48 protein-coding genes, 1 tRNA gene and 1 pseudogene (1 of these 50 only partly in view) are annotated in these 50514 nt (G+C 67.3%); 33 read left to right on the top strand and 17 right to left on the bottom strand.

The annotated features are described in order from the left end of the window. The 7 genes and pseudogenes from GU927_RS16950 to GU927_RS16920 form a co-directional block, all read left to right on the top strand. Positions 1-146: pseudogene (locus GU927_RS16950) on the top strand (adenylate kinase); the annotation flags it as partial. A 71-nt stretch (positions 147-217) separates the two neighbouring features. After that, positions 218-475: a DUF4212 domain-containing protein gene (locus tag GU927_RS16945; RefSeq protein WP_161763633.1), complete on the top strand. Its 258-nt coding sequence runs from the start codon at positions 218-220 to the stop codon at positions 473-475. A gap of 4 nt (positions 476-479) precedes the next feature. Continuing rightward, positions 480-2435 (top strand): sodium:solute symporter family protein, encoded by a 1956-nt coding sequence (locus GU927_RS16940; RefSeq protein WP_161763632.1) that lies wholly within the window; start codon positions 480-482, stop codon positions 2433-2435. A gap of 66 nt (positions 2436-2501) precedes the next feature. Then, positions 2502-4325, top strand: a complete 1824-nt coding sequence (locus GU927_RS16935) for a DUF294 nucleotidyltransferase-like domain-containing protein (RefSeq protein WP_161763631.1) — start codon at positions 2502-2504, stop codon at positions 4323-4325. A gap of 11 nt (positions 4326-4336) precedes the next feature. Next, entirely contained in the window at positions 4337-4858 is a 522-nt protein-coding gene (locus tag GU927_RS16930; RefSeq protein ID WP_161763630.1) for a hypothetical protein, read from the top strand. A gap of 3 nt (positions 4859-4861) precedes the next feature. Then, positions 4862-5254 carry a response regulator transcription factor gene (locus GU927_RS16925; RefSeq protein WP_161763629.1) on the top strand — a complete coding sequence of 131 codons (393 nt, stop codon included), beginning with the start codon at positions 4862-4864 and terminating at the stop codon, positions 5252-5254. Position 5255: 1 nt separating this feature from the next. Further along, positions 5256-7340 (top strand): 3'-5' exonuclease, encoded by a 2085-nt coding sequence (locus GU927_RS16920; protein WP_161763628.1) that lies wholly within the window; start codon positions 5256-5258, stop codon positions 7338-7340. Positions 7341-7477: 137 nt separating this feature from the next. Here GU927_RS16920 and GU927_RS16915 read toward each other — a convergent pair. Both GU927_RS16915 and GU927_RS16910 read right to left on the bottom strand, forming a co-directional pair. After that, a tRNA-Asn gene (locus GU927_RS16915) sits at positions 7478-7552 on the bottom strand. A 70-nt stretch (positions 7553-7622) separates the two neighbouring features. Then, complete coding sequence (locus tag GU927_RS16910) at positions 7623-8528, bottom strand: MBL fold metallo-hydrolase (RefSeq protein WP_161763627.1); 906 nt, start codon at positions 8526-8528, stop codon at positions 7623-7625. Positions 8529-8575: 47 nt separating this feature from the next. Between GU927_RS16910 and GU927_RS16905 the strand changes: the two genes are divergently transcribed. Beyond that, on the top strand, positions 8576-9892 hold the full coding sequence (locus tag GU927_RS16905) for an ATP-binding protein (protein ID WP_161763626.1): 1317 nt from the start codon (positions 8576-8578) through the stop codon (positions 9890-9892). A 20-nt stretch (positions 9893-9912) separates the two neighbouring features. Here the strand turns inward: GU927_RS16905 and GU927_RS16900 are convergent, their stop codons facing one another. Genes GU927_RS16900 through GU927_RS16890 form a run of 3 tightly spaced genes read right to left on the bottom strand, consistent with a single transcriptional unit; the run spans position 9913 to position 13495 of the window. Next, positions 9913-10608, bottom strand: coding sequence for an ATP-binding cassette domain-containing protein (locus GU927_RS16900; protein ID WP_161763625.1), 696 nt, complete (start codon positions 10606-10608; stop codon positions 9913-9915). Further along, complete coding sequence (locus tag GU927_RS16895; protein ID WP_161763645.1) at positions 10605-12227, bottom strand: ABC transporter permease; 1623 nt, start codon at positions 12225-12227, stop codon at positions 10605-10607. The genes GU927_RS16900 and GU927_RS16895 overlap by 4 nt, the downstream gene beginning before the upstream one ends. Positions 12228-12283: 56 nt before the next feature. Beyond that, entirely contained in the window at positions 12284-13495 is a 1212-nt protein-coding gene (locus GU927_RS16890; protein WP_161763624.1) for an ABC transporter substrate-binding protein, read from the bottom strand. 94 nt (positions 13496-13589) lie between these two features. On the opposite strand from GU927_RS16890, the gene GU927_RS16885 reads away from it, so the two are divergent. After that, the gene (locus GU927_RS16885) at positions 13590-14198 is read left to right on the top strand and encodes a CDP-alcohol phosphatidyltransferase family protein (protein ID WP_161763623.1); all 609 of its coding nucleotides are present in this window, start codon (positions 13590-13592) and stop codon (positions 14196-14198) included. 86 nt (positions 14199-14284) lie between these two features. On the opposite strand, the gene GU927_RS16880 is transcribed toward GU927_RS16885, so the two are convergent. From GU927_RS16880 to ccmI, 4 genes are all read right to left on the bottom strand, one after another. Beyond that, positions 14285-15472, bottom strand: a complete 1188-nt coding sequence (locus GU927_RS16880; RefSeq protein WP_161763622.1) for an FAD-binding domain-containing protein — start codon at positions 15470-15472, stop codon at positions 14285-14287. A 149-nt stretch (positions 15473-15621) separates the two neighbouring features. After that, on the bottom strand, positions 15622-15852 hold the full coding sequence (locus GU927_RS16875) for a DUF1289 domain-containing protein (protein WP_161763621.1): 231 nt from the start codon (positions 15850-15852) through the stop codon (positions 15622-15624). Further along, entirely contained in the window at positions 15849-16331 is a 483-nt protein-coding gene (gene ruvX / locus GU927_RS16870; RefSeq protein WP_161763620.1) for a Holliday junction resolvase RuvX, read from the bottom strand. The genes GU927_RS16875 and ruvX overlap by 4 nt, the downstream gene beginning before the upstream one ends. Next, positions 16328-17551, bottom strand: a complete 1224-nt coding sequence (ccmI, locus tag GU927_RS16865; protein WP_161763619.1) for a c-type cytochrome biogenesis protein CcmI — start codon at positions 17549-17551, stop codon at positions 16328-16330. The genes ruvX and ccmI overlap by 4 nt, the downstream gene beginning before the upstream one ends. A gap of 215 nt (positions 17552-17766) precedes the next feature. Between ccmI and GU927_RS16860 the strand changes: the two genes are divergently transcribed. The 8 genes from GU927_RS16860 to rarD all read left to right on the top strand — a co-directional run bounded on the left by GU927_RS16860 (position 17767) and on the right by rarD (position 26461). Beyond that, entirely contained in the window at positions 17767-19014 is a 1248-nt protein-coding gene (locus tag GU927_RS16860; RefSeq protein WP_161763618.1) for a sarcosine oxidase subunit beta family protein, read from the top strand. A 39-nt stretch (positions 19015-19053) separates the two neighbouring features. Then, positions 19054-19377, top strand: a complete 324-nt coding sequence (locus GU927_RS16855; protein ID WP_161763617.1) for a sarcosine oxidase subunit delta — start codon at positions 19054-19056, stop codon at positions 19375-19377. Then, positions 19374-22385: a sarcosine oxidase subunit alpha family protein gene (locus GU927_RS16850; RefSeq protein ID WP_161763616.1), complete on the top strand. Its 3012-nt coding sequence runs from the start codon at positions 19374-19376 to the stop codon at positions 22383-22385. The genes GU927_RS16855 and GU927_RS16850 overlap by 4 nt, the downstream gene beginning before the upstream one ends. Continuing rightward, the gene (locus GU927_RS16845) at positions 22378-22929 is read left to right on the top strand and encodes a sarcosine oxidase subunit gamma (RefSeq protein ID WP_161763615.1); all 552 of its coding nucleotides are present in this window, start codon (positions 22378-22380) and stop codon (positions 22927-22929) included. The genes GU927_RS16850 and GU927_RS16845 overlap by 8 nt, the downstream gene beginning before the upstream one ends. A gap of 183 nt (positions 22930-23112) precedes the next feature. Continuing rightward, positions 23113-23970, top strand: coding sequence for a hypothetical protein (locus GU927_RS16840; protein ID WP_217765714.1), 858 nt, complete (start codon positions 23113-23115; stop codon positions 23968-23970). 98 nt (positions 23971-24068) lie between these two features. After that, positions 24069-24491: a hypothetical protein gene (locus GU927_RS16835; protein ID WP_161763613.1), complete on the top strand. Its 423-nt coding sequence runs from the start codon at positions 24069-24071 to the stop codon at positions 24489-24491. A gap of 138 nt (positions 24492-24629) precedes the next feature. After that, positions 24630-25232 (top strand): superoxide dismutase, encoded by a 603-nt coding sequence (locus GU927_RS16830; protein WP_161763612.1) that lies wholly within the window; start codon positions 24630-24632, stop codon positions 25230-25232. 224 nt (positions 25233-25456) lie between these two features. Next, positions 25457-26461, top strand: a complete 1005-nt coding sequence (rarD, locus tag GU927_RS16825) for an EamA family transporter RarD (protein WP_332838509.1) — start codon at positions 25457-25459, stop codon at positions 26459-26461. On the opposite strand, the gene GU927_RS16820 is transcribed toward rarD, so the two are convergent. Continuing rightward, the gene (locus tag GU927_RS16820; protein WP_161763611.1) at positions 26401-26955 is read right to left on the bottom strand and encodes an LOG family protein; all 555 of its coding nucleotides are present in this window, start codon (positions 26953-26955) and stop codon (positions 26401-26403) included. The genes rarD and GU927_RS16820 overlap by 61 nt on opposite strands. A 117-nt stretch (positions 26956-27072) precedes the next feature. Here GU927_RS16820 and GU927_RS16815 point away from each other — a divergent pair, with 117 nt between their 5' ends. Both GU927_RS16815 and GU927_RS16810 read left to right on the top strand, forming a co-directional pair. Next, complete coding sequence (locus tag GU927_RS16815) at positions 27073-28515, top strand: LysM peptidoglycan-binding domain-containing protein (RefSeq protein ID WP_161763610.1); 1443 nt, start codon at positions 27073-27075, stop codon at positions 28513-28515. A 104-nt stretch (positions 28516-28619) separates the two neighbouring features. Beyond that, complete coding sequence (locus GU927_RS16810) at positions 28620-30452, top strand: ABCB family ABC transporter ATP-binding protein/permease (RefSeq protein WP_161763609.1); 1833 nt, start codon at positions 28620-28622, stop codon at positions 30450-30452. Between the two features lie 3 nt (positions 30453-30455). Here GU927_RS16810 and GU927_RS16805 read toward each other — a convergent pair whose 3' ends face one another. Beyond that, the gene (locus GU927_RS16805) at positions 30456-31838 is read right to left on the bottom strand and encodes a calcium-binding protein (protein WP_161763608.1); all 1383 of its coding nucleotides are present in this window, start codon (positions 31836-31838) and stop codon (positions 30456-30458) included. Positions 31839-32014: 176 nt separating this feature from the next. Here GU927_RS16805 and GU927_RS16800 point away from each other — a divergent pair, with 176 nt between their 5' ends. The 3 genes from GU927_RS16800 to der are packed head-to-tail and all read left to right on the top strand — an operon-like array spanning position 32015 to position 35581. Beyond that, entirely contained in the window at positions 32015-32698 is a 684-nt protein-coding gene (locus GU927_RS16800) for a tetratricopeptide repeat protein (RefSeq protein ID WP_161763607.1), read from the top strand. Between the two features lie 4 nt (positions 32699-32702). After that, complete coding sequence (locus GU927_RS16795; protein ID WP_161763606.1) at positions 32703-34067, top strand: outer membrane protein assembly factor BamB family protein; 1365 nt, start codon at positions 32703-32705, stop codon at positions 34065-34067. 47 nt (positions 34068-34114) lie between these two features. Beyond that, the gene (gene der, locus GU927_RS16790) at positions 34115-35581 is read left to right on the top strand and encodes a ribosome biogenesis GTPase Der (protein ID WP_161763605.1); all 1467 of its coding nucleotides are present in this window, start codon (positions 34115-34117) and stop codon (positions 35579-35581) included. A 27-nt stretch (positions 35582-35608) separates the two neighbouring features. On the opposite strand, the gene GU927_RS16785 is transcribed toward der, so the two are convergent. Next, positions 35609-36310: a hypothetical protein gene (locus GU927_RS16785; protein WP_161763604.1), complete on the bottom strand. Its 702-nt coding sequence runs from the start codon at positions 36308-36310 to the stop codon at positions 35609-35611. A 44-nt stretch (positions 36311-36354) separates the two neighbouring features. Next, positions 36355-37647 (bottom strand): serine--tRNA ligase, encoded by a 1293-nt coding sequence (gene serS, locus GU927_RS16780; protein WP_161763603.1) that lies wholly within the window; start codon positions 37645-37647, stop codon positions 36355-36357. 376 nt (positions 37648-38023) lie between these two features. Here serS and GU927_RS16775 point away from each other — a divergent pair, with 376 nt between their 5' ends. Both GU927_RS16775 and GU927_RS16770 read left to right on the top strand, forming a co-directional pair. Beyond that, on the top strand, positions 38024-39658 hold the full coding sequence (locus GU927_RS16775) for a site-specific DNA-methyltransferase (protein WP_161763602.1): 1635 nt from the start codon (positions 38024-38026) through the stop codon (positions 39656-39658). 14 nt (positions 39659-39672) lie between these two features. Then, complete coding sequence (locus GU927_RS16770) at positions 39673-39915, top strand: hypothetical protein (RefSeq protein WP_161763601.1); 243 nt, start codon at positions 39673-39675, stop codon at positions 39913-39915. 39 nt (positions 39916-39954) lie between these two features. On the opposite strand, the gene GU927_RS16765 is transcribed toward GU927_RS16770, so the two are convergent. Both GU927_RS16765 and GU927_RS16760 read right to left on the bottom strand, forming a co-directional pair. Beyond that, positions 39955-40935, bottom strand: coding sequence for a DUF6976 family protein (locus GU927_RS16765; protein ID WP_161763600.1), 981 nt, complete (start codon positions 40933-40935; stop codon positions 39955-39957). 12 nt (positions 40936-40947) lie between these two features. Further along, complete coding sequence (locus GU927_RS16760) at positions 40948-41169, bottom strand: hypothetical protein (protein WP_217765713.1); 222 nt, start codon at positions 41167-41169, stop codon at positions 40948-40950. A 339-nt stretch (positions 41170-41508) separates the two neighbouring features. Here GU927_RS16760 and yajC point away from each other — a divergent pair, with 339 nt between their 5' ends. The 9 genes from yajC (at position 41509) to GU927_RS16715 (ending at position 47806) form a co-directional block, all read left to right on the top strand. Then, complete coding sequence (gene yajC, locus GU927_RS16755; RefSeq protein WP_161763598.1) at positions 41509-41835, top strand: preprotein translocase subunit YajC; 327 nt, start codon at positions 41509-41511, stop codon at positions 41833-41835. Between the two features lie 19 nt (positions 41836-41854). Beyond that, on the top strand, positions 41855-43525 hold the full coding sequence (gene secD, locus GU927_RS16750) for a protein translocase subunit SecD (RefSeq protein ID WP_161763597.1): 1671 nt from the start codon (positions 41855-41857) through the stop codon (positions 43523-43525). Between the two features lie 13 nt (positions 43526-43538). After that, positions 43539-44516: a protein translocase subunit SecF gene (secF, locus tag GU927_RS16745; RefSeq protein WP_161763596.1), complete on the top strand. Its 978-nt coding sequence runs from the start codon at positions 43539-43541 to the stop codon at positions 44514-44516. A gap of 10 nt (positions 44517-44526) precedes the next feature. After that, positions 44527-44889 carry an Mth938-like domain-containing protein gene (locus GU927_RS16740; RefSeq protein ID WP_161763595.1) on the top strand — a complete coding sequence of 121 codons (363 nt, stop codon included), beginning with the start codon at positions 44527-44529 and terminating at the stop codon, positions 44887-44889. Between the two features lie 55 nt (positions 44890-44944). Continuing rightward, positions 44945-45577 (top strand): heme ABC exporter ATP-binding protein CcmA, encoded by a 633-nt coding sequence (ccmA, locus tag GU927_RS16735; RefSeq protein ID WP_232489252.1) that lies wholly within the window; start codon positions 44945-44947, stop codon positions 45575-45577. A gap of 94 nt (positions 45578-45671) precedes the next feature. Continuing rightward, positions 45672-46328 carry a heme exporter protein CcmB gene (ccmB, locus tag GU927_RS16730; protein ID WP_161763593.1) on the top strand — a complete coding sequence of 219 codons (657 nt, stop codon included), beginning with the start codon at positions 45672-45674 and terminating at the stop codon, positions 46326-46328. 53 nt (positions 46329-46381) lie between these two features. Continuing rightward, positions 46382-47110, top strand: coding sequence for a heme ABC transporter permease (locus GU927_RS16725; protein WP_161763592.1), 729 nt, complete (start codon positions 46382-46384; stop codon positions 47108-47110). Then, positions 47107-47271 carry a heme exporter protein CcmD gene (gene ccmD / locus GU927_RS16720; protein WP_161763591.1) on the top strand — a complete coding sequence of 55 codons (165 nt, stop codon included), beginning with the start codon at positions 47107-47109 and terminating at the stop codon, positions 47269-47271. Before GU927_RS16725 ends, ccmD begins: the two co-directional genes overlap by 4 nt. After that, positions 47264-47806 (top strand): DsbE family thiol:disulfide interchange protein, encoded by a 543-nt coding sequence (locus GU927_RS16715; RefSeq protein WP_232489251.1) that lies wholly within the window; start codon positions 47264-47266, stop codon positions 47804-47806. Before ccmD ends, GU927_RS16715 begins: the two co-directional genes overlap by 8 nt. 81 nt (positions 47807-47887) lie before the next feature. On the opposite strand, the gene GU927_RS20545 is transcribed toward GU927_RS16715, so the two are convergent. Next, positions 47888-48010, bottom strand: a complete 123-nt coding sequence (locus GU927_RS20545) for a hypothetical protein (RefSeq protein ID WP_269770137.1) — start codon at positions 48008-48010, stop codon at positions 47888-47890. Positions 48011-48267: 257 nt separating this feature from the next. After that, positions 48268-50514, bottom strand: the 3' portion of a protein-coding gene (gene acnA, locus GU927_RS16710) for an aconitate hydratase AcnA (RefSeq protein ID WP_161763590.1). It continues 441 nt past the right edge of the window; the window shows 2247 of its 2688 coding nt (coding positions 442-2688); its start codon lies beyond the right edge, outside the window; its stop codon occupies positions 48268-48270.

Below are 50514 nucleotides of genomic sequence, written 5' to 3'. Positions count from 1 at the left end.
AGAGGCTGAAGGCCTATCACGCCCAGACGGCCCCGCTGATCGCCTATTACGAGGGCAGGGGCGTGCTCCAACGGATCGACGCGATGGGCAACATCGCAGACATCCAGAGCGCGCTCGCCGCAATCGTAAGGCGCGTTTCGGCGTGAAAAGGGAGGCCGCATCCCCTGTGTGATTGGGGGGTGCGGGTGTGGAAAATAAACCTCAGGGAGTAGCACTCATGGCGGACAAAATGTCGTCCAATGCCTATTGGGCCGCGAATATCCGGGTCATTACCATCTCGATGGTGATCTGGTTCGTGTGTTCCTTCGGGCTTGGCATCCTGCTTCGTCCCGCGCTTTCGGGGATCCATATCGGCGGTGCCGATATCGGGTTCTGGTTCGCGCAGAACGGAGCGATCTACGTCTTTCTCGTTCTGATCTTTGCCTATGCGGCGAAGATGAACAAGCTCGACAAAGAACACGGCGTCGAGGAGTAAGGGCATGGATCAGTTTACGCTCAACCTTCTCGTCATCGGGGCGTCCTTCGCGCTGTACTTCGGTATCGCGTTCTGGGCCCGCGCCGCGTCGACGTCGGAATTCTATGCCGCAGGGCAGGGCGTCGGCCCCGTCGTGAACGGCATGGCGACGGCAGCGGACTGGATGTCCGCCGCATCCTTCATCTCGATGGCGGGTCTGATCGCCTTCGGGGGATACAACAACTCGGTCTTCCTGATGGGCTGGACCGGTGGCTACGTGCTTCTGGCGCTGCTGCTGGCCCCGTATCTGCGGAAGTTCGGCAAGTTCACCGTGCCGGAATTCGTGGGCGACCGCTTCTATTCGACCTCGGCCCGCATGGTGGCGGTGATCTGCCTTCTTGTCATCTCGATCACCTATGTGATCGGGCAGATGGTGGGCGTCGGCGTGACCTTCGCGCGCTTCCTCGAAGTGTCGACGACGACCGGTCTTCTGATCGGTTCGGCGGTGGTGTTCGCCTATGCGGTGTTCGGCGGCATGAAGGGCATCACCTATACGCAGGTGGCGCAGTATGTCGTTCTGATCATCGCCTATACGATCCCGGCGCTGTTCATCTCGCTGCAACTGACCGGCAACATCCTGCCTCAGCTTGGCTTCATCGGCAGCTACGCGCCGACGGGCGGCGACGTCGCCTTCCTGGACAAGCTGGACCAGGTCGTTACGGAACTGGGCTTTGCCGCCTATACCGCCGATACGACCAACATGTTCAACATGTTCCTCGTGACCATGTCGCTGATGATCGGGACCGCGGGTCTGCCGCACGTGATCATCCGCTTCTTCACGGTGCCCAAGGTGTCGGACGCGCGTCTGTCGGCCGGCTGGGCGCTGGTCTTCATCGCGCTGCTCTACACCGTCGCTCCGGCGGTGGGGTCGATGGCCCGCCTGAACATCACCACGACCTTCTGGCCGGGTGCCGTGACGGGTTCGGCGCTGTCTGCTCCGGCGGTTTCGCTGCAGGAGATCGAGACCAATCCGGAACTGGCCTGGGTCAACAACTGGCAGAAAACCGGTCTTCTGGCCTATACCGACAAGAACGGTGACGGCCTGATCCAGTACTTCAACGAGAAGAAGCCGGTGGCGGATGCGGGCAAGGCTCTGGCCGATGCCAACAAGGCGCTGGCGGAAGCTCCGGCCGATGCCGACAAGGCCGCGCTGGAAGCCAAAGTCGCCGAGGCGCAGGCCGCGCTGGACGCTGCCCTTGCCGATCCGGCCAACGGTCTGGTCGAAGGCCAGTCGCTGACCGATATGGGTCTGAAGGGGAACGAACTGACCACCGTGAACAACGACATCATGGTGCTTGCGAACCCCGAAATCGCCAAGCTGCCCGGCTGGGTCATCGCTCTGGTCGCCGCAGGCGGTCTGGCGGCGGCTCTGTCCACCGCGGCGGGCCTGCTGCTGGCCATTTCGTCGGCCATCAGCCACGACCTGATCAAGGGCGCGCTCAAGCCCGATATCAGCGAGAAAGGCGAACTGCTGGCGGCCCGTATCTCGATGGCCTTTGCCATCGTGCTGGCCACCTGGCTTGGTCTCGACCCGCCCGGCTTTGCCGCGCAGGTGGTGGCGCTTGCCTTCGGTCTGGCGGCTGCGACGATCTTCCCGGTGCTGATGATGGGTATCTTCTCGACCCGCGTCACCAAGGAAGGCGCCATTGCCGGTATGCTGGTCGGCCTGATCTCGACCGCGGTCTACATCTTCCTCTACCTGGGCTGGTTCTTCATCCCGGGCACGAACATGCTGCCGAACACGCCTGACGCGCACTTCCTCGGCATTTCGCCCGCCGGCTTCGGCCCGGTCGGCGCGCTGCTGAACTTTGCCGTCGCCTATATCGTGTCCGGCATGACCAAGGCTCCGCCGCAGGACGTGCAGGACCTGATCCAGTCGATCCGCGTGCCGAAAGGTGCGGGCGCGGCGCAGGCCCACTGAAACTGACGGACGGCTCCGGCCCTGTGCCGGGGCCGTCCACCCCCACGCCCTTTCCGGGACAGCAAGATGGACGAACAGCCTCTGGCCATCATCGGCTTCCTCGAGACGGTGCATCCCTACGACAGCCTGTCGCAGGACGAACTGGCGCGTGTCGCCGGTTCCTTCGGCCACAGGCAGATCGCGGCGGGCCAGCGGATCTATGCCGCGGGCGACCTGCTGGACGGTCTGTTCCTGATCCGCGAGGGCGCGGTCGAGATTCTGGATCCGCTGGGCGATGTCGTGTCGCTGCTGGGGCCGCGCAACAGTTTCGGCGAGCGCGGGCTGATGCGGGACGGGCTGGCGGTGACCACGGCACGGGCCGTGCGGGAGACGGTGGCGCTGGTCCTGCCGGTGGCCGAGTTCCGCAGGCTTTTCGAGGAGAACCCCGTCTTCCGCCGCTTTTTCCAGCGGGGGCGGGCGGGCGACATGCGCCCGGCAGAGATCACCGCGCAGAAGGTGGGTGATCTGATGACGCGGGGGCCGATCACGATCGCCCATGACCTGCCGGTGCGGGAGGCGGCGCGGATCATGCGCGACCGGCATGTGTCGAGCCTCGGGATCACCGAGGGGGGGCGCTTTGCGGGGCTTGTGACCACGCGGGACCTGACCAACCGCGTGCTGGCCGAAGGGCTGCCGCCCGAGACGCCGGTGGGGCAGGTGATGACGCGCGATCCGGTCACGCTGTCGCCTGCCGCGCTGGGGTCGGATGTGCTGCATCTGATGCTGGAGCGGCGGATCGGCCATTTGCCCGTGACCGAAGGGGGCAGTCTGGTCGGCATGGTCACCCAGACCGACCTGACGCGCTATCAGGCCGTCTCCTCGGCCCAGTTCGTGCGCGATGCCGCGATGGCCGAGACGGTGGAGCAGCTGGCGGCGACGACAAGCCGTATCCCGCGCCTTGTGGCGCAGCTTGTCGGGGCGCATCACGCGCATGAGGTGATCACGCGGCTGGTCACGGATATCGCCGATACGGTGACGCGGCGCCTGATCGTGCTGGCCGAGCGCGAGCTGGGCCCGCCGCCCGTGCCCTATGTCTGGCTGGCCTGCGGTTCGCAGGGGCGGCAGGAGCAGACGGGGGTGTCGGATCAGGACAATTGCATGATCCTTGACGATGCGGCGACCGAAGCGGACATGGGGTATTTCCACGCGCTGGCGCGGCGGGTGTCGGACGGGCTGGATGCCTGCGGCTATGTCTATTGCCCCGGCGACATGATGGCGACGAACCCGCGCTGGTGCCAGACCCTGTCGGTCTGGCGGGGTTATTTCAGCGGCTGGGTGAACCGGCCCGACCCGACGGCGCAGATGCTGGCCTCGGTCATGTTCGATCTGCGGCCGATTGCGGGCGAGGCGGCGCTGTTCGAGACATTGCAGCACGAGACGCTGGAGATGGCCGCGCAGAACACGATCTTCGTCGCGCATATGGTGGCGAATTCGCTGAAACATGCGCCGCCGCTGGGCCTGCTGCGCGGGATCGCCACGATCCGGTCGGGCGAGCACAAGAACCACATCGACATGAAGCACAATGGCGTGGTGCCCGTGGCGGATCTGGGGCGGGTCTATGCGCTGCTGGGGCGTCTTGGCGTGGCCAATACCCGTGCGCGGCTGGAGGCGGCAGAGACGGCGGGTGTCATCTCGGCCTCGGGGGCGCGGGATCTTGTGGATGCCTATGACCTGATCGCGCGCACGCGGCTGGAGCATCAGGCGCGGCAGGTGCGGCAGGGGCAGAAGCTCGACAACTATCTGTCGCTGTCGGATCTTTCGGATTTCGAACGTTCTCATCTGCGCGATGCCTTTGTCGTCGTGCGCACAATGCAATCCTCCGTGGGCCATTCCCGCGGGGCCATTTCCTGAGTAGTGACCAAATGGGACTTGAACTGATCGCAGCCTTCGTCGCCGCCGTGGCCTTTGCGGGGATGGCCATGCTGGCCCGCAAGCTGTCGCGCGGGGTGCTGCCGGTCTGGATCACGCCGGCTGCGGCTGGTCTTGGCATGATCGCCTTTGCGGTCTGGAGCGAATATGACTGGTTCGGGCGCCTGAGCGGCGAATTGCCCGAGGGCGTGACCATCGTCTGGCAGGATGACGCGCCCAGCCCGCTGCGTCCCTGGACCTTTGTCGTGCCGCTGACCACCGCCTTCACTGCCATGGATACGCGCAAGCTGGCCCCGCATCCGGACAACGGGGCGCTGGTTCTGGCACCGGTCTATGCCTTTGCGCGTTGGGAAGGGGTGAAGGAAGGCTTCATGGTCGTCGACTGTGCCAAACGCCAGTCCGCCATCCTGACCGAGACAGTCCGCATCGACGCGGCTGGCCTGCTGACCGGCGCGGACTGGCTTCCCATGACCGAGGACGATGCGATCGGCAGCGCTGCCTGTTCGGAGAGTTGAGCCATGCACGAGACGGAGCCTGACAGACAACGGGTGCTTGTCGTCGAGGACGAGGACAACATCGCGCTCGCGCTGGAATTCCTGCTGACGCGCGAGGGGTATGATGTGGACCGTTGGCCCACAGGGGCGGCGGCGATCGACCATATCCGCGCCACGCGGCCGGGGCTGGTGCTGCTGGACGTGATGCTGCCCGAGGTGTCGGGCTACGAGATCTGTCAGGAGGCGCGGCTTGATCCGGCCCTGTCGGATGTCCGGATCCTGATCATGACGGCGCGCGGATCGGTCATGGAGCGGCGCAAGAGCATCGCCCTTGGCGCCGACGGGTTCATTTCCAAACCCTTTGACCCGAAGGAGTTGCGGGCGGAAGTCCGGCGTCTTTTGACGGCAGGGGCCTGACATGCTGGCGCGGCTGGGGCTGAGGACCCGCATCTTCCTGCTGTTCTCGGGTCTGGCGGCCGGGATCGTTGGGGCGCTGTCGCTGGGCCTTGCGCTGGCCTATTCGCGGCTGGGGGATCCGGCCCTGCTCAACGCTTTCGTGCAGGCGGGGATCGTGGCGGGGTTTCTGGGGCTGGGGCTGGTGGCCTGGCTCTGGTATCTGTTCGACCTGAATGTGGCCAAGCCGATCGACATTCTGGCCGGAACGCTGCGCGCGCGTGCCCATGCCAATGTGGATGGCGATGTGGATGCCGCGATGGCGCGCTATCTGGGCGATCTTGCGCCTGCGGCGCGGGCCGCCGCGGAAAGCCTGACCGAGACGCGCAGTGCGCTGGCCGAGGCGGTGGCGCGCGAAACCTCGCGCCTGTCGGCCGAGAAACATCGTCTGGAAACGCTGCTGGCCGATGTGCCGGTCGGGGTTCTGCTGTGCTCTGGCGCGCATCAGCTGGTCTTCTACAACGGGCAGGCGTCCGAACTGGTGGGATCGGCGGCGGAAGGGCCGCGGCTTGACCGCAAGCTGTTCGACTATCTGCGCGAAGGTCCGATCCGCATGGCCCATGACCGCCTGATCGCCACGCAGGACCACGAGGCCGCGTCGGACCTGCTCTGCGCGACAGTGAATGGCGCGCGCATCCTGTCGGCGCGGATGCGTCTGATCGAGCCGCTGGGCGGCGACCGGCAGCGTCCGGGCTATGTGCTGACCCTGCGGGACGTGACCGGCGATCTGGCGGCGAAATCGGTGCGCGATGCCTTCCTTGTCGAGGTCTTCGACCGCGTGAACCGCCCGTCGGCCAATCTGTCCGCCCTGATCGCGGCCCTGCCCGAAGGCGGGGCGGTGCCCGGGCGCATCGACCAGGCATTGCGCGAGGAGGTGGGCGTTCTGGTGCAGACCGTGACCGACCTGTCGCGCCGAAGCGATGCCCTGCGGTCGGATGGCTGGCAGATGGCCACCATCCGCGCCTCGGACCTGATCGACAGCATCACGGCGCGGATCGAGGCGGGCGGAATGACCGTCACCTCGGCGCAGGCGGACCCGCTGCAACTGCAATGCGATGCCTTCGCGCTGGTGTCGCTGGTCGGCCGGCTGGCCGAGGAGATGCAGGGGCAGGGCATCGCGCAGGCCTTCGGCGTCACCGCGCAGGAAGAGAAGGCGGGCACCTGCCTGCGCCTGCTGTGGCAGGGCCCCACGCTGCCCGTGGCGCGGCTGGAGGCCTGGCTGAACGAACCGCTGGACCGCACCATTCCCGATGTCACGGGACGCAGCGTGTTGCGGGACAATGGCATGGAAATCTGGCCCGAGCGCTGGGAGGGGGGGCAGTCGCTCTGCCTGCCGCTGCACCAGCTGCGGCGCGAGGTGCGGCGACCGGCGCCGGTGACGCGCACGGTGGTCTATGATTTCGATCTGCTGGAGCGCGAACGGAACCAGATGGTGGCCGAGGCGCGGCTCAATGCGCTCGACTTTGTGGTCTTCGACACCGAGACGACGGGCCTGCTGCCCCAGCAGGGCGACGAGATCGTGCAGATCGCGGCGATCCGCATCGTCAATGGCCGTATCGTCGAGAACGAGGTTTTCGATATGCTGGTCAATCCGGGCCGCCCGATCCCGGCCGGATCAACGGAAGTGCACGGCATCACCGAGGCGATGGTCGCCGATGCCCCCGGCGTGGCCGAGGCGCTGCGCCGCTTCCACCGCTTTGCGGAAGGGGCGGTCCTGATCGCCCATAATGCGCCCTTCGACATGCAGTTCCTGCGCCGCCGCGAAGAGGAGCTGGGCCTGCGCTTCGACCATCCCGTGCTTGACACCGTGCTGCTGTCCGCGGTGGTCTTCGGCCAGCACGAGGTGCACAGTCTGGATGCGCTGACCCACCGCATGGGCGTAACGATCCCCGAAGAGGCCCGCCACACGGCCATCGGCGATGCAAGGGCGACGGCCGAGGTCTTCGTCCGGCTGGTGCGCATCCTGCGGGGCCGCAATCTGTCGACCTTCGGCGAGGTTCTGGGCGAAGTGCGCCTTCATGCGCGCCTGCTCAAGGATCTGAACGCCTGAGACGGGTTGGGCAGGGGGAGGGCGCGCAAGCTTTGCGGCAAGGAGAGCGAGCCTGCGTCAGGCCCGAAGCATCGTTTTCTCACGCTTCGCCGCGCGCGGCAAAGTCGAGGCTAGATGCCAGACTTATGCGGAAAATTTGGCTCCGGCGGTAGGGATCGAACCTACGACCAATTGATTAACAGTCAACTGCTCTACCGCTGAGCTACGCCGGAACACGGGGGCCGTATAGCAAGGGTGTTTGGGGGCGGCAAGGGGCAATCTGCGGAAAAATGCAGGCTGGGGTCATATCCTTTGGAAGGCTGTGGCGGGGTGGATGGAGTCGCATGCGGTCACCTGGTTTTTCTCATAAAGATCAATCAGGTGGGCGAGGACGTTGCGGCGGGCTGCGGGGTGCAGGTTGGCGGGGATGTCCGTGTAGAGCAGCGCCGTCAACCGGGCCGGATCGGCCGGTCCTGCGGCGAGGGCGTCGAGGATCTGCGCCTCGCGCCGGCGGCGGTGGCGGATCAGGTCGGTGATGCGGGTGGCGGGGTCGTCGATGCGGTCGCCATGACCGGGCAGGAAGCAGCCCCAGTCCTGCGCGCCGAGGCGGTCGAGGCTGGCCATATAGGCGCCCATGTCGCCATCGGGGGGCGAGACGACCGAGCTGGACCAGCCCATGACATGGTCGCCCGAAAAGAGCACCGCGCCTGCGGACAGGCAGAGGTGGCTGCCCAGATGGCCGGGGGTGTGGAGGGCGGACAGCTCCCAGTCGGGGCCGGACAGGCGGGCGTTGTCGGCCATCCTGCGGTCGGGGCGGAAGCCGAGGTCAAGGCCGTCGCCGCCGCTCTCGAGACCGGCCTGCGCGAGACGTTCCATCAGGGGCGTGCGCCCCTCGGTCGCGCTGCCATAGGCGTGGACCGGCGCGCCGGTGGTGGCGGCAAGGCGGGGTGCGAGGGCGGAGTGGTCGAGATGGGGATGGGTGACGAGGATGGCATCGACCCTTTCGCCCTTGTCGAGAGCGGCGAGGAGGGCGGCGAGATGGCGCGGGTCATCGGGGCCGGGGTCGATCACGGCGACCCTGCCCGAGCCGATGATGTAACTGTTCGTTCCCTGATGGGTCAGGGGCGAAGGGTTGGGCGCGAGGATTCGCCGGATGCGCGGGCTTGCGGCGGGCAATCCGGCGAGGTCATGTGGACGGGTGGTGGTCACGGGCTTCCTCTTCCCCTCAGGGCGGGGGGAGGCTAGGCTTTGGCCCCATGGCCCGCAAGTCCTTCCTTCCCCGTGGTCTTTACGGCCGCGCCGCGCTGATCCTGATCGTGCCGGTGGTCACGATCCAGCTTGTCGTGTCGGTCACCTTCATCCAGAGGCATTTCGAGCGCGTGACGGAACAGTTAACCGGCGGCGTCGCGGTCGAACTGGCCCTGCTGCTGGAGCAGGTGGAGCGCGCGCCGGATGCGGCGGCGGCGCGGGTGGCCCTTGGCCGGCTGGCGGGTCCGTTGAAGCTTGACACTGCGTTGCCCGCCGCTTCCGCTGCGCCGGTGGCGGACCGGACGGAGTGGAGCGATCTGTCGGGGCGGGTGGTGATCCGCACGCTGCGCGCGGCCCTGCCCGCGCTGGCGCCTGTCGATCTGGTCGAGGGCGACGGGAAGGTGCGGTTGCACCATCCGACCCGATGGGGCGCTTTGGCGGTGGAGGTGCCGCGCACGCGGATGTCGGCCACCAATCCGCACCAGTTGCTGGTGCTGATGATCGTCACCTCGATCCTGATGACGGTGATTGCCTATCTGTTCCTGTCCAACCAGTTGCGTCCCATCGCGCGGCTGGCCGATGCGGCCGAGGCCTTTGGCAAAGGGCAGGTGATCCCCTATTCGCCCCGCGGCGCGATCGAGGTCCGCGCGGCGGGTCATGCCTTTCTGGACATGCGCGACCGGATCGAGCGGCAGATCGAACAGCGCACGCTGATGCTCTCGGGGGTGAGCCATGATCTGCGGACGCCGCTGACGCGGTTGCGGCTGGGCCTGTCGCTGCTGCCCGAGGACGAGGAGACAGAGGCGTTGCTGGGCGATGTGGCCGAGATGGAGCGTCTGGTCGACGAATTCCTTGCCTTTGCGCGGGGAGATGCGACCGAGGCGGTGCAGCCGGTCGATCCGGCGGCGCTGGCGCGGCGGGTGGTGGAGAATGCCGAACGGATCGGGCGCGAGGTGCGCTTCGTGCAGGAAGGGGCAGTGCAGAGCGTGCCCTTGCGCCCACAGGCGGTGGCGCGGGCGCTGGAGAATCTGGTCGGCAATGCGCTGCGCCACGGGACGCGGGCGCAGGTGACGCTTGCTTACGGAACGAACTGGCTGCGCTTTACGGTGGAGGATGACGGGCCGGGCATCCCTGCGGCGCGGCGGGCCGAGGCTATGGCGCCGTTCGGGCGGCTGGATTCGGCGCGCGATCCGAACCGTGGCGGGGGCGTCGGGCTGGGCCTGTCGATTGCTGCCGATATCGCGCGCAGCCATGGCGGAGAGTTGCGGCTTGGCAAGAGCGAGGCGCTTGGCGGGTTGAAGGCCGAGCTTTTGCTGGCGCGATAGGCGCGGGGGGGGCGCGCAGATCAGTCTGCCGCCCTGTCGCGGTGGCGCGCGGCACCCTTTGCGGCCGGACGCAGGTTTTCGCCGAGCGGTGACAGGACGGGACCACCTGCGGCCTCGGCATCCTCGGGGTCGTGGGTGACGAGGAGGACGGGCAGGCCCGCCTGACGGGCGCGGTCAAAGGTGAAGCGGCGGATCTGGGCGCGCAGGTCTGCATCCAGCCGCGCGAAGGGTTCGTCCAGAAGCAGCGCGCGCGGTTCGGCAAGAAGCGTCCGCAACAGGGCGGCGCGCGCGCGCTGCCCGCCCGAAAGCGTGGCCGGATCGCGCGGGGCAAAGCCCGCAAGCCCTGCCGAGGCGAGCGCGGCATCGATGCGGGCCTGCCGTTCGGCGCGTCCCCTGATGCGGGCGGGCAGGGCGAAGCCGAGGTTGCCGCCGACCGAGAGATGGGGAAAGAGGACGGCATCCTGAAACAGCAGGCCAAGGCCGCGGCTGCGGGTGGGCAGGTCGGTGATGTCGGTCCCGTCCAGCCGCACGCGCCCCGATAGGGCAAAGCCTGCGGGAAGGGTGCCGGTCAGCGCGCCCAGCAAGGTGGATTTCCCAGCGCCCGAGGGGCCCATGATCGTGACGATCTCGCCCGCGCGGATGGTCAGTGTCAGATCGACCAGACGTCGCGGGCCAAGGTCGATGCAGAGCGATTGCAGGTCGAGCGGTCCGGTCATGCGATGCCCCGCATCTGGCGGCGGTTGCGCCACAGCATGGCAGGCACGGCCAGTGCGATGCCGAAGGCAAGGGCGGGGATGGCCAGTTGCAGCATGGCATGGGCCCCGATCAGCCGGCGGTTCCCGCCCGAGGACAGCGCCACCGCCTCGGTCGTCAATGTCTCGACCCTGCCACCCCCGATGAGCAGCGTGGGCAGGTATTGCCCGACAGAGACGGCAAGACCGACCGCCCCCGCTGTCAGCACGGGGCCAGCCATCATCGGCAGGCGCAGATGCCAGAAGATGCGCGACTCCGACGCCCCCATCGTGGCGGCAGCGGTAGCGATGCGGCCGTCCCAGGCGCGCCAGGGCCCGCAGAGCGAGAGAAAGACGTAAGGCAGCACGAAGACCAGATGCGCCAGCGCCACCGTGGCCAGCGTGCCCTGCATCCCCGTGCGGGCGGCCAGAACCTGAAGTCCCGGCAGGAAGGCGATCTGCGGCACGAGCAGCGGCAGGTAGAGCAGCGCCAAGGCACGCGGACCGGGGCGAAGGTGGTGGGTGGATTCCGCCCGAAGGCAGGCGATGGTCAGGACAAGCGCGGCAAGCGTCGCGGCAAGGCCCACGATCAGGGTCTGCGACAGGGTATCGGCAAGCACGGGCAGCGAATCCACCCAGTGGCGCATCGTCAGGCTGGCCGGCAGGGCATCGGGAAACTGCCATTGCCCCGCCACGGACCACAGCGCAAGCCCCGCCAGCCCTGCACCAAGGCTGCCCGCTGTGACGGCAGTGGCGGTCAGGGCGAGCGTCGCCGTCGGGCGGTCAAGTCCGGTCAGGCGACGGCCGTGAAAGGCGGTTGCGGTCAGGGCGCGGGCGGCCAGAGCTTCGGCCCCGCGCCACAGGGCCAGTGCCGCGATCACAAGCGCGAATTGCAGGCAGGCCGCAGCCGCCGCGATGTCGCGGCTGGCAAGCGAGGCTTCGGACATCCAGAGCACCACCTGTACCGACAGGGTGGGCGGCAGGGTGGGGCCAAGGATCATGGCCATGTCGACCGTGGTCATCGCATAGGCCAGCACCGCATAGACGGGCAGGCGCAGCTGGGCATAGAGCGCGGGCAGCGTGGTCAGGACAAAACCCGCGATGCGCCCGTAGCCCAGCGTGGCGGCAACGGGCAGCCGCTGGTCGGCCCCCGTCTGGGGCAAGGCGACCAGCGCCATCAGCAGGAGGAAGGGCAGTTCCTTGGCGACAAGCCCGAGGGTGAGCGAGAGGCCCAGCGGATCGTTCAGGATCAGAAGGTCAGGCGGCGACTGCCAGCCGGTCAGTTCCGGCGAGATCAGGCGCGCGATCCAGCCAGAGGGGGCGATCAGGAATGCCAGCCCCAGCGCGGCGGCGGCATGGGGCACCGAGAGGAGCGGCGCGATGAGGCGGCGCAGGCGGTCGAAGACGGGGCGGCCCGCAAAGGCCGCGAGGATGGCGATGGTCAGCAGGAGCGACAGGAGCGTCGAGCCGAGCCCTGTTCCCAGCGAAAGCGCCACCGCCCGCGCCAGTCCGGGCCAGTCGGCAAGGGCGGCAAAGCCCGCCCCGCCGTTCTTCAGGGCAGGGGCCAGCGTTCCGGCCAGACCCGCCGCCACGGGCACGACCATCAGTCCCAGCGTCAGGACGGGGGCCAGCCGGAGCAGGTCCGTCGTCACTGCGGTCGTCACTGGGCGACCCCGTAGCGCGCGGTCCAGTCCTGCGCGATGCGGGTCATCCAGCTGGCATGGGGTTCGAGCAGGACGGGGCCGAGGTCCGCGGGGGACAGCGTCGCCACGCCCAGTTCCAGCGCGTCGAAGCGGGCGCGGTCTTCGGCGCTAAGGCTTTGAAGATTAAGGACAGTCTGGAAGCCGAGCACGGCGGGATCCTGCGCGCGGGCCTGCACTTCGGGGTCGAGGAGGAGGTTGGCGATGACCATTGCCCCCGCGCGGTGGGCGGCATTGAAGGGGATGGCGACGAAGGAGGCATTGCCGATGGTGCCGCCATCCAGCACGAAGGTGCGGACCGTGTCGGGGAGGTTGCCGGCCGCGATCTCGGCGCTGGCCCGGCCGGGGTTGAAGGCGAAGGAGATGGCGGTTTCGCCATCGGCCAGCAACTGGCCCAGCGCCGGTTCGTTCTGCGGGAAGGCGCGGGCCTGCCGCCAGAGCGCGGGATGGACGCGGTCGAGCCATGCCCAGAGCGGGGCGACCTGTGCGTCATAGCCGGCGTCATCGACCGGTGATTGCAGAAGGGCGGGGTCGGCCATGACGCCGTAGAGGACCTGTTTCAGGAAGGTCGTGCCCAGATAATCGGGCGGTTGCGGATAGGTAAAGCGGCCTGGGTTGGCGAGGATCCAGTCGGCCAGTTCCCCGATCGTGCGGGGCGGGTTAACCACCTGTTTACCGTCATATTCGAAGACGAGCTGCGCCATGGCCCAGGGCGATTCGAAGCCCCCCGTCGGGAGGGTGAAATCGGTGACTGTGGCGGGTTTTCCGGCCACATCGACCAGCGGCCAGTTCGGCAGGTCTTCCGCGAAGGGGCCGAAAAGCAGCCCCTGCGATTTCATGGCGGCAAAATTCTCGCCATTGATCCAGATGAGGTCGACGGCGCCGCCTTCGGTCTGGCCGGCCTGCTGTTCGGCCAGCACGCGGGCCACGGCATCGGCGGTGGAGGCGAGTTTGACATGTTCGAGGGTCACTCCGTGGCGTTCCTGCGCCTTTTCCCCGATCCAGGTTATGAAATCGTTTATCTTGGGATCGCCGCCCCATGCGTGCCAGTAGACGGTCTGGCCCTTTGCCTCCGTCAGGATGCCATCCCATTCTGCGGCAAGGGCTTTTCGCGAGAGGCCCGCATAGGCGGGAAGGCTTGCGAGGAGGGCGAGGGCGGTGCGGCGGTGCATCTTGCGTCCTTGTCGGTTGCGGTTCTGACGGGATAGCTAGGGCGCGGGGCGGCTGGCAACAGTCTTGTCGGGGCGGCAACGGAAAGGTGATGGCGTGCTGGATGGCTGGATGCGGCGGCGGATCGATCCGGGGCTGGATGCTGCGGGAAAAAGGCTTGCCGCACTTGGGGTTACGGCGGATGCGGTGACGCTGGCGGGGCTGGTGGCGGGGCTGGCGGCGGCGGCGGTGATCGCGCTGGGCGGGGCGGGATGGGCCGCGCTGGGGCTGGTCGGGCTGTCGCGGGTGGCGGACGGGCTGGACGGGGCGGTGGCGCGGGCGCGGGGGAAATCGGACTTTGGCGGCTATCTGGATATCGTCTGCGATTTCATATTTTATGCCGCGATTCCAATGGCTTTCGTGCTGCGCGATCCGGCGGCGAACGGGGTGGCGGGGGCGTTTCTGCTGGCCTCGTTCTATGTGAACGGGGCGACCTTTCTGGGCTATGCGGTGCTGGCGGAAAAGCGGGGGATGCAGACGCGGGCGCGAGGGGAGAAGTCGCTGTATTTCACCGCCGGTCTGCTGGAAGGTACGGAAACGATTGTATTTTTCGCGCTGCTCTGCCTGCTGCCCCACTGGTTCGCGCCGCTGGCTTGGGGCTTTGGCGGGCTCTGTGTCGTGACGGCACTGGCGCGGGTGGGGCTGGCGGTGCGGACCTTTCGCTGATGTACCGGCGGTTGTGCAGAGGGCTGTACCGCAAACTGTCAGCACGCAGCGCGCGGTAAGGCTGCCCTCTGCGCAACCGTTTTGCGTCACATCACCCCTTCGCGGAACCGGAAGAAGCCGTGGGTGGCGTGGGGCCATGCCTGCGCGTCATGGTCGCGCAGGAGGCGGGTCAGGCGGATGTCGCGGTCTTGCAGGAGGGGCGCGAGGCGCTGGAGTGCGGCGGCGGTGGGGCCGATGGGGGCGTAGGGCGTGACGAGTTGGCGGATGCCCTGTGCGGCAAGGTGGTCGGCGAGGGCGTCGGGCGTGGCATCGGTGAAGCGGGGGGCGTCGGGCTGGCCCAGACGGCGGGCGGTGTCGTCGAGGGCGGCTGTGACGAAATCCGCCACCTGCGTGCCGATGGCAAGCGGGGAGCGGCGGGGGGTGGTGGCAAGGAAGAGGAGCGGTCCGTCCTGCCGGATGGCGGAGAGGCTGGCGAAGCCGTCGCCCGAAAGGTCATCCTCGTGCAGGAGGAGCGCGGAGGGGAGCGTGGGGTCGGGGATGTCGCCCTGCGGGACGGGGCGCGGGGCGGGGTGCGGGGTCATGGGCAGGGCCGCGCAGTCGCGGGCGAGGCCCGCGGGGCGGAAGCGGCCGCCGGTGTTTTTCGCGATGTTGTCGGTGGTGGCGGCGTAGGTCTTTCCTTGCGTGTGCAAGCCCCCGACCCAGCGCCACGAGAGGGTGTTGGAGGCAGGATCGCCGTCGATCAGGTGGCGCAGGAAGAAATCCGCGCCCAGTTCCCACGGCAGGCGAAGGGTGAAGATCCAGATCGAGGCGAACCACATGCGGGCGTGGTTGTGCAGATAGCCCGTCGCCACCAGTTCCCGCGCCCAGTGGTCAAAGCCGTCGATGCCGGTATCGCCCGTGCAGGCGGCCTCCCATTGCGTGCGCAGGCCGGATTCGGTCTGCACGCGGTTCAGGGCGGCGGTCAGGCCCTGACGATAGGCGCTCCAGATCGCGGGGCGGCGTTCGAGCCAGCCTTTCCAGTAGGTGCGCCACCAGACCTCGGCCAGAAACTTGTCGGCGCCTTGGGGATGGGTGCGCAGGGTGGCGTCGATCACCTCGGCCTCGGTCAGGAGGCGGTGGCGGATATAGGGCGACAGGCCCGAGACATGGGGGTGGCCCGGCAGATCCTCGTTCCGGCGGGCGGCATAGGGCAGGCCCGCGCGGGGGAGGAAGGCGGCAAGGCGGGCGAGTGCCGCGGCGCGGGTGGCGGGAAGGGGGAGGGGCAGGCTGTCCATGCCGCGCGAGGTAGGCGCGGGGGCGCGGGCGGCAAGGGGGGTGCGGCCTTGGACCGTGGCGCGGTGGCCGACGGGGCAAGATGGGTATTTGGGCCGAGATGAAGGGGCGGGCTTGGGTATTCGGGCCGCAGGGGAAGTCGCGGGGGCGGTCAGTCCTGCAGGCGGCCCATGCGGCCACCGCGGCGTTTCGCAAGGCGGTGGGCGCGGGTGGGCAGGTCGGCCATGATGGCGCTGCGCGCCTCATGGGTCAGGCGCGACCATGCGGAGATTTCCTCGATCGTGCGGAAGCAACCGACGCAGATACGCTCGGCGGGGTGGATCGTGCAGAGCTTGACGCAAGGCGATTGCACCTCGTCGCGCTTCCAGACGTCATCCTTCAAGGTTCACCCCCGCGGCTCATGTGGCCCATCCGGTCGAGGGCCCCTTGCAGGATATAGCCTGCGGCCACGGCATCGATCACCTCTTTCCGACGCTTTCTCGACGTATCCGCCTCGAGCAGTGCCCTTTCTGCCGCAACGGTGGAAAGCCGCTCGTCCCAGAAGGCGATGGGAAGGTCGGTCAGGCGGGCGAGGTTGCGGGCGAAGGCCTGTGTCGCCTGCACGCGCGGGCCGGTCGAGCCGTCCATGTTCAAGGGCAGGCCGAGGATGATGCCGCGGATGTCGCGGGCGGTCAGGAGGGCGAGGAGGCGGGTGGCGTCCTCGGTGAATTTCACGCGGCGGAGGGTTTCGGCGGGGGTGGCCACCATGCGGCGCAGGTCCGAGATGGCGATGCCGATGGTCTTGTCGCCGAAATCCAGCCCGCAGATGGCGCGGTTGGGGGGGAGGGTGGCGGCGAAGTCCTCGATGCTGGCGCAGATCACGGGGTGAGGCCCGCGTTCAGGGCCGCTTCGCGCAGGAAGGACTGCTGCGAGGGGGAGCCTTCGAATTTCGCGAGCGCCTCGGCATAGATTTCCTGCGCCTCGTCCTTGCGGTCGAGGACGGCGAGGGAGGAGATGAGGCGCGCCCATTCCTCGACCTCGCCGCCTTCGGTGGCGAGGCGTTGCCCGAGCTGGGCGACCATGCCTTCGATCATGGCCTGACGGTCTTCGGGCGACATGTCGGACGCCGCGGCCATGGCGTCCGCGTCGGGGCCGGAGAGGCCCGCGGCGGGGGGGAGGGTGAAGGGGATGCCCGCGCGCATTGCCACATCCTCGATCTGGGCGCGGATGGGGGCGATCCACGGGGCATCGGCGGGGCCGTCGTCCAGCAGCGGGCGCCAGAGGGCGAAGGTGCGGTCGAAGCGGCCGACCTGCGCGGCCATGAGGCCGTAGTAGTAGCGTGCGGTGGGGTTGGTGCCGTCAAGGGTGAGGGCGCGGGTGAGGTGTTCTTCCGCCTCTGGCGAGACGCGGCCGCCTGCGGCCATGACCATGAGTTCGGCAAGGGCTGCATGGTCGTCGGCGGTGGCGGTGTCGCCCTTGACGCGGAGAAGGTTCTCCATCGCGGCGCGGGCTTCGGGCAGGTTGCCCAGACGCGCCTCGTTCGCGGCGAGGAGTTCGAGGCCGCGCGGATCGTCGGGGCGGTCGGCCACGGCCTGCCGCAGCTTGGCCATCAGGTCTGCGAATTGCGCGTCGGGCTGGGCGGGGGCGGGGCGCTGGGCGGTGGCTTCCATCTCGGCCTGCGGGGGGCGGCTGGCGCGCATCTCGTCGGACATGGCGAAGCGGGTGGCGAGCGGCAGGTCGGGATAGCCCGGTGCGCCGAGGCGGGTATAGGTCCAGTAGGCCCCGCCGATGGTGGCAAGGACGAGGGCCGCGGCGATGGCGATGCCGCCCTTGCCCGCGCTGCGGTTGGCAGTGCGGGCGGCGCGGTCGGCGTCGAGCAGGCGGCGCGACACTTCGGTGCGGAGGCGTTCGGCCTCGTCCGCGGGAAGGGTGCCGCGGGCGAGGTCGCGGTCGATCTCGGCCAGCTGGTCGCGGTAGACCTTGAGGTCGAAGTCGGCGGCGGCGGCGATATCCGCCCGCGCCCGCGCCATGGCCAGCACGAAAAGGGCGGCCACGGCTGCCCCCATGCCGCCTGCGGCTGCCCAGAATGCGACCATCTCCATCCCGTCCGTCCCGTGCTGTCCCGTTGGCTGCCATGTAGACCTTCGGGGGCCGGATCGGAAGGCGGGAAACGTGAAAGTGACGCCTGCGACGCCGGTTCCGCGCGCTTGTGTCGCAAAATTCCTGATAGTGCCGCTGTCGTGGAGGGATTTCCGCGCGGTTCGATGCATCAGGGCTGCAACGAAACGAAACAGCCGCGCGTGACGGGAGACGTACCATGAAACGCTATTCGGTCTTTGCAATTGCCCGCGAGGCGTTGCGCTATCACACGGGCTGGGAACGGGCCTGGCGCAGCCCGCAACCCAAGAAGGAATATGACGCGATCATCGTAGGTGCGGGGGGGCATGGTCTGGCGACGGCCTATTACCTTGGCAAGAACCACGGGATCACCAATGTCGCCATCATCGAAAAGGGATGGCTGGGCGGCGGGAATACCGGCCGGAATACGACCATCATCCGGTCGAACTATCTGCAGGACTCGTCCGCCGCGATCTACGAGAAGGCGCGGTCTCTGTATGAGACGATGTCGCAGGACCTGAACTACAACGTCATGTTCAGCCCCCGTGGCGTGATGATGCTGGCGCAGACCCATCACGAGGTGCGCGGCTATCTGCGGACGGCCCATGCCAACAAGCTGCAGGGGGTGGAGACGGAATTCATAACCCCCCAGCGGGTGAAGGAGCTGTGCCCGATCCTGAACATCGACGGGCCGCGCTATCCGGTGCTGGGCGCGCTGTGGCAGCCGCGCGGCGGCACGGGGCGGCATGACGCGGTGGCCTGGGGCTATGCGCGGGCCTGCTCGGCCATGGGGATGGACATCATCCAGCAATGCGAGGTCAAGGGCGTGCGGTCCGAGAACGGCGTCGTGAAGGGCGTCGAGACGACCAAGGGCTATATCGGCTGCAAGAAGCTGGGCATCGTGGTGGCGGGCCATTCGGGGCAGGTTGCCGACATGGCGGGCTTCCGTCTGCCGGTGGAAGCGGTGGCGCTGCAGGCGCTGGTGTCGGAGCCGATCAAGCCCTGCATGGACGTGGTCGTCATGGCCAATACCGTGCACGGCTATATGAGCCAGTCCGACAAGGGCGAGATGGTGATCGGCGGCGGCACCGACGGGTTCAACAACTATACCCAGCGCGGCAGCTTCCATCACATCGAGGAAACGCTGCGCGCGCTGATCGAGACCTTCCCGATGATCAGCCGTCTGAAGATGCTGCGCCAGTGGGGCGGGATCGTGGACATGACCGGCGACCGGTCGCCCATCATCTCGAAAACCCCGCTGGGCAACTGCTTCATCAACTGCGGCTGGGGCACGGGTGGTTTCAAGGCCATTCCGGGGTCGGGCTGGGCCATGGCCGATCTGATGGCCAAGGGCGAGCCGGGGCCGCTGGCGGCGGAATTCGACATGTGGCGCTTCAAGGAAGGGCGGTTCATCGACGAGTCGGTGGCTGCCGGGGTGGCGCACTGATGTCGGCAATCATGGAAATCTGTTTCGGGGGGCGCGGTCATGCTGCTCATTGAATGTCCTTACTGCGGCGTGAAGGCCGAGGAGACGGAACTTAGCCCGGGCTACGAGGCGCATCTGAAACGCTTTGGCCCCGGGTCCACGGACGAGGAGTTCGAGGCCTATATGTTCGCCCGCAAGAACCCGAAGGGCGTGCATTTCGAACGCTGGCGGCATGCCTATGGCTGCGGCAAGTGGTTTCTTGCCGCGCGCTGCACGGCGACGCTGGAGGTGTTCGGCACCTATCCCGCACAGGTGGGCGAACCGCCCGCAGACATCATCGAGAAGATCAAGGCCCGTCGGCCTGACTGGAAGGGTTACAAATGAGCACCCGTCTTTCGAAAGGCGGCCGCCTGATCGACCGGTCGGCGGCGATGGAATTCAGCTTCAACGGCAAGCGGATGAAGGGCTATCGGGGGGATTCCCTCGGCGCCGCGCTGCTGGCCAATGACCAGATGCTGGTGGGGCGGTCGTTCAAGTACCACCGTCCGCGCGGCATCGTGGCGGCGGGTCCGGAAGAGCCCAACGCGCTGGTCAACCTTGGCAGCGGCGGTCGGCTGGAGCCGAACCAGCGCGTCACGATGACCGAGCTGTTCGACGGTCTGGAAGCGACCAGCCAGAACCACTGGCCGAGCCTTGAATTCGACGTGGGCGTGGCGAACAACTACGTCAGCCGCTTCCTGCCGGCGGGGTTCTATTACAAGACCTTCATCCATCCGCGTCCGTTCTGGAAGCATGTCTTTGAACCCATCATCCGCCAGTCGGCGGGTCTGGGCAAGGCACCCAAGGACCGCGATGCGGACCGGTACGAGCAAGCCTATGCCTTCTGCGACCTGCTGGTCGTGGGTGGCGGCATCGCGGGTCTGCAGGCGGCGCTGGTTGCCGGCAAGGCGGGCGCGCGGGTCATCCTGCTGGAGCAGAACGCCCATTGGGGCGGGCGTGCGCCGGTGGATGGCGATGTGATCGACGGCAAGCCTGCGGGCGAATGGGTGGATCAGGCCGTGGCCGCGCTGTCGGCGATGGACAATGTCTCGCTGCGGGCGCGCTGCACGGCGGCGGGGGTCTATGACCACGGCTATGTGCTGGCCGACGAGAAGGTGGCGGATCACACGCCGGGCGACGGGCGGCCGAAGCATCGGCTGTGGCGCATCCGGGCGGGCAAGATCCTGACCGCGACGGGCGCGATCGAACGGCCGATCTCTTTCGCGGGCAACGATATTCCCGGCGTGATGCTGGCGGCGTCGGTGCGCGACTATGTGGTGAACTGGGCGGTGTCGCCCGGGGATCGCACGGTGGTCGTGACGAACAACGACGACGGCTATCGCACGGCGATCACGCTGAAAGAGGCGGGGCTGGCGGTTCCGGCGATCATCGACGCGCGGGCCAATCCGTCGGGCGATCTGGTGGCCAAGGCGCGTGCCTTGGGTCTGCGGATCGAGGCGGGGCGCGGTGTCGCCAAGGTCAAGGGCGGCAAGCGGGTGACGTCGGTCGCCATCTGCCTGCAGGCGGGCGAGGGCGCGGTGATCGACGAGATCGCCTGCGACGCGGTCGCCATGTCGGGCGGCTGGTCGCCTGTCGTCCATCTGTGGTCCCATTGCGGCGGCAAGCTGACCTGGGACACGGTCAATGCCTGCTTCCGGCCCGATCCGCAGCGGCCCCCGCTGAACCATGACGGTGGCGCGCTGGTCTATGCGGCGGGTTCCGCCAATGGTGCGATGAAGGCGGCCGAGGCTCTGGTCGATGCCACGGCGCAGGCCGAGGCGGCGGTGGCGGCTCTGGGCTTCAAGTCGGCGGGGGCGAAGGCACCCGTGGCCGAAGCCGTGGCGGAAGGCCCGATGGAAGCGGTCTGGATCATGCCGCAGGGCGCACCGGTCACGCTGAAATCGAAGATGTGGCTGGATTACCAGAACGACGTGAAGGTTTCGGACGTGCAGCTGGCTGCGCGCGAGGGCTATGAATCGGTCGAACATACCAAGCGCTACACCACGCTGGGCATGGCCACGGATCAGGGAAAGCTTTCCAACATCAACGGTCTGGCGGTTCTTGCCAATGCGTTGAATGAAGATATCCCGCAGGTCGGCACCACCACCTTCCGTCCGCCCTACACGCCCGTGACGCTGGGCGCGCTGGCGGGCGAGTCGCGCGGCGAGATCTTCCAGCCGCTGCGTCGCACCCCGATGCATGAATGGCACGAGAGAAACGGGGCCTATTTCGAACCCGTGGGCCTGTGGCGCCGCCCCTATTGCTTCCCGCGCACGGGCGAGACCCATGCGCAGGCGGTGATCCGCGAGGTGAACAACACCCGCGAGAAGCTGGGTCTCTTGGATGCCTCGACGCTGGGCAAGATCATCGTGAAGGGGCCGGATGCGGGGAAATTCCTCGACATGCTCTACACCGGTGTGATGAGCACGCTGCCTGTCGGCAAGTGCCGCTATGGCCTGATGTGCAACGAGCAGGGCTTCCTGTCGGATGACGGCGTGGTGGCGCGCATCGACGAGGATACGTGGCTGTGCCACACCACCTCGGGCGGGGCGGATCGCATCCATGGCTGGATGGAAGACTGGCTGCAGTGCGAATGGTGGGACTGGAAGGTCTATACCGCCAATGTGACCGAGCAATATGCGCAGGTCGCGGTCGTCGGCCCCAATGCCCGCAAGGTGCTGGAGAAGCTGGGCGGGATGGATGTCTCGAAAGAGGCGCTGCCCTTCATGGGCTGGGCGGATGGCACCCTTGGCGGGTTCCCCTGCCGGGTCTACCGCATCTCCTTCTCGGGCGAGTTGTCCTACGAGATCGCGGTTCCCGCATCCCACGGCGCGGCCTTCTGGGAGGCGCTGCACAAGGCGGGCGCGGAGTTCGGCGCGATGCCCTATGGCACGGAAGCGCTGCACGTGATGCGGGCCGAGAAGGGCTTTATCATGATCGGGGACGAGACCGACGGGACGGTGATCCCGCAGGACCTGAACCTCGACTGGGCGATTTCGAAGAAGAAGGCCGACTTCCTTGGCAAGCGCGGGCAGCAGCGGAACTTCCTTGCCAGCCCTGACCGGTGGAAGCTGGTCGGCTTCGAGACGCTGGACGGGTCGGTGATCCCGGATGGCAGCTATATCGTGGCGCCGGGCGTGAATGCGAACGGGCAGGGGAATACGCAGGGGCGCGTGACGTCCACCTACTATTCGCCCACGCTGAAGCGCGGCATCGCGATGGGTCTGCTGAAACGCGGGCCGGAACGGATGGGCGAGGTGGTGGAGTTCAACACCATCACCGGCGGCAATGTGAAGGCGCGGGTCGTCGATCAGGTCTTCTTTGACAAGGATGGGGAGAAGCAGAATGTCTGAACCCGTGAGCGCGCTGAAAGGCGCAACCGCACAGGGCTTTGCCACCATCCGCGAGATCGGACCCGTGGGCATGATCACGCTGCGCGCCAAGCCGGACGTCAAGGCGCTGGCCAAGGCGATCAAGGCGGCGGTGGGGACGGAAGTCCCCGCGCTGCGGCGGATCGTGACCGGGGGCGACCGTGCCTGCGGCTGGATGAGCCCCGACGAATACCTGCTGGTCATGCCCTATGCGGCAGTGGCGGGGGCGCTGGAGGCCATCGCCAAGGCCATGGGCGGCGAGCACCATCTGGCGGTCGACGTATCCGACGCGCGGGCGGTGTTCCGTGTCGAGGGCGCGAAGGCCGAGCAGGTTCTGGCCAAGCTGTCGCCGGTCGATTTCGCCACGCTGGAGCCGGGCGAGCTGCGCCGGACCCGCGCCGCGCAGGTGGCGGCGGCCTTCTGGAAGGACGGGGACGGGTTCACCGTCGTCTGCTTCCGGTCGGTCGGGCGCTATGTGTTCGACCTGCTGGCCACGGGTGCCAAGCCGGGGTCGGAACTGGCCTGAGACGATGCGCGCGGGGCCGGATCATGCGGCCCCGCGCGATGCTTTTGCCATGCCTTGCATGGATCGCGCATGCGCAGCTTCGCGTCCCTTGTGATCGGGCGGTGACGCGGTGTACCTTTGGGCCGGAGTATTGGTTTTTCCGGGACAATGGTGGAACAGGGTTGCCGTATCGCCTGCGTGACGATGGTTCGCGACGAGCCCGTCTTCCTGCCAAGATGGGTGGACCATTGGCGCAAGACCGTTCCGCCCGAGCATATGTTCATTCTCGTGGACGGGTTCGATCAGGTGGTCCCGCCTGAAGCTGCGGGCTGTCAGGTGGTCTTCCTGCCGCGCCGCCCCCCTGCGCCGGGATGGGATGAGGCGCGCTGGCGGATGCTCACCGCCTTTGCCCATGCCTTGCTGGAGCGGTTCGAGGTCGTCGTTCTGAACGATGTGGACGAACTGGTGGTGCTTGACCCTGCGGCGGGCGGCAGTCTTGCCTCGGCTTTGGCGGAAGCGCGCGAGCTTGGGGTGATCACACCCTTTGCGATCGAGGTGGTGCACCGCGTCGATCTGGAGGAGGAGCCGCTGGTCGCAGGGGAACCGGTCCTCGGCCGCCGCCGGTATGGCAGGATCCATGCCAGCTATTGCAAGCCGTGCATCGTGGCGCGACCCGTGCGCTGGTCGCTGGGTGGGCATTATTCGGACCATCCCGTGTTGCACCTGAGCGAGAAGCTGTTCCTGTTCCATCTGCGGGCCATGGATGCCGCGCTGCTGCACCGGCGGCAGGCGGCGCGGCTTTCGCTGGTGTCGGACGGGGAGGGGCGGGTGCGCGAGGGGATCGCTGGCGGGGGTTGGGCGCGGGATGCGGACAATGTCGACCAGTTCCTGCAATCGTTCTGCCGATCCGCGCCGGAGGTGACGGATTTCACCTTTGGCTGGCAGCGGCAACGCATCCGGCGGAGCTGGCGGCAGGAGGAGGGGACGGGGATGTGGGTGCATGATCGCCTGCACAACAGGCGCAGCTATGCCATACCGGAGCGCTTTTTCGGGGTGATCTGAGCGGGGGGGGGGACGCGTTCGCCCCCTTTTTGCGTTGAACCGCACAGGGGTGGCATCCTAGGGTTGAGTTCCGGTTATTTATCTTGTGCGAGGTTTAGATGTTTCTGCCTGTGGTTGCGAAGGTTTCGGGATGTGTCTTGCTGTGTCTGGCGCTGTTGACACGGGCGGGGGGCGCGCAGGCGGCGACCTATGACTGTGCCTTCAGGGACGGGACGGGCACCTATACTTGGATCCAGAAGCAGTACATCATCGAACATGACGAGGCGGCGGGAACGGCGCAGGTGATCGATCCGATCATCACCGCGATCTATGGCAAGCCGATCGCGGCGGAGGTGTCCGAGAATACGGCGGGCAAGGTGGTGTTTGTCTGGGAGGTGCAGTCCGCGGATGATGCGGGGCAGACCGTGCGGATGCGCTATCGCGCGACATGGTTCAAGGGTCCGCAGCGGATGCGGCTGGCGGCCCTGCCGCGCGGCTATGACAACATGTTCGAGGGGCAGGGACGCTGCACGGTGAAGTGAGGCGGGAGCGAAGCAGCCCCGGGGAGGTTGTGGCAGCGCAGCTTCGGTGAAAAAGGCCGCTTTCGGCCTTGACCTTGTGCGTTCGAGGCATCTTATCTGCCCCATCTTCGTGAAACCGCGAACAGAGAGGATTTTCCCATGGCCTTCACGCTTCCCGATCTTCCCTATGCCCATGATGCGCTGGCGTCGCTCGGCATGTCGAAGGAGACGCTGGAATACCACCACGACCTGCACCACAAGGCCTATGTGGACAACGGCAACAAGCTGATCGCCGGGACCGAGTGGGAGAACAAGTCGCTGGAGGACATCGTCCGCGGCACCTATCAGGCGGGCGCCGTGGCGCAGAACGGCATCTTCAACAACGCGTCCCAGCACTGGAACCACAACCTGTTCTGGGAAGTGATGGGCCCGGGCGAGGACAAGAAGATGCCCGGCGCGCTGGAAAAGGCGCTGGTCGAGGCCTTCGGGTCGGTGGCGAAGTTCAAGGAGGACTTCTCGGCCGCCGGCGCGGGCCAGTTCGGCAGCGGCTGGGCCTGGCTGGTCAAGGACAAGGACGGCAGCCTGAAGGTCACCAAGACCGAGAACGGGGTGAACCCGCTCTGCTTTGGGCAGACTGCGCTTCTGGGCTGCGATGTGTGGGAGCATTCCTATTACATCGACTTCCGCAACAAGCGGCCGGCTTACCTGACCAACTTCCTGGAAAAGCTGGTGAACTGGGAAGCGGTGGCGGCGAAGCTCTGACCTTCGTCTGACGGTTTCGGGAAGGCCCGTCGCGCGTGCGGCGGGCCTTTTGGTTTTCGGGGGGCTTCGACTGCTGGCCGAGTAAAGCAAGGAGGGTCGAAAGGTGCCAGTGGCACGTTTCGACGCTCCGCCGGTAGAGGTGCGCGCGTCCCGCCGGGGCGGGACGTGCGCACCCCGTGGCTTTGGGCCACGGGCCGGACCCGACCGTTGCGCTGAGGGGCGGGGTGTTTGACGCCGTCCCGTCGCGGATCGGCTTGCGGCCATCGGTGCGGGGTGCGAGGAGGGGGCAGGGCGCGGGAGGGCGGGAATTGGGCGAGGCGGGCAAGGGCATTGTGGCGATCGTGGCGGCCTGCACGATCTGGGGTCTGGCGACGCTGTATTACAAGGCGATGGCGCATGTGCCGCCGCTTGAGGTGCTGGCGCACCGGACGCTGTGGACCCTTGTCTTTTTCGGCGTGGCGCTGGCGCTGCGGGGGCGGATCGGGGAGGCGGTCGCCTTGCTGCGCGGGGCGCAGCGGGGGCGGGTCCGGCTGGCCGCGGGGATCGTGGCGGTGAACTGGGGGCTGTTCATCTGGGCGATCCAGACGGGCCATGCGGTGCAGGCGAGCCTTGGCTATTACATCTTTCCGCTGGTGAGTGTCTGTCTGGGCGTCCTGGTGCTGGGCGAGCGGCTGTCGCGCGGGCAGGGGGCGGCGGTGGCGCTGGCCTGCGGGGCGGTGGGCGTGCTGACCGCTGGGCTGGGCGTGGCGCCGTGGGTGGCGCTGGCGCTGGCGGTGACCTTTGCGCCCTATATGTTGATCAAGAAGCAGATGCGGGCGGGGGCGGCGGTGAGCGTGACGGCGGAGGTGATGCTTCTGCTGCCGCTGGCGCTGGTCTGGCTTGCACTGGCGCATGGCGGGGTGGTGGCGGGGGGCCTGTTCGGGGCGGATGCCTTCACCACATGGATGCTGCCGCTGTCGGGGCTGATCACGGGGGGGCCGCTGATCCTGTTTTCATGGGGGGCGCAGCGGGTGCGGCTGTCCACGCTGGGGCTGGTGCAATATCTGAACCCGACCTTGCAGGCCGTCGTGGCGGTGCTGGTCTTCCGCGAGCCCTTTACCGGCTGGCACGCGGTGGCCTTCGGGATGATCTGGGGTGCGCTTGCGCTGTATTCGCTGGAGGGGTGGCGTCAGGAGAGGGCGGCGCGCAATCTGGCGACGAGCGAGGGCACGTCGGGGACGGTGCTGTAGTAGGACAGCATCGTCTCTTCGGCAAAGCCTTGGTCGATGACGTGGCGGAGGAGGGCGGCGAGGGGCTGCCAGTAGCCGTTCACGTCGAGCAGGAAGATCGGTTTGCGGTGCAGGCCGATCTGGCGCCAGGTCAGCACCTCGAAGAATTCGTCGAGGCTTCCGGCCCCGCCCGGCAGGACGACGATGGCGTCGGAATTCATGAACATGACCTTCTTGCGTTCGTGCATGTCCTCGGTGATCACGAGTTGCGACAGGTCGCGCTTGCCGCGTTCGCGGGTCATCAGATGGGTGGGGATAACGCCCATGGTGGGGGCGCCTGCGGATTGCGCGGTGCGCGCCACCTCGCCCATCAGGCCCACGTCGCCTGCGCCATAGACGAGGCGCCAGCCCTGATCCGCGATGGACTGGCCGAAGGCGCGGGCGGCGGCGACGTGGTCGGGGTCGGTGCCGGAACGTGAGCCACAGAAGACACAGACGGAACGGAGCGCGGTCATGGGGAAGCTTTCGGGGTGTAGGAGGTTGCCGTGTTCCGTGTTATCGGGCTTGGGGAGTGAAGGGAAGACGGGGCCGGGAACAGGCGCCCGCTTCGGCAGGGAGATGGGGTTTTTTCGATGAAGCCTTGGGCTGAGATGACCGCAGGTGCGCGCGGGGGTGTGTTCGGTGTGGTCGCGGCGGTGATCGCGGCGCTGCTTTACGGGGCGTGGTCGGTGCGCGGGACGGCCCCGCAGACCGAGGTGACCGGAGAGGTGACGCCCACCGGTTCGGGCGCTGCGACGGAGGGGACCGCCGGAGGGAGTGCGGACGAAGGGGCCGAGGCCGCGCCGGAAGGGGCGGTGGAGGAAGGGGCTGCGGACGAAGCGGCTGCAGACGACGCGGCTGCGGAGGCGGAGGCGGCAGAGGCGGTGTCTGCGGAGGAGGCTGCGGCCTCTGGCGAGGCTGCGGCGGATGGGGCGGCAGAGGCTGTTGTGGCCGGAGAGGCTGCGGGTGACGGGGCTGTGGACGACGGGGCTGCGGACGACGGGGCGGCTGCGGCAGAGCCTGCCGCGCTGCCGTCTGCCGTGGCGCCGAGCTTCGATCTGGTGCGGGTGGAGCGGGACGGATCGGCGCTGGTTGCGGGCAAGGCCGAGCCGTCGACCATGCTGTCGCTGCGCGTGACGGGGCAGGAGATCGCCGCCGTTCCCGCCGATGGCGCGGGGAATTTCGTGGCCATGTTCAACCTTGCGCCCAGCAATGCGCCGCGCGTGCTGTCAATGGTGATGAAACGGGACGACGGGACCGAGGTGCCGTCGGGTGCGAGCGTGGTGATCGCGCCGACGGTGGCGCCTGTGGCCGTGGCCGTTGCGGAAGGCGGGGCGGAACCCGCGCCCGAGGCGGCGGCCGCCCCTGCGGCGCTGCTGGTCACCGATGACGGGGCGAAGGTGCTGCAATCGGCGGCGGAGCTGCCGGCCGAGCTGGTGGCGAATGTCACGATCGACGCCATCACCTATACGCCCGAGGGCGCGGTGCAGCTCTCGGGTCGCGGGACGGCAGAGCGGGCGGTGCGGGTCTATCTGGACAATGCGCCCGTGGCCGATGCCGCGATTTCGGCAGCCGGTGACTGGGCGGTGACGCTGGGCGAGGTGGCGGCGGGGATCTACACGCTGCGTGTCGATCAGCTGGACGAGGGCGGCAAGGTGACGAGCCGCTTCGAGACGCCCTTCAAGCGCGAGACGGTCGAGGCGCTGGCCGCGGCTTCGGCGGGGGCGGAGCCGGAGGCAGGCGCGGCAGTGGCGGAAGAGGCCGGAGCCGCGACGGCGCAGGGCGGTTCCGATACCGCCGGAACGGTTGAAGCTGCGGGCGAAGGTTCGGGCGAGGCGGCGGCGGAGGCCAATGCGGAGGCCGCGCCGCCTGCGACGATCACGGTGCAGCCCGGATTCACCCTGTGGAAGATCGCGACGGAGAATCTGGGCGACGGCATCCTTTACGTGCAGGTCTTCGAAGCCAACAAGGACCAGATCCGCGACCCCGACCTGATCTATCCGGGGCAGGTCTTTACCATCCCGTCGGGCGAATAGGCGCGACAGGATTGCACAGGGGGATGTGTGGGGGGGCGGGGTCCGCCCCTCTGGCGCTTTGGCGCGAAGGGGCATAGGTAGGGGGGCCGAAAGGACCCCCTGACATGCGCAAGATCCCCTACAATCCGGACGCCATCGAGAAACCGTCGAGCGGGTGGCAGACCATCCGGCGGGTGCTGCCCTATCTCTGGCCCGAGGGCGAGGGCTGGGTGAAGCGGCGCGTCGTGGGGGCCTTCCTGATGCTTGTCGCGGCGAAGATCGTGTCGGTGTCGACCCCGTTCCTTTACAAGCAGGCGGTGGATAATCTGGCGGGCGACACGCCGGATGCGGCGACGATCATGGGGCTGACGGCGGTGGGGCTGACCGTGGCCTATGGTCTGGCGCGGCTGGGGACGGTGGCCTTTCAGGAATTGCGCGATGCGATCTTTGTCCGTGTCGGGCAGCGGGCGCTGCGCAAGCTGGCCTTGCAGACCTTCCAGCATATCCACGCGCTGTCCTTGCGCTATCACATCACGCGCAAGACGGGGGGCCTCAGCCGGATCATCGAGCGGGGGGTGAAGGGCGTCGACTTCCTGTTGCGCTTCATGCTGTTCTCCATCGGGCCGCTGGTTCTGGAACTGGCGATGGTGGCGGTGATCTTCGCCACGCTCTTCGGCTTTTCCTACATGGCGGTCGTGGTGGTGGTGATCACGCTTTACGTCACCTTCACGCTGAAGGTCACGGAATGGCGGGTGAAGATCCGCCGCGAGATGAACGAGCAGGATACCGATGCCAACCAGAAGGCCATCGACAGCCTGCTGAACTTTGAAACGGTCAAGTATTTCAACGCCGAGGCGCGCGAGGCGGCGCGCTATGACCGCGCGATGCAGCGCTATGAGGTGGCGGCGGTCAAGACGGGGCAGAGCCTTTCGTTCCTGAACGCGGGGCAGGCGCTGTTGATTACTACGGGGCTGGTGATCGTCATGGTCATGGCCGCGATGGGCGTGCAGCGGGGTGCGCTGACGGTGGGCGATTTTGTGATGGTCAACGCCTATATGATCCAGATCACCATGCCGCTGAACTTCCTTGGCACGGTCTATCGCGAGATCCGGCAGGCGCTGGTGGATATGGGCGAGATGTTCGGTCTGCTGGGCCAGCCTGCGGAAGTGAAGGACAAGCCCGGCGCGCCTGATCTGGCGGTGCGGGGCGGCGAGGTGGTCTTTGACGGGGTGGAGTTCGGCTATGACGCCGCGCGGCCGATCCTGAAGGGGATCGACCTGACCGTGCCTGCGGGGCAGCGCTATGCGCTGGTCGGGCCGTCGGGGTCGGGCAAGTCGACCGTGGCGCGGCTGATGTTCCGGTTCTATGACGTGAACGGGGGGGCGATCCGGATCGACGGGCAGGATCTGCGCGACGTGACGCAAGGCTCGATCCACGCGCAGATCGGGGTGGTGCCGCAGGATACGGTGCTGTTCAACGACACGGTGCGCTACAACATCGCCTATGGCCGCGCGGATGCGACCGAGGACGAGATCGTGGCGGCGGCGAAGGCGGCGAAGATCCACGATTTCATCGTGTCGCTGCCGGAAGGGTACGAGACGAAGGTGGGCGAACGGGGGCTGAAGCTGTCGGGGGGCGAGAAGCAGCGGGTGGGCATCGCGCGCACGCTGCTGAAGGATCCGCCGATCCTGATCCTTGACGAGGCGACGAGCGCGCTGGACACCCAGACCGAGCGGGATATCCAGGACAGCTTGCGCGAGATGGGGCACGGGCGCACGGTCATCACCATCGCGCACCGGCTGTCGACCATCGCGGATGCGGACCGGATCGTGGTGCTGGAGGCGGGGCTGATCGCCGAATCCGGCACGCATGAGGAATTGCTGGAACTGGGCGGACGCTATGCCGCCATGTGGGCGCGGCAATCGGCGGAAGAGGAAGAGAGCCTCGCCGCGGAATAGGGATCAGGTCGTTACCTGCCGCAGGGTGATGTCCGTGGCGGCAAGGGTCGATGTGCCGTTCACCGTGGCAACCGCCACGCCGTCCAGTAGGATGGTGCTGGTATTGGCGCCCGTGTTGTTGGTCACGGTCACGACCGGCGCGGTGGTGCCGGTCCATTCCACGACCAGACTGTCGGTCGGGACATAATCCGTGATCGTGGCGGTCCAGCCCGCGCGCAGGGCGAAGACGTCCACCCCGTCGCCGCCGGTCAGAACGTCGCTGCCGCCCCCGCCATAGAGCGTGTCGTTGCCCGCCCCGCCCGACAGGCTGTCATTGCCCGCCGCGCCGTCAAGCGCGTCATTGCCCACCCCGCCCAGAAGCGTGTCGTCGCCATTGCCGCCGGTCAGGCTGTCATCGCCTTCGTCCCCGAGCAGCGAGTCGTTGCCCTCGCCCCCTGCCAGCGCGTCGTTCTCGGTCCCGCCCGACAGCGAGTCGTTGCCCGCCCCGCCGAAGAGCGTGTCATTGCCCGCGCGGCCGAAGAGGATGTCGATATCCCCCGCCGGACCGATCAGGTCATTGCCCGCGCCATCACCCGAGAGGAGGTCGTCGCCCTCGTCCCCGTAGATCGAGTCCCGTCCTGCTCCGCCAAGGAGGCTGTCGTTGCCCGTGCCGCCGTTGATGATGTCGTTGCCGTCGCCGCCCTCGACCCCGTCATTGCCGGCATCGCCCAGCAAGCTGTCATTGCCCAATAGGCCGAACAGGATGTCGTTGCCGTCGCCGCCGAAGCCCAGATCGCCGTCGTCGCCGCCGATGATGCTGTCATTGCCCAGCCCGCCATAGGCCGTATCGGAGCCGGTGCCGCCGGAGATCAGGTCGTTGCCCGCGCCGCCGTGCAGGCTGTCATTGCCCGCCCCGCCCGACAGGCTGTCGGACCCGAGGCCGCCATGCAGGAAGTCGGTGCCGTCCCCGCCATAGAGCGCGTCATTGCCGCTGCCCCCGAAGACGAGATCGTTGCCGGAGCCGAGGTTGATGTCGTCGTCGCCCGTTCCGCCTTCGGCCCAGTCATTGCCCGCGCCGCCGGTGATGCTGTCATTGCCTGCAGCGCCGAGGAAGGCGGTGGTGGTGCCATCGGCGGCGGGCAGCAGCCTGTCGCTGGCCGTGCCGCCCGCGACGGTGTCGGCGTAATCCTGCGGGTCGAACAGCGCGATGGCATCGGGATCGCCGGTATCGCTTTTTGCGCCCGCGGTGGTGTCGGTGGCGATATAGCCCGTGTCGAACCCTGCGGGGTCGTCATCCGTGGCGGGCGAGTTGGTGGAGGTGGTGCCGTCATCCTGATTGGCCGCGACGAGATCGTAGCCTACGAAGCCCGCAAGAAGCAGCGGCCAGAACAGCAATTCGAGACCCATGACACACCCTGACACCGATTACCGCAACCGGCCCATAGCACAACGGACGGATATGGAGAAAGTTTGACCCTTCGAAGGTGAAGAAGAGGCGGCAAGGTTCCGTCCGTGACAGGGCGCGGGGCTTGGCAAGGGTTCCCGCTTGCGTGTAAGACGGAGGAAAAGGACTGGAGAGGCCCGTGAGCAATCCCGACAGCTTTATCGAAGAGGTGACCGAGGAGGTCCGCCGCGACAGGCTGTTCGCGCTGTTCCGCAGATATGGCTGGATCGGTGTGCTGGTGGTGCTGGCCATCGTGGGCGGTGCGGGCTGGTCCGAATGGCAGAAGGCGCAGGCCACGGCGCGGGCCGAGCATTTCGGCGATGCGGTGCTGGACGCGCTGGATCTTGGCGGCACGGCAGAGCGGAGCGTGGCCCTGCAGGCGATCCCGACGGATGGCACGCAGACGGCGATCCTGAAGCTGTTGCTGTCGACCGATCCGGTCGAGGATCGCGCGGGGGCGCTTGCCGCGCTGGAGGCGCTGGCCGCCGATACCGCCCAACCGCCCAGCTATCGCGATCTTGCGGTGCTGCGGAAGGTGGTGATCGCGGGGGCCGACATGGCGCTGGCCGAGCGGCGCGCGGCGCTGGACCCGATCGCGGCGCCCGGGCGTCCCTACCGGACGCTGGCGCTGGAGCAGATGGCCTATCTTCTGGTCGAGGAAGGCAAGACGGACGAGGCGATTGCCGCCCTGACCGCGCTGCTGGACGACCAGGAATCGCCTTCGGGCCTGCGGGCGCGGGCGGAACAGATGATCGTCGCCCTTGGCGGTGAGGTGGCCCCTGCCACCGTGCCGCAAGAGGCGGAAGCGGCCGATGCGGGCTGATGGGATGGGAGCCGTGACTGTGACGCGCAGGATTGGGGTGACGATCTCGGGGCTGGCCATGATGGCCGTGCTGGCGGGCTGTGAACGCGAGCTGATCCTGCAGGGGGAACGTTTCCCCGTGCGGGCCGATCTGGAGGCATCCGTGCCGGTGGAGGGCGAGCCCGCCCCCGTGGCACCGCCCGACCGGCCCGAGAACCGGGCCGAGCCGATCTCGCTGCCCGCGGCGCAGGCCAATGCGGCCTGGACCCATCGCGGCGGCGGGGCGGACCATGCCCAGCCGCATGGCGCGCTGTCGGCGGCGCCCGCGCGGGTGTGGTCTGTGGCCATCGGGTCGGGCAACAGACGCAAGAACCGCATCAGCGCCGCCCCCGTGGTGGCAGATGGGCGCGTGTTCACGATGGATTCGGCGGCGGTGGTGCAGGCCACCTCGACCGGCGGGGCGGTGATCTGGCAGGCCGATCTGACGGCCGAATTCGACAGGGGCGGCGGTGCCTCGGGCGGCGGGCTGGCGACGGCGGGCGGGCGGGTCTATGCGACCACGGCCTATGGCGAGCTGGTCGCGCTGGATGCGGCGACGGGCGCGGTGGTCTGGCGGCAGCGTCTGGACAGCCCCGTGACCGGTGCGCCGGCCGTGGCGGACGGGATCGTCTATGCGGCAGGGCGCGACGGGTCGGGCTGGGCGGTGGCGGCCGATACGGGCCGTGTGAAATGGACCGTGCCGGGTGCCGTGGGCGCGACGGGCGTGCTGGGTGCGGCGGGGCCGTCGGTGGGGGCCAATCTGGTGCTTTTCCCCTTTGCCAACGGGTCGATTACGGCGGCGCTGAAGGTGTCGGGCGTGCAGGTCTGGCAGGCCCCTGTCACGGGGCAGCGCGTCGGGCGCGCCTATGGCGGGCTGACCGACATTACGGGCGATGCGGTGATCCTTGGCGACGTGACCTATGCGGGCACGGCCTCGGGGCGGACGGCGGCCTTCGACACCTCGTCGGGCGAGCGGATCTGGACCGCGGTCGAGGGCGCGCTGAACCCGCCGCTGGTGGTGGGCGGGTCGGTCTTCCTTGTGAATGACGAGAACCGTCTGGTGCGTCTGGATGCCGCCACGGGCGAGCCTGTCTGGGCGATCGACATGCCCTATTTCACCAAGGACAAGCCCAAGCGGCGCAAGGCCATCATCCCGCATTTCGGCCCCGTGCTGGCGGGCGGGCGGCTGGCTGTGGTGTCCGGCGACGGGCAGCTGCGGCTGTTCAACCCTGCGGATGGCGCGCTGGTGGGCGGGGCGGAAATCCCCGGCGGGGCGGCTTCGGCACCGGCGCTGGCGGGCGGGACGCTTTATGTGGTCGGGGCCAACGGGCAACTTCACGCTTTCCGTTGACCTGATCCCCGTGTAAGGGGTCATCCTTTGGATTTCCGGAGCGGAAGATGAGCTTCACCCTTGCGATCGTGGGTCGTCCCAATGTGGGCAAGTCCACGCTGTTCAACCGCCTTGTCGGGCGCAAGCTGGCGCTGGTCGATGACCAGCCCGGCGTCACGCGCGACCTGCGCGAGGGCGATGCGCGCCTGTTCGACCTGCGCTTCACCGTGATCGACACGGCGGGGCTGGAGGAAGTCACAGATGACAGCCTTCAGGGCCGGATGCGCCGTCTGACCGAACGCGCGGTCGAGATGGCGGATGTCTGCCTGTTCCTGATCGACGGGCGGGTGGGTGTGACGCCGTCGGACGAGGTCTTTGCCGATATCCTGCGCAAGAAGAATGCCCGCGTGGTCCTTGGCGTGAACAAGGCCGAGGGCGCGGCGGGGGATTCCGGCGCGCTGGAGGCGTGGTCGCTGGGGCTGGGCGAGCCTGTGCGGCTGTCGGCCGAGCATGGCGAGGGGATGGATGACCTGTACCGCATCCTGACCCCCTTCCGCGAGGAATTCGCGGAACGCGAGGCGATGAACACCCCCGAGACGGAAGTGGACATCCCCGAGGAGCTGGGCGACGAGGAGGTCGATCCCGCCGCCCACCGGCCCACCGCGAAGAAGCCCCTGCAGATTGCGGTGATCGGGCGGCCCAATGCCGGAAAATCCACGCTGATCAACAAGATCATCGGCGAGGACCGTCTGCTGACCGGCCCCGAGGCGGGGATCACGCGCGACGCGATCTCGGTCCGGTCGGACTGGATGGGCACGCCCGTGCGGATCTTCGACACGGCGGGAATGCGCAAGAAGGCGCGGGTGGTCGAGAAGCTGGAGAAGCTGTCGGTCGCGGACGGTCTGCGCGCGGTGCGCTTCGCCGAGGTCGTGGTGGTGCTGCTGGACGTGGAGATCCCCTTCGAGACGCAGGATCTGCGGATCGCGGATTACGCGGAAACCGAGGGGCGCGCGGTCGTTGTCGCGGTGAACAAGTGGGATCTGGAAGACGAGAAGCAGGAAAAGCTGGCCGAGCTGAAGGAGATGTTCGAGCGTCTTCTGCCGCAGTTGCGCGGCGCGCCCTTGGTGACGGTGTCGGCCAAGACGGGGCGGGGGCTGGACCGGCTGCATGACGCCATCGTTCGGGCGCATGATGTCTGGAACAAGCGGATCACCACGGCGCGGTTGAACACATGGCTGGGTGCCATGACCGAGGCGCACCCGCCGCCGGCGCCGGGCGGGCACCGGATCAAGCTGCGCTACATGACGCAGGTGAAGGCGCGGCCCCCCGGTTTCGTGGTGATGTGTTCGCGTCCCGACGAGATGCCGGAAAGCTATAAACGCTATCTGGTCAACGGGTTGCGGGATCACTTCGAGATGCCGGGCGTGCCGATCCGCATCATGTTCCGCAGCCAGTCGGATAAAAACCCGTTCAGGGAGCGGAAATTCCACACGCCCAGCCGTCTGCGAAAGCATATCGAGGGGCGGAAGGACTGAGCCTCGGCGGGGCGCGGTGGGGCTGGATCATCCCCGGAAGGTCGGGCGCAGGACCAGTGCCATCAGCCCGATGCCCAGACCCGCAAGGATGGCGATGACGGGGTTCAGCCCCGCATTGGCCACGGTGACACCCGCCAGCGCCCAGATCACGGTGATCCCGTAGACCGGCATGCGCGGCTTTTGCCGTTGAACCCACGTGGCAAGCGTCAGGATGGCCGCGATCATGGCGAAGGCCGAGGCGGTGTCGGACAGCAGCCCGTAGCCCGCGATCACCACGCCGGTGGATACGGCAGCCGCGGCCGAGAGCCAGCCTGCAAGGATGGCGATGGGGGCCGAGAGCAGCCAGCGGTCGGTTTCCGTGTCGGCGCGCAGGAAGGCGGTGATGGCGGCGGCGGCCATGACGAGGATCGTGACGGTGGCCGCGATGGGGGCCTGTGGCGCGATCCAGAGCCAGGCCGAGCCGAGCGCGATGGCCAGCGCAAGCGGCAGGCGCGTGCGGTCCCATGCGGGATTTTCCGCGCGTTTCCAAAGGCTTGTGATCGCGTGGGCGAAAAGCCAGATATAGATCACGCTCCAGATCGCGAAGGCATAGCCTGCCGGCTGGATCGAGGGGCGGGGGATGTTCACCGGAAAGAGCGCGGGGTCATAGCCGCGGAAGGGCGGCGTGAGGAAAGGGGCCGCCCCGAAGGCGAGCGTGACGATGAGCAGGATAAGGGCGCGTGTCTTCATGAAAGGTATACGCAGCGGTCGCGGGTCTGGACCTGTGCCATGCGTCACTGAAGGCTGCCGTCGGCGGCGATCCGCGTCTTGCCGCCCAGATAGGGGTGCAGGACGGCGGGCAGGTCGACCGAACCGTCGGCCTGCTGGCCGTTCTCCAGCACCGCGATCAGACAGCGCCCCACGGCAAGGCCCGAGCCGTTAAGTGTATGGACGAATTCGGGTTTTCCGCCACCTGCCGGGCGGAAGCGGGCGTTCATCCGGCGGGCCTGGAAATCGCCGCAGACCGAGACGGAGGAAATCTCGCGATAGCGGTTCTGGCCGGGAAGCCAGACTTCCAGATCATGCGTCTTTTGCGCGCCAAAGCCCATGTCGCCGGTGCAGAGCACGATGGTGCGATAGGGAAGCCCCAGTTTTTCAAGGATATTTTCCGCACAGCGCGTCATGCGGTCATGTTCGGCGCCGCTTGTGTCGGGGGTGGTGATCGACACCATCTCGACCTTCTCGAACTGGTGCTGGCGCAGCATGCCGGTCGTGTCCTTGCCCGCGCTGCCCGCTTCGGAGCGGAAGCACTGGGTATGGGCGGTCATGCGGATAGGCAGTTGATTTTCATCGAGGATATCACCCGCCACGGTGTTGGTCAGGGTGACTTCTGAGGTCGGCACCAGCCACCAGCCATTGGTCGTCTGATAGCTGTCTTCCGCGAATTTCGGGAGCTGGTTGGTGCCATACATGGCGTCTTCCTTCACCAGCACCGGCGTCCATGTCTCGGTTAACCCATGTTCGGCCACATGGGTGTCCAGCATGAACTGCGCCAGCGCGCGGTGGACGCGGATCACCGCCCCGCGCAGCACGACGAAGCGCGCGCCGGAGAGTTTGGCGGCGGTTTCGAAATCCATGCCGGGCTTCACGCCTGCGATCTCGAAATGCTCCAGCGGTTTGAAGTCGAAGGCGCGGGGGGTGCCCCAGCGGCGGAGTTCGACGTTGTCATCCTCGTCCTTGCCCGTGGGCACATCGGCCAGCGGCAGGTTGGGGATGCGCATCAGCATGTCGCGCAGGGCCGCGTCCTGCGTGTCGGCCTCGGCCGTGAGGCGGGCGATTTCCGCTTTCTTTTCAGCGACAAGCGCGCGGAGGCGTTCGAATTCGGCATCGTCGCCGCGCGCCTTGGCGGCGCCCACGTCCTTGGAGGCGCGGTTCTGGTCGGCGGTCGCGGTTTCGGCGGCGGCGATCTTTGCGCGGCGGTCGGCGTCGAGGGCGAGGATCTCGGGCGAGGCGGGGGGCAGGCCACGGCGGGCGAGGGCCGCGTCGAAGGCGGCGGGATTTTCGCGGATGGCGCGGATGTCGTGCATGACTGTGACCCCTGATTTAACGGGGTCGGTATGCCAGATGGGGACGGGAAGGGGAAGGGGGTGGGCCAAGGGGTTGATATCCTTGGCAGAGGTCGTCCGGAGTTGTGCCGAAGGTTGTGCAGAGGGTTGTGCCGCAAACTGTACATACGCGATGGGCGCACGAAGCGGGGCGCAACGTGGTTAAGGGTGCGCTGGTGCGAAGGGGGGTGCCGGAAATCCCCCCACCCTCTCCCTCCCCACGAGGGGGAGGGAAGCGCGCCGTGGCGGCCGTTGCGCGGGGGGGCGGTCGGGAGTTGACCGCCGCCGAAGGGCGGTTAACCTGTGGTTGTGGATTTGCGGTGCAGGATCGCGCCGACAGTGACGAGTGATCGGGTCGATGGTGAATACGTTATACTACGGCGACAATCTGAAGGTGCTGCGCGAAAGCATCCGGTCGGAAACGGTGGACCTGATCTATCTGGACCCGCCGTTCAATTCCAACGCCAGCTACAACGTGCTGTTCAAGTCGCCGCAGGGGCAGGAGGCGGCGGCGCAGATACAGGCCTTTGACGACACGTGGCACTGGGGCGAGAGCGCGGAGGAGGCCTATCAGGAGGTCATGCGGTCCGGCAATGCGGCGGCGGCAGAGATGCTGCGCGCGATGCGGGGCTTTCTGGGCGAGAATGACATGATGGCCTATCTGGCCATGATGGCGTTGCGGCTGATCGAATTGCATCGGGTGCTGAAGCCGACGGGGAGCCTCTATCTGCACTGCGATCCGACGGCGAGCCATTATCTGAAGGTGCTGCTGGATGCGGTGTTTGGGGGAAAAGGCTATCAGAACGAGATAACGTGGAAACGGACCACAACGCACAGCGACAGCAAGACTTGGAGCAAGGTTGCTGACAAGGTCTTTTTCTTTACGAAGTCTGATGCGTTTGTTTGGAACACACCGCGCGAGCCTCACTCGGAAGAGTATTTGTCGGACAAATACCGTCATGATGACGGTGACGGTCGCGGTCGTTATCGCTTGGATAACATGACAAGCCCGAATCCGCGTCCGAATATGATGTACGAGTGGAAAGGCCACGAGAGTCCGCCAAAAGGTTGGCGCTATTCACTCGAAACGATGCAGCGTTTGGATAGTGACGGCCGCGTTTGGTATCCGCGAAATCGAAGCGGAGAAATCGACGTAACTAAGCGGCCTCAACTCAAGCGTTATTTGAGTGAGCAATCCGGCGGTGTGATGGGGACAATCTGGACCGACATCCCTCCGCTTAATTCCCAAGCCCAAGAACGCCTCGGCTACCCCACCCAAAAGCCCGTCGCGCTGCTGGAGCGCATCCTCAACGCCTCCTCCAATCCCGGCGATGTGGTGCTGGACCCGTTCTGCGGCTGCGGGACCACCGTCCATGCGGCGGAGAAGCTGGGGCGGGCGTGGATGGGGATCGACGTCACCCATCTGGCCATCGGGTTGATCGAAAAGCGGCTGCGGCAGGCCTTTCCGGGCGTGGCCTTCACCACGCAGGGCGTGCCGCAGGATCTGGCCAGCGCGCAGGACCTTGCGCGCAGGGGGCGGTCGGACGGGCGCTATTATTTCGAGTTCGAGAAATGGGCGCTCTCTCTCATCGACGCGGTGCCGGGGAACCTTGGCAAGCGGGGGGCGGATGGGGGCTTTGACGGCAACCTCTATTTCGGGCGGACGGGGCGCGGGATCGTGTCGGTCAAGGCGGGCGACAATGTGGGCCGCGCGATGGTGGGCGACCTGAAGGGGGTGATGGACCGCCAGAAGGCCGATCTGGCGGTGTTCCTGACCCTGACGCCCCCCACGCGCCCCATGGTCGAGGAGGCGGCGAGCGCCGGACAGGTGGAGGTGGACGGGGTGGCCGTGCCGCGCGTGCAGATCGTGACGATCGAGGAGGCGATGCGCCTGCGCGACCGCGCGGTGCGCTTGCCGCTGCGGCGGTCCGACACCTTCCGCGCGGCGGCGCGCGAGGAGGATGCCTCGCGGCAGGGGCGGCTGGAGTTGTAGGGGCGGGGGGTGCGATGGAGCCGTTGCTTGTCGTTTTCGGGATGGTGGCTTTGGGTCTGGTCTGGAACCTTCTGCGGGCCTTTCCGATGCTGGCGGCCATTCTGGCGCTGACGGCGGTGGTCGCGGGGCTGTTGTGGGTCGCGCGGCGGTTCGGGTTCGACGAAAACCTGTTCATTCTGGGCAGCGTGATCGCGTTCTGCGTCCTGCTCATGCTGGCGCGGTTGTGGCTTTACCATTACGACAACCGGCGGAAATAGGGCGCAGGACGGGCGATCTTGCCCCTCCTGCGCGGAGGATCAGGCGGCGAGGTCGAGTTTGACCAACGTCTGGTTGAGCAGGATATAGGCGATCTCGCCGAAGGTGACGGGGCCGGTGAAGCGGCCCGTCTTTTTGCCCGCCATGTCGCCGTGCAGGTAGTTCAGGATGCAGTTGCACGACAGCATCCCCTCTCCGCCATCGCCCAGCGTGGCGGCGAAGGCGGCGGCGTAGTCGGGCTGGGCCGTGGCGAGGCGGTATTCCGTGCCCGCGATGACGGGGGCGTAGAAGCTGACCCCGCCGCCCGCCGCGTCGACATGTTCGAAGGAGACGTTGATGAGGGCGCCTGCGTAATTCGCCACCAGCGGAAGGCGGGTGTCGATGGCATGGGCGCGCAGATAGGCCGCGAGATCGACCGTCTTGCCGTTCACCGTGGCGGTGCGGGCGGAAAAGCCGGTCTCGGGGAAGGTGAAGGTCGTCGCGGGATCGTCCGAGGGGGTGAAGATGTTGACGATGTCGAGGCTGGGCGTGGTGCCTGCGGGCAGGGCCACGTGGAGGGCCATGGCGCCTTCGGTATGGCGGGTGCCGGTGGTGCCGTCGAAGATGGCGGGGGCGGTGGTGCCGATCTTTTCGACCGGGACGCCGGTGATCCAGCCCGCGAGCGGCTGGTCGAAGAGGCCGTCATAGGTGGTGCCGTCCAGCGCGAAGCGGCGGTGCGCGTCCGAGAAGGCGGGGATGAGGAGGAGGGTCACGCCCTCGGGCCGGTCCTGCGCGAGGGCGGGCAGGGTGTCGGGGCTGTGGTGGCGGATGGTGGCGCCGGTCGCGCTTTCGAAGGTGGAGACGAAGAGGCGGTCGTCGATGCGGGCGCCGCCGTCTTCGGTCAGCATGTAGACGGTGGTGCCGCCGATCCATGTGCCGCGGGGCAGGGTGGCGAGCAGGGCGTCGGGGCCGGCGATGGAGAGGATCGCGCCTGCGCGGATACGCTCGGCGGTTTCGGCCGGGGTGAGGAGTTCGTTCTTCATGGGCGTGGTCCTTTAGATCCGGGCGAAATCGTCGGCGGCGAAGGCGTGTTTGGCGATGAAGGCGGCAAGTTCGGCCACCTTCTGCGGCAGGCTGGCGGGGTTGGTGCGCGCCTCGATCCGCAGGCGGTTGAGGAGCACGCGCGAGGCGAGGCTGGCCTTGGACAGGTCGCTGGTCCCCGTGATGAGGGCTTTCAGTCGGCTTTCGTTCATGGCGTGACGGTCACTTTCTTTCACAGCCCGCCGGTGGCGCGACCGGCGGGAAAACGCGCGCTTCCCGCTCTGTGTAACGGCGGGCGGGGGGCGGAGTTTATGCAGGGCATCCGTCGGACCGTGACGGGGCGGCGATCACGGTTGCGTCAGGGCGCAGGGACGGGCGCGCCTGCGGCGGCAAGTTTGCCGCCCTGCGAGGGTTCCAAATGCCGTGCGCGTTCATATATGGGCAGGCGGTCGGGTCCGTTTTGGCCGCATGCTGCGGCGGTCGGGCCTGCCTTGCCTTCGCCAGCCCCCGATTATAGGGTGCGCGCCAATTCCGCCGGGGTCAGCCCGGCCCCAGAGAGACAGTGAGGACGCCCAATGTTTGTAACTCCCGCCTTCGCGCAGACGGCCGGTGCCGGTGCCGGTTCCGCCTTTGCCTCGTTCATCCCGCTGATCCTGATCTTCGCGATCATGTATTTCCTGCTGATCCGCCCGCAGCAGAAGAAGATGAAGGAACACAAGGCCATGGTGGAGGCGCTGCGGCGTGGCGACCAGGTGCTGACGCAGGGCGGCATCGTGGGCAAGGTCACGAAGGTGCAGGAGGACGGGCTGGTCGAGGTCGAGATCGCCGATGGCGTGAAGGTCAAGGTCCTGCGCCACACCATCGCGCAGGTGATGAACAAGACCGAACCGGCCGCGGCCTGAGCCGGATCGGACGCGCGTCATGCTGAATTTTCCGTTCTGGAAGCAGATCCTGACATGGATGCTGGTGGCGGCGGGGCTGCTGCTGGCGCTGCCCAACCTGTATTATCCGCAGGTCGAGGCGCATAACGACGCCGCCAAGGCGGTGGAGGAGGCAGGATTTGCCACGACGGAGCAGCAGGCCGCGCTGGACGAGTGGCCGGACTGGCTGCCCTCGGGGATCGTGAACCTTGGTCTCGATCTGCGGGGGGGCGCGCATCTGCTGGCCGAAGTGCAGGTCGAGGATGTCTACAAGGCGCGGATGGATGGCTGGTGGCCGGAAGTCCGCAACGCCCTGCGCGACGTGCGCGATCAGGTCGGCAGCGTGCGGCGGCAGCCCGCGCAGATCCCCTATGAGCTGCGCGTGCAGATCGAGAACGAGGCGGGCATGGCCGCGGCGGTCGAGGCCGTGCGGGCGCTGGCGTCGAATGTGGTGACGCTGACCGGTGTGGGCCAGACCGATATCGATGTCACGGCCGAGGGCAATGTGCTGATCGTGCAGCTCTCCGAGCCGGAGCGGGCGGCGGTGGACCAGCGGACGATCCAGCAGTCGCTGGAGATCATCCGTACCCGCGTCGACCAGGCGGGCACGCGCGAGCCCACGATCCAGCGGCAGGGCGCGGACCGCATCCTGATCCAGGTGCCGGGCATCGGGTCGGCGACCGAGCTGAAGGCGCTGATCGGGACGACGGCGAAGCTGACCTTCAACCCCGTGGTGCGCCGCGGCACGGCCGAGGACAAGACCCCCGGCGCGGGCAATGTGAGCCTGCCGTCGATGGACGAGGAGGGGGTCTGGTATACGGTCGAGGAAGTGCCCGTCGTGTCGGGCGAGGACCTGACCAACGCGAAGGGCGATTTCGACCAGAACGGGCGGCCTGCGGTGGCCTTCCAGTTCGATGTGCGCGGGGCGCGGGCCTTTGGCGACTATACGGCGCAGAACATCGGGGCGCCCTTTGCGATCGTGCTGGACGGCAAGGTGATCAGCGCGCCCGTGATCCAGAGCCACATTCCGGGCGGGTCGGGGATCATCACCGGCAATTTCACGGTCGAGGAGGCCAACCGTCTGGCGGTGCTGCTGTCGGCCGGTGCGCTGCCCGCGACGATGAATTTCCTTGAGGAACGGACCATCGGGCCGGAGCTGGGGCAGGATTCGATCGATGCGGGGCGGCTGGCGACGGTGATCGCGGCGGCGGCGGTGTCGGTGCTGATGATCGCCTCATACGGGCTGTTCGGGGTCTTTGCGGTGGTGGCGCTGGCCATCAACATGGCGATGATCTTCGGGATCATGTCGATGATCGGGGCCACGCTGACGCTGCCCGGGATCGCGGGTCTGGTGCTGACCATCGGGATGGCGGTGGATGCCAACGTCCTGATCTATGAACGCATGCGCGACGAGTTGCGGGCGGGCGCGAAGAGTGCGGCGCGGGCGATCGAGCTGGGCTTTGAACGGGCGCTGTCGGCCATCGTGGATGCCAATGTGACCACGCTGATCACGGCAGGTGTGCTGTTCTTCCTTGGCGCGGGTCCGGTGCGGGGCTTTGCGGTGACGCTGGCCATCGGGATCGTCACCTCGGTCTTTACCGCGATCAACGTGACGCGGCTGATCGTGACCTACTGGTACAACCGGCGCAAGCCGAAGACGCTGGTCGTATAAGGGGGACCGGATCATGGCATGGCGTTTCAAGCTGGCACCCGACAAGACGAATTTCGACTTCTTCCGCTGGCAGTGGCTGACCTTCGGCGGGTCGCTGTTCCTGTCGGTGCTGGCCATCGTCGCATGGGCGGTGATGGGGTTGAATTACGGGATCGACTTCAAGGGCGGGACCACGATCCGCACGGAATCGACCGTGGCGGTGGATGTGGGGGCCTATCGCGAGGCGCTGCAGGGCCTGCCCCTGGGCGATGTGTCGATCACCGAGGTCTTCGACACGAATTTCGCCGAGAACCAGCATGTCACGATGATCCGCATCGCGGCAGAGGATGAGTCGCAGGCCGTCACGCCCGAGCAGATCGGGCAGGTGGAAGAGGTGCTGCGCGCGGCCATCGACCCCGCGATGACCTTTCCCAGCGTCGAAAGCGTGGGACCCAAGGTTTCGGGCGAGCTTGTCTATACATCGGTCCTCGCGCTGATCGTGACGAGCCTGTGCATCATGGTCTACATGTGGCTGCGGTTCGAATGGCAGTTCGGCGTGGGGGCGGTTCTGGCGCTGCTGCATGACGTGATCATCACCATCGGCATCTTTGCCATCTTCCAGATCAAGTTCGACCTGACCATCGTGGCGGCGCTGCTCACCATCCTTGGCTATTCGATCAACGACACGGTGGTCGTCTTTGACCGGCTGCGGGAGAACCTGCAGAAATACAAGCAGATGCCCCTGCGCGAGGTGATGAACCTGTCGGTGAACGAGACGCTGGCGCGCACCCTGATGACGGCGCTGACCACGCTGATCGCGGTGGGGGCGATGCTGGTTTTCGGGGGCGACGTGCTGCGGGGCTTTTCGCTGGCGATCTTCCTTGGCGTGCTGTTCGGGACCTATTCGTCGGTCTATGTGGCCAAGAACATCGTGCTGATCATCGGGCTGGACCGGTCGGAAAAGGCCAAGAAGGCGGGCACGCCGGACGACTTCGCCAATATCGACGCTTGAGGGGGCTGCGATGCGCCTGACCGAGATCAGCTATGGCTCTGCCCTGCCGGTCGAGGGATACGGGCCGGGCTTCTTTCGCGTGGGGGGGCATGTGCTGCGCGGGGCCTGTCTGGTGACGCCCTGGGATGCGGGGCCGTGGGGCGGGCTGGAGGATACGGCGACGCCCTTGGCCATGGCGGGCAGGATCGACGTGCTGCTGCTGGGCATGGGGGCCGAGATCGCGCATCCACCCCGCGCCTTCCGCGAGGCGCTGGAGGCGGAAGGGATCGGGGTGGAGGTGATGTCCTCGCCCGCGGCCTGCCGGACCTACAATGTGCTGCTGGGCGAGGGGCGGCGGATCGCGGCGGCGCTGTTGCCGGTGGGCGGGCCGTGACGTCGCGGCGCGGGCAAAAATTCTCGAAAATTTTTGCAAATTCCTTCGAAGGAATTTGGAAGTGCTGAGCGTCGAGGGGTTGGCCGTGGCGCGCGGCGGGATTGCCGTGCTGGAGGGGGTGACCTTCCGGCTGGCGGCGGGGCGCGCGCTGATCCTGCGGGGGCCGAACGGGGTGGGCAAGACCACGCTGCTGCGGACCATCGCGGGGTTGCAACCGGCGCTCGAGGGCAGCGTGTCGGTGCCGGCGGAGGCGATGGCCTATGCCGCCCATGCCGACGGGTTGAAGGCCGCGCTGACGGTGGAGGAGAACCTGCGCTTCTGGGCGGCGATCCATGGCACGCGCGAGGTGGAGCAGGCGCTGGCGGGGATGGACCTGCTGGCGCTGCGCGACAGGCGGGCGGCGAACCTGTCTGCGGGGCAGAAGCGGCGGCTGGGGCTGGCGCGTCTGCTGGTGACGGGGCGGGCGGTGTGGTTGCTGGACGAGCCGACGGTGTCGCTGGATGCGGCCTCGGTCGCGCTGTTTGCGGGGGTGGTGCGGGGGCATCTGGCAGGCGGGGGCGCGGTTCTGGCGGCCACGCATATCGATCTGGGACTGGCCGAGGCAGAGGTGCTGGACCTTTCCCCCTTCCGCGCGAAGGCGCCTGCGGCGGGCGGGCGGCGCGGGGATTTCGACGAGGCTTTCGCATGAGCGGGGCGCGGCGCGGGATGGCCGGAGTTGACGGGGGGGCGTTTGCCCCCCGCACCCCCCGAGGATATTTGCGCAGAGAAGAGGGGGGCGCAGCATGTGGGCGCTGCTGACCCGTGATCTGCGGCTGGCGATGCGGGCCGGGGGCGGCTTCGGGCTGGGTCTGGCCTTCTTCCTGCTGGTGGCGGTGCTGGTGCCTTTGGGCGTGGGGCCCGAGGGGGGCATGCTGGGGCGGATCGCGCCGGGGATCCTGTGGGTGGGGGCCTTGCTGGCGTGCCTGCTGTCGCTGGACCGCATCTTTGCGCTGGATTTCGAGGACGGGTCGCTGGACCTGCTGGCCACCAGCCCCATGCCGCTGGAGGCGGTGGTGGCGGTGAAGGCCTTTGCGCATTGGCTGGTGACGGGGTTGCCGCTGACGGTGGCCGCACCCGTGCTGGCGGTTCTGTTGAACCTGCCGGTGGAGGGCTATGGCTGGCTCGTGCTGTCGCTGCTGCTCGGCACGCCCGCGCTGTCGGTGATCGGGGCCTTTGGCGCGGCGCTGGTGGTGGGGGTGAAGCGGGGGGGGCTGCTGTTGAGCCTGCTGGTGCTGCCGCTTTATGTGCCGACGCTGATCTTCGGGGCCGAGGCGGTGAAGCGCGGGGCGGCGGGGCAGGCGGTGGATGTGCCGCTGCTCCTGCTGGCGGCGATCACCTTGGGGGCGGGGGCGATGCTGCCCTTTGCGGCGGCTGCGGCAATCCGCGTCAATCTGCGGTGAGGCGCGCGTGATAGTGAATTGCGGGCGGTAGGGCGAAGGCTTAAGGGACGCGCATGTCGATCTGGGAATATGCCAATCCGAAGAAGTTCATGCAGACCTCGGCGGGGGTGTTGCCCTTTGTCTGGGGTCTGGCGGCGGCCTGTCTGGGCGTGGGGCTGGTCTGGGGGTTCTTCCTGACGCCGGATGATTTTCGGCAGGGATCGACGGTCAAGATCATCTATCTGCATGTGCCCGCCGCGATGATGGCGATCAATGCCTGGGTGATGATGCTGGTCACGAGCCTGATCTGGCTGGTGCGGCGGCATCATGTGAGCGCGCTGGCCGCCAAGGCCGCGGCGCCGGTGGGGTTGACCTTCACTGTCATCGCGCTGGTGACGGGGGCGTTCTGGGGGCAGCCGATGTGGGGGACGTGGTGGGCTTGGGACCCGCGGCTTACGTCCTTTCTGATCCTGACGCTGTTCTATCTGGGCTATATCGCGCTGTGGCAGGCGGTCGAGAACCCCGATACGGCGGCGGACCTGACGGCGGTGCTGTGTCTGGTGGGATCGGTCTTTGCACTGCTGTCGCGCTATGCGGTGCTGTTCTGGAATCAGGGCCTGCATCAGGGGGCGTCGCTGTCGCTGGACAAGGAGGAGAACGTGGCGGATGTGTTCTGGTTTCCGCTGCTGGTCTGTATCGCGGGGTTCGTCCTGCTGTTCGTGGCGCTGGTGCTGATGCGGACGCGGACCGAGATCCGTGCGCGGCGGATGGCGGCGCTCTTGGCGCGGGAGCGGCTGGCATGATGCCTGATCTGGGGAAATACGCCTTTGCGGTGCTGGCGTCCTATGGGGCGTCGCTGGGGCTTTTGATGGCGGTGGTGGCGCTGTCGGTCTGGCAGGGGCGGCGGGTGAAGCGGCAACTGGCCGAGATCGAGGCGCGGGCAGGGGAGCGGGCGGATGGCTAGGTGGCTGATGGTGCTGCCGCCGGTCCTGTTTCTGGGGCTGGCGGGCATGTTCTATGTGGGAATGCAGCGGGAGAACCCCGATGACCTGCCGTCGGTCTTTATCGGGCGCGAGGCGCCTGCGGTGCCGGTCGAGGGGCTGGCGGGTTTCCCTGCGCTGACGGATGGCGATCTGCGGACGGGCAAGGTGACGGTGGTGAATTTCTGGGCGAGCTGGTGTCCGCCCTGCCGTGCCGAGCATCCGGTGCTGCTGGAGATGGCAGCGAAGGGCATCCGTGTGGCCGGTGTGAACATGATGGACAAGGCCGCGGATGCGACGGCCTATCTGGAGGAGGACGGCAATCCGTTCTTTGCCATCGGCTTTGATCCCAAGGGGCGCAACCGCGTGGACTGGGGCGTCACCGCGCCGCCCGAGACCTTCATCATCAATGGCGACGGGACGGTGGCCTTCCGGTTCATCGGGCCGCTGGTGGGCACGGATTACGAGACGCGGTTCGTGCCCGCGCTGGAGGCGGCGCTGGCGGCTGTGGGCGGCTGAGCCTGTCGCACAGGGTGGAACGCAGAAGGGCGGCCCTGTGGCCGCCCTTTTGCATCTTGTCCTGCGGGGTCCGAGGCCAGATCAGACACCGATCAGCAGGAAGCCGATGACGGTCAGCAGGACCAGTCCTTCGCCCCATGGCAGCGCGGTGCCGAGGGAAAGTGCGCGCTGCGTGGCGGGCGGAGGGGAAAGGGGTCGTTGCATCCGTCGGTCTTCCCGGGCGTGATCGAGGGGTTTCACTCGTACGCATGTGGGATGACCATAGCCCCCGAAAGGGTCCACGGGCAGCCGCTTTATCGGAAACAATGGGTTTCCGGGGTGACGCAACAGGCCTGAGCAGCGGGTGCCCGGCGGTTTTCATGGTTAAGGTCTGACGGAGGATTGTGGCGGCAGAAGGGCGGGAAAGCGGACAGCCCGCGGCATGTGCCACGGGCTGTCCTTTTCTTCCGGCGGAACCTGTCTCAGGCGGCGGCGAGGTTGCGCAGCACGTAGTGCAGCACGCCGCCGTGTTCGACATATTCGATCTCGATTTCCGTATCGATGCGGCACTTGATCTGGATCGTCTTGGTGGTGCCATCCGCATAGGTGATGTGGCAGGGCACGGTGGAGAGCGGTTTCAGATCGCCTTCCAGACCTTCGATCGAGACGGTTTCATCCCCCTTCAGACCCAGCGACTTGCGCGTGTCGCCGCCGGTGAATTCGAAGGGGATGACGCCCATGCCGACGAGGTTGGAGCGGTGGATACGTTCGAACGATTCCGCGATGACCGCCTTGACGCCCAGAAGGGCCGTGCCCTTGGCCGCCCAGTCGCGGCTGGAGCCTGCGCCGTATTCGATGCCGCCGAAGATGACCAGCGGGGTGCCGTTGGCCTGATAGGCCATGGAGGCGTCGTAGATCGAGGTCTGCGCGCCGTCCGGCCCCTTGGTGTAGCCGCCTTCGACGCCGTCCAGCATCTCGTTCTTGATGCGGATATTGGCGAAGGTGCCGCGCATCATCACCTCGTGGTTGCCGCGGCGGGCGCCGTAGGAGTTGAACTCGGACACAGGCACCTGACGGTCGGTCAGGTATTTGCCGGCGGGGGTGGTGGCCTTGAAGGAACCGGCGGGCGAGATGTGGTCGGTCGTGATCATGTCACCCAAGAGCGCAAGGACGCGGGCGTTCTTGATGTTGCTGATGGTGCCGGGCGTCGCCGCCATGCCGCGGAAATAGGGCGGGTTCTGGATGTAGGTCGAGGAGGCGGGCCAGTCGTAGGTTTCGGCCTCGGTGATCTCCACCCCTTGCCACTTGGTGTCGCCCTTGAAGACGTCGGCGTATTTCTTGAGGAACGCCTCGCGCGTCACGGTGGCGTGGACGAGGTCGGCGATTTCCTTGTTCGTGGGCCAGATGTCCTTGAGATATACGGGCTGGCCGTTGGAACCGGTGCCGAGCGGTTCGGTGGTCAGGTCGATGTTCATGTCGCCTGCCAGCGCATAGGCCACGACCAGCGGCGGGCTGGCGAGGTAGTTCGCGCGGACATCCGGAGAGATGCGGCCTTCGAAGTTGCGGTTGCCCGACAGGACGGCGGTGGCGACGAGGTCACCTTCCGCGATGGCGGCCGAGATTTCGGGCTGCAGCGGGCCGGAGTTGCCGATGCAGGTGGTGCAGCCATAGCCCACGAGGTTGAAGCCCACGGCATCGAGGTCTTCCTGCAGGCCCGCGGCGTTGAGGTATTCGGACACGACCTGCGATCCCGGTGCCAGCGAGGTTTTCACCCACGGCTTGCGGGTCAGGCCCAAGGCGCGGGCCTTGCGCGCCACCAGCCCCGCGCCGATCAGCACATAGGGGTTGGAGGTGTTGGTGCAGGAGGTGATGGAGGCGATCACGACCTTGCCCGACGACAGCTTGTAATCCTCGCCCTTCACGGCGACTTCGACGCCCATCGGGCGCTTGAACGAGGCTTCCATTTCCTTGGCGAAGGAGGCCTTGGCATCGGTCAGCGGCAGATAGTCCTGCGGGCGCTTGGGGCCCGAGATGGCGGGGACGATTTCCGACATGTCGAGGTGCAGGGTCGAGGTGTAGACCGGATCGTAGTCGGGGCCGCGCCACATGCCGTTGGCCTTGGCATAGGCTTCGACAAGGGCGATGCGGCCCTCGTCGCGGCCCGTCTGGCGCAGGTAGCGCAGGGTTTCGTCGTCTACGGGGAAGAAGCCGCAGGTGGCGCCGTATTCGGGGGCCATGTTGGCGATCGTCGCGCGGTCGGCGAGCGGCAGGTGGTCCAGCCCTTCGCCGTAGAATTCGACGAATTTGTTCACCACGCCGTGCTTGCGCAGCATCTGCACGACCTTGAGGACGAGGTCGGTGGCGGTGGTGCCTTCGCGCATCGCGCCCGTCAGCTTGAAGCCCACGACTTCGGGGATGAGCATGGAGACAGGCTGACCCAGCATCGCGGCCTCGGCCTCGATCCCGCCGACGCCCCAGCCGAGGACGGCAAGGCCGTTGACCATGGTGGTATGCGAGTCGGTGCCGACGAGGGTGTCGGGATAGGCGACTTCGGCGCCGGTCTGATCGGTGTCGGTCCAGACGGTTTGCGCCAGGTATTCGAGGTTGACCTGATGGCAGATGCCCGTGCCCGGCGGCACGACGCGGAAGTTGTTGAACGCCTTTTGTCCCCATTTCAGGAAGACGTAGCGTTCCATGTTCCGTTCATATTCGCGGTCCACGTTGGCCTG

This window comes from Paragemmobacter amnigenus (assembly GCF_009908265.2).
GTDB lineage: Bacteria > Pseudomonadota > Alphaproteobacteria > Rhodobacterales > Rhodobacteraceae > Paragemmobacter > Paragemmobacter amnigenus.
The sequence above is the reverse complement of the archived record's forward strand: the minus strand, read 5'-3'. Positions and strand labels throughout refer to the sequence as shown.

Excerpts from the sequence above, each read along its gene's own strand:
- GU927_RS16945 (WP_161763633.1), top strand. The coding sequence starts at position 218 with ATGGCGGACAAAATGTCGTCCAATGCCTATTGGGCCGCGAATATCCGG.
- GU927_RS16940 (WP_161763632.1), top strand. The coding sequence starts at position 480 with ATGGATCAGTTTACGCTCAACCTTCTCGTCATCGGGGCGTCCTTCGCG.
- GU927_RS16935 (WP_161763631.1), top strand. The coding sequence starts at position 2,502 with ATGGACGAACAGCCTCTGGCCATCATCGGCTTCCTCGAGACGGTGCAT.
- GU927_RS16930 (WP_161763630.1), top strand. The coding sequence starts at position 4,337 with ATGGGACTTGAACTGATCGCAGCCTTCGTCGCCGCCGTGGCCTTTGCG.
- GU927_RS16925 (WP_161763629.1), top strand. The coding sequence starts at position 4,862 with ATGCACGAGACGGAGCCTGACAGACAACGGGTGCTTGTCGTCGAGGAC.
- GU927_RS16920 (WP_161763628.1), top strand. The coding sequence starts at position 5,256 with ATGCTGGCGCGGCTGGGGCTGAGGACCCGCATCTTCCTGCTGTTCTCG.
- GU927_RS16905 (WP_161763626.1), top strand. The coding sequence starts at position 8,576 with ATGGCCCGCAAGTCCTTCCTTCCCCGTGGTCTTTACGGCCGCGCCGCG.
- GU927_RS16900 (WP_161763625.1), bottom strand. The coding sequence starts at position 10,608 with ATGACCGGACCGCTCGACCTGCAATCGCTCTGCATCGACCTTGGCCCG.
- GU927_RS16895 (WP_161763645.1), bottom strand. The coding sequence starts at position 12,227 with ATGGTCGTGCCCGTGGCGGCGGGTCTGGCCGGAACGCTGGCCCCTGCC.
- GU927_RS16890 (WP_161763624.1), bottom strand. The coding sequence starts at position 13,495 with ATGCACCGCCGCACCGCCCTCGCCCTCCTCGCAAGCCTTCCCGCCTAT.
- GU927_RS16880 (WP_161763622.1), bottom strand. The coding sequence starts at position 15,472 with ATGGACAGCCTGCCCCTCCCCCTTCCCGCCACCCGCGCCGCGGCACTC.
- ccmI (WP_161763619.1), bottom strand. The coding sequence starts at position 17,551 with ATGGAGATGGTCGCATTCTGGGCAGCCGCAGGCGGCATGGGGGCAGCC.
- GU927_RS16860 (WP_161763618.1), top strand. The coding sequence starts at position 17,767 with ATGAAACGCTATTCGGTCTTTGCAATTGCCCGCGAGGCGTTGCGCTAT.
- GU927_RS16855 (WP_161763617.1), top strand. The coding sequence starts at position 19,054 with ATGCTGCTCATTGAATGTCCTTACTGCGGCGTGAAGGCCGAGGAGACG.
- GU927_RS16850 (WP_161763616.1), top strand. The coding sequence starts at position 19,374 with ATGAGCACCCGTCTTTCGAAAGGCGGCCGCCTGATCGACCGGTCGGCG.
- GU927_RS16845 (WP_161763615.1), top strand. The coding sequence starts at position 22,378 with ATGTCTGAACCCGTGAGCGCGCTGAAAGGCGCAACCGCACAGGGCTTT.
- GU927_RS16840 (WP_217765714.1), top strand. The coding sequence starts at position 23,113 with ATGGTTCGCGACGAGCCCGTCTTCCTGCCAAGATGGGTGGACCATTGG.
- GU927_RS16835 (WP_161763613.1), top strand. The coding sequence starts at position 24,069 with ATGTTTCTGCCTGTGGTTGCGAAGGTTTCGGGATGTGTCTTGCTGTGT.
- GU927_RS16830 (WP_161763612.1), top strand. The coding sequence starts at position 24,630 with ATGGCCTTCACGCTTCCCGATCTTCCCTATGCCCATGATGCGCTGGCG.
- GU927_RS16820 (WP_161763611.1), bottom strand. The coding sequence starts at position 26,955 with ATGACCGCGCTCCGTTCCGTCTGTGTCTTCTGTGGCTCACGTTCCGGC.
- GU927_RS16815 (WP_161763610.1), top strand. The coding sequence starts at position 27,073 with ATGAAGCCTTGGGCTGAGATGACCGCAGGTGCGCGCGGGGGTGTGTTC.
- GU927_RS16810 (WP_161763609.1), top strand. The coding sequence starts at position 28,620 with ATGCGCAAGATCCCCTACAATCCGGACGCCATCGAGAAACCGTCGAGC.
- GU927_RS16805 (WP_161763608.1), bottom strand. The coding sequence starts at position 31,838 with ATGGGTCTCGAATTGCTGTTCTGGCCGCTGCTTCTTGCGGGCTTCGTA.
- GU927_RS16795 (WP_161763606.1), top strand. The coding sequence starts at position 32,703 with ATGGGAGCCGTGACTGTGACGCGCAGGATTGGGGTGACGATCTCGGGG.
- der (WP_161763605.1), top strand. The coding sequence starts at position 34,115 with ATGAGCTTCACCCTTGCGATCGTGGGTCGTCCCAATGTGGGCAAGTCC.
- GU927_RS16785 (WP_161763604.1), bottom strand. The coding sequence starts at position 36,310 with ATGAAGACACGCGCCCTTATCCTGCTCATCGTCACGCTCGCCTTCGGG.
- serS (WP_161763603.1), bottom strand. The coding sequence starts at position 37,647 with ATGCACGACATCCGCGCCATCCGCGAAAATCCCGCCGCCTTCGACGCG.
- GU927_RS16775 (WP_161763602.1), top strand. The coding sequence starts at position 38,024 with ATGGTGAATACGTTATACTACGGCGACAATCTGAAGGTGCTGCGCGAA.
- GU927_RS16770 (WP_161763601.1), top strand. The coding sequence starts at position 39,673 with ATGGAGCCGTTGCTTGTCGTTTTCGGGATGGTGGCTTTGGGTCTGGTC.
- GU927_RS16765 (WP_161763600.1), bottom strand. The coding sequence starts at position 40,935 with ATGAAGAACGAACTCCTCACCCCGGCCGAAACCGCCGAGCGTATCCGC.
- yajC (WP_161763598.1), top strand. The coding sequence starts at position 41,509 with ATGTTTGTAACTCCCGCCTTCGCGCAGACGGCCGGTGCCGGTGCCGGT.
- secD (WP_161763597.1), top strand. The coding sequence starts at position 41,855 with ATGCTGAATTTTCCGTTCTGGAAGCAGATCCTGACATGGATGCTGGTG.
- secF (WP_161763596.1), top strand. The coding sequence starts at position 43,539 with ATGGCATGGCGTTTCAAGCTGGCACCCGACAAGACGAATTTCGACTTC.
- GU927_RS16740 (WP_161763595.1), top strand. The coding sequence starts at position 44,527 with ATGCGCCTGACCGAGATCAGCTATGGCTCTGCCCTGCCGGTCGAGGGA.
- ccmB (WP_161763593.1), top strand. The coding sequence starts at position 45,672 with ATGTGGGCGCTGCTGACCCGTGATCTGCGGCTGGCGATGCGGGCCGGG.
- GU927_RS16725 (WP_161763592.1), top strand. The coding sequence starts at position 46,382 with ATGTCGATCTGGGAATATGCCAATCCGAAGAAGTTCATGCAGACCTCG.
- ccmD (WP_161763591.1), top strand. The coding sequence starts at position 47,107 with ATGATGCCTGATCTGGGGAAATACGCCTTTGCGGTGCTGGCGTCCTAT.
- GU927_RS16715 (WP_232489251.1), top strand. The coding sequence starts at position 47,264 with ATGGCTAGGTGGCTGATGGTGCTGCCGCCGGTCCTGTTTCTGGGGCTG.
- GU927_RS20545 (WP_269770137.1), bottom strand. The coding sequence starts at position 48,010 with ATGCAACGACCCCTTTCCCCTCCGCCCGCCACGCAGCGCGCACTTTCC.